General features: G+C 72.9%; 51 protein-coding genes. 22 read left to right on the top strand and 29 right to left on the bottom strand.

All coding sequences use genetic code 11. From position 1 onward, the window contains the following. Window positions 1-215: 215 nt before the first annotated feature. From ACZ4M3_RS15445 to ACZ4M3_RS15430, 4 genes are read left to right on the top strand one after another with little or no spacing between them, the layout of a single operon-like run. Window positions 216-683 (top strand): hypothetical protein, encoded by a 468-nt coding sequence (locus tag ACZ4M3_RS15445; protein ID WP_467732723.1) that lies wholly within the window; start codon window positions 216-218, stop codon window positions 681-683. Window positions 684-713: 30 nt separating this feature from the next. Beyond that, window positions 714-2,030 carry a hypothetical protein gene (locus ACZ4M3_RS15440; RefSeq protein WP_467732721.1) on the top strand — a complete coding sequence of 439 codons (1,317 nt, stop codon included), beginning with the start codon at window positions 714-716 and terminating at the stop codon, window positions 2,028-2,030. Between the two features lie 33 nt (window positions 2,031-2,063). After that, the gene (locus tag ACZ4M3_RS15435) at window positions 2,064-2,564 is read left to right on the top strand and encodes a hypothetical protein (RefSeq protein WP_467732719.1); all 501 of its coding nucleotides are present in this window, start codon (window positions 2,064-2,066) and stop codon (window positions 2,562-2,564) included. Window positions 2,565-2,566: 2 nt separating this feature from the next. Further along, complete coding sequence (locus ACZ4M3_RS15430; RefSeq protein WP_467732718.1) at window positions 2,567-3,079, top strand: hypothetical protein; 513 nt, start codon at window positions 2,567-2,569, stop codon at window positions 3,077-3,079. A 448-nt stretch (window positions 3,080-3,527) separates the two neighbouring features. Here the strand turns inward: ACZ4M3_RS15430 and ACZ4M3_RS15425 are convergent, their stop codons facing one another. The 3 genes from ACZ4M3_RS15425 to ACZ4M3_RS15415 all read right to left on the bottom strand — a co-directional run bounded on the left by ACZ4M3_RS15425 (window position 3,528) and on the right by ACZ4M3_RS15415 (window position 10,653). Continuing rightward, on the bottom strand, window positions 3,528-4,988 hold the full coding sequence (locus ACZ4M3_RS15425) for a glutamate synthase subunit beta (protein WP_467732716.1): 1,461 nt from the start codon (window positions 4,986-4,988) through the stop codon (window positions 3,528-3,530). Further along, window positions 4,981-9,522: a glutamate synthase large subunit gene (gene gltB, locus ACZ4M3_RS15420; protein WP_467733119.1), complete on the bottom strand. Its 4,542-nt coding sequence runs from the start codon at window positions 9,520-9,522 to the stop codon at window positions 4,981-4,983. Before gltB ends, ACZ4M3_RS15425 begins: the two co-directional genes overlap by 8 nt. Window positions 9,523-9,921: 399 nt before the next feature. Then, complete coding sequence (locus ACZ4M3_RS15415; protein ID WP_467732714.1) at window positions 9,922-10,653, bottom strand: VIT1/CCC1 transporter family protein; 732 nt, start codon at window positions 10,651-10,653, stop codon at window positions 9,922-9,924. A gap of 320 nt (window positions 10,654-10,973) precedes the next feature. Here ACZ4M3_RS15415 and ACZ4M3_RS15410 point away from each other — a divergent pair, with 320 nt between their 5' ends. From ACZ4M3_RS15410 to ACZ4M3_RS15380, 7 genes are all read left to right on the top strand, one after another. After that, window positions 10,974-11,960 carry an ADP-ribosylglycohydrolase family protein gene (locus ACZ4M3_RS15410; protein WP_467732712.1) on the top strand — a complete coding sequence of 329 codons (987 nt, stop codon included), beginning with the start codon at window positions 10,974-10,976 and terminating at the stop codon, window positions 11,958-11,960. A 506-nt stretch (window positions 11,961-12,466) separates the two neighbouring features. Continuing rightward, window positions 12,467-13,855 (top strand): ADP-ribosylglycohydrolase family protein, encoded by a 1,389-nt coding sequence (locus tag ACZ4M3_RS15405; protein WP_467732710.1) that lies wholly within the window; start codon window positions 12,467-12,469, stop codon window positions 13,853-13,855. Further along, window positions 13,852-15,009, top strand: a complete 1,158-nt coding sequence (locus ACZ4M3_RS15400; RefSeq protein WP_467732708.1) for an ADP-ribosylglycohydrolase family protein — start codon at window positions 13,852-13,854, stop codon at window positions 15,007-15,009. The genes ACZ4M3_RS15405 and ACZ4M3_RS15400 overlap by 4 nt, the downstream gene beginning before the upstream one ends. A 646-nt stretch (window positions 15,010-15,655) precedes the next feature. Further along, complete coding sequence (locus tag ACZ4M3_RS15395) at window positions 15,656-17,248, top strand: ADP-ribosylglycohydrolase family protein (RefSeq protein WP_467733117.1); 1,593 nt, start codon at window positions 15,656-15,658, stop codon at window positions 17,246-17,248. After that, window positions 17,245-18,144, top strand: a complete 900-nt coding sequence (rbsK, locus tag ACZ4M3_RS15390) for a ribokinase (RefSeq protein ID WP_467732706.1) — start codon at window positions 17,245-17,247, stop codon at window positions 18,142-18,144. Before ACZ4M3_RS15395 ends, rbsK begins: the two co-directional genes overlap by 4 nt. After that, window positions 18,141-19,349, top strand: coding sequence for a CaiB/BaiF CoA transferase family protein (locus ACZ4M3_RS15385; RefSeq protein ID WP_467732704.1), 1,209 nt, complete (start codon window positions 18,141-18,143; stop codon window positions 19,347-19,349). Before rbsK ends, ACZ4M3_RS15385 begins: the two co-directional genes overlap by 4 nt. Beyond that, on the top strand, window positions 19,346-20,167 hold the full coding sequence (locus tag ACZ4M3_RS15380) for an HpcH/HpaI aldolase/citrate lyase family protein (RefSeq protein WP_467732702.1): 822 nt from the start codon (window positions 19,346-19,348) through the stop codon (window positions 20,165-20,167). Before ACZ4M3_RS15385 ends, ACZ4M3_RS15380 begins: the two co-directional genes overlap by 4 nt. A gap of 73 nt (window positions 20,168-20,240) precedes the next feature. Here the strand turns inward: ACZ4M3_RS15380 and lgt are convergent, their stop codons facing one another. The 11 genes from lgt to hisI form a co-directional block, all read right to left on the bottom strand. Beyond that, a complete protein-coding gene (lgt, locus tag ACZ4M3_RS15375; protein WP_467732700.1) occupies window positions 20,241-21,278 on the bottom strand; it encodes a prolipoprotein diacylglyceryl transferase in 1,038 nt (345 codons plus the stop codon). 72 nt (window positions 21,279-21,350) lie between these two features. Continuing rightward, window positions 21,351-22,340, bottom strand: a complete 990-nt coding sequence (locus ACZ4M3_RS15370; RefSeq protein WP_467732698.1) for a DsbA family protein — start codon at window positions 22,338-22,340, stop codon at window positions 21,351-21,353. 95 nt (window positions 22,341-22,435) lie between these two features. Next, a complete protein-coding gene (gene trpA / locus ACZ4M3_RS15365) occupies window positions 22,436-23,254 on the bottom strand; it encodes a tryptophan synthase subunit alpha (protein WP_467732696.1) in 819 nt (272 codons plus the stop codon). Beyond that, a complete protein-coding gene (gene trpB, locus ACZ4M3_RS15360) occupies window positions 23,251-24,525 on the bottom strand; it encodes a tryptophan synthase subunit beta (RefSeq protein ID WP_467732694.1) in 1,275 nt (424 codons plus the stop codon). The genes trpA and trpB overlap by 4 nt, the downstream gene beginning before the upstream one ends. A gap of 197 nt (window positions 24,526-24,722) precedes the next feature. After that, window positions 24,723-24,932 (bottom strand): tryptophan biosynthesis modulator TrpM, encoded by a 210-nt coding sequence (gene trpM, locus ACZ4M3_RS15355; protein ID WP_136215268.1) that lies wholly within the window; start codon window positions 24,930-24,932, stop codon window positions 24,723-24,725. 8 nt (window positions 24,933-24,940) lie between these two features. Continuing rightward, window positions 24,941-25,750, bottom strand: a complete 810-nt coding sequence (trpC, locus tag ACZ4M3_RS15350) for an indole-3-glycerol phosphate synthase TrpC (protein ID WP_467732692.1) — start codon at window positions 25,748-25,750, stop codon at window positions 24,941-24,943. Window positions 25,751-25,940: 190 nt separating this feature from the next. Further along, entirely contained in the window at window positions 25,941-26,420 is a 480-nt protein-coding gene (locus tag ACZ4M3_RS15345; RefSeq protein WP_467732690.1) for a DUF2752 domain-containing protein, read from the bottom strand. A gap of 97 nt (window positions 26,421-26,517) precedes the next feature. Next, window positions 26,518-26,769 (bottom strand): HGxxPAAW family protein, encoded by a 252-nt coding sequence (locus tag ACZ4M3_RS15340; RefSeq protein ID WP_467732688.1) that lies wholly within the window; start codon window positions 26,767-26,769, stop codon window positions 26,518-26,520. A 93-nt stretch (window positions 26,770-26,862) separates the two neighbouring features. Continuing rightward, entirely contained in the window at window positions 26,863-27,522 is a 660-nt protein-coding gene (locus ACZ4M3_RS15335) for a TIGR02234 family membrane protein (RefSeq protein ID WP_467732686.1), read from the bottom strand. A 14-nt stretch (window positions 27,523-27,536) separates the two neighbouring features. Further along, window positions 27,537-29,027: an anthranilate synthase component I gene (locus ACZ4M3_RS15330; RefSeq protein WP_467732684.1), complete on the bottom strand. Its 1,491-nt coding sequence runs from the start codon at window positions 29,025-29,027 to the stop codon at window positions 27,537-27,539. A 19-nt stretch (window positions 29,028-29,046) separates the two neighbouring features. Then, a complete protein-coding gene (gene hisI, locus ACZ4M3_RS15325; protein ID WP_136215262.1) occupies window positions 29,047-29,403 on the bottom strand; it encodes a phosphoribosyl-AMP cyclohydrolase in 357 nt (118 codons plus the stop codon). A gap of 92 nt (window positions 29,404-29,495) precedes the next feature. On the opposite strand from hisI, the gene ACZ4M3_RS15320 reads away from it, so the two are divergent. Then, entirely contained in the window at window positions 29,496-30,128 is a 633-nt protein-coding gene (locus ACZ4M3_RS15320; protein ID WP_467732682.1) for a TIGR03085 family metal-binding protein, read from the top strand. A 46-nt stretch (window positions 30,129-30,174) separates the two neighbouring features. On the opposite strand, the gene hisF is transcribed toward ACZ4M3_RS15320, so the two are convergent. From hisF to hisD, 8 genes are read right to left on the bottom strand one after another with little or no spacing between them, the layout of a single operon-like run. Then, a complete protein-coding gene (gene hisF, locus ACZ4M3_RS15315; RefSeq protein ID WP_467732680.1) occupies window positions 30,175-30,930 on the bottom strand; it encodes an imidazole glycerol phosphate synthase subunit HisF in 756 nt (251 codons plus the stop codon). Next, on the bottom strand, window positions 30,927-31,334 hold the full coding sequence (locus tag ACZ4M3_RS15310) for a RidA family protein (RefSeq protein ID WP_467732678.1): 408 nt from the start codon (window positions 31,332-31,334) through the stop codon (window positions 30,927-30,929). The genes hisF and ACZ4M3_RS15310 overlap by 4 nt, the downstream gene beginning before the upstream one ends. Then, window positions 31,331-32,062, bottom strand: a complete 732-nt coding sequence (priA, locus tag ACZ4M3_RS15305; protein ID WP_467732676.1) for a bifunctional 1-(5-phosphoribosyl)-5-((5-phosphoribosylamino)methylideneamino)imidazole-4-carboxamide isomerase/phosphoribosylanthranilate isomerase PriA — start codon at window positions 32,060-32,062, stop codon at window positions 31,331-31,333. Before priA ends, ACZ4M3_RS15310 begins: the two co-directional genes overlap by 4 nt. Then, window positions 32,062-32,712, bottom strand: coding sequence for an imidazole glycerol phosphate synthase subunit HisH (hisH, locus tag ACZ4M3_RS15300; protein ID WP_467732674.1), 651 nt, complete (start codon window positions 32,710-32,712; stop codon window positions 32,062-32,064). Before hisH ends, priA begins: the two co-directional genes overlap by 1 nt. Further along, on the bottom strand, window positions 32,709-32,876 hold the full coding sequence (locus ACZ4M3_RS15295) for a hypothetical protein (RefSeq protein ID WP_467732672.1): 168 nt from the start codon (window positions 32,874-32,876) through the stop codon (window positions 32,709-32,711). Before ACZ4M3_RS15295 ends, hisH begins: the two co-directional genes overlap by 4 nt. Window positions 32,877-32,878: 2 nt before the next feature. Continuing rightward, entirely contained in the window at window positions 32,879-33,472 is a 594-nt protein-coding gene (gene hisB, locus ACZ4M3_RS15290; RefSeq protein ID WP_030855496.1) for an imidazoleglycerol-phosphate dehydratase HisB, read from the bottom strand. Continuing rightward, window positions 33,469-34,599, bottom strand: coding sequence for a histidinol-phosphate transaminase (locus ACZ4M3_RS15285; RefSeq protein ID WP_467732670.1), 1,131 nt, complete (start codon window positions 34,597-34,599; stop codon window positions 33,469-33,471). The genes hisB and ACZ4M3_RS15285 overlap by 4 nt, the downstream gene beginning before the upstream one ends. Then, window positions 34,596-35,918 carry a histidinol dehydrogenase gene (hisD, locus tag ACZ4M3_RS15280; RefSeq protein ID WP_467732668.1) on the bottom strand — a complete coding sequence of 441 codons (1,323 nt, stop codon included), beginning with the start codon at window positions 35,916-35,918 and terminating at the stop codon, window positions 34,596-34,598. The genes ACZ4M3_RS15285 and hisD overlap by 4 nt, the downstream gene beginning before the upstream one ends. A gap of 140 nt (window positions 35,919-36,058) precedes the next feature. Here hisD and ACZ4M3_RS15275 point away from each other — a divergent pair, with 140 nt between their 5' ends. From ACZ4M3_RS15275 to ybaK, 3 genes are read left to right on the top strand one after another with little or no spacing between them, the layout of a single operon-like run. Continuing rightward, complete coding sequence (locus tag ACZ4M3_RS15275; RefSeq protein WP_467732666.1) at window positions 36,059-37,657, top strand: oxidoreductase; 1,599 nt, start codon at window positions 36,059-36,061, stop codon at window positions 37,655-37,657. Window positions 37,658-37,691: 34 nt separating this feature from the next. Beyond that, complete coding sequence (locus ACZ4M3_RS15270) at window positions 37,692-38,432, top strand: LON peptidase substrate-binding domain-containing protein (RefSeq protein WP_467732664.1); 741 nt, start codon at window positions 37,692-37,694, stop codon at window positions 38,430-38,432. Continuing rightward, window positions 38,432-38,929, top strand: coding sequence for a Cys-tRNA(Pro) deacylase (gene ybaK / locus ACZ4M3_RS15265; protein ID WP_467732662.1), 498 nt, complete (start codon window positions 38,432-38,434; stop codon window positions 38,927-38,929). The genes ACZ4M3_RS15270 and ybaK overlap by 1 nt, the downstream gene beginning before the upstream one ends. Window positions 38,930-39,109: 180 nt before the next feature. On the opposite strand, the gene ACZ4M3_RS15260 is transcribed toward ybaK, so the two are convergent. The 4 genes from ACZ4M3_RS15260 to ACZ4M3_RS15245 form a co-directional block, all read right to left on the bottom strand. Continuing rightward, window positions 39,110-39,736 (bottom strand): DUF2567 domain-containing protein, encoded by a 627-nt coding sequence (locus ACZ4M3_RS15260; RefSeq protein WP_467732660.1) that lies wholly within the window; start codon window positions 39,734-39,736, stop codon window positions 39,110-39,112. 34 nt (window positions 39,737-39,770) lie between these two features. Further along, window positions 39,771-40,586: an ABC transporter permease gene (locus tag ACZ4M3_RS15255; protein WP_467733115.1), complete on the bottom strand. Its 816-nt coding sequence runs from the start codon at window positions 40,584-40,586 to the stop codon at window positions 39,771-39,773. Next, entirely contained in the window at window positions 40,580-41,581 is a 1,002-nt protein-coding gene (locus ACZ4M3_RS15250) for an ABC transporter ATP-binding protein (RefSeq protein ID WP_467733113.1), read from the bottom strand. Before ACZ4M3_RS15250 ends, ACZ4M3_RS15255 begins: the two co-directional genes overlap by 7 nt. Before the next feature lie 73 nt (window positions 41,582-41,654). After that, entirely contained in the window at window positions 41,655-42,953 is a 1,299-nt protein-coding gene (locus ACZ4M3_RS15245) for an NYN domain-containing protein (RefSeq protein WP_467732658.1), read from the bottom strand. 219 nt (window positions 42,954-43,172) lie between these two features. On the opposite strand from ACZ4M3_RS15245, the gene ACZ4M3_RS15240 reads away from it, so the two are divergent. Beyond that, window positions 43,173-43,337, top strand: coding sequence for a hypothetical protein (locus tag ACZ4M3_RS15240; protein WP_467732656.1), 165 nt, complete (start codon window positions 43,173-43,175; stop codon window positions 43,335-43,337). A gap of 73 nt (window positions 43,338-43,410) precedes the next feature. On the opposite strand, the gene dnaE is transcribed toward ACZ4M3_RS15240, so the two are convergent. Then, window positions 43,411-46,953 carry a DNA polymerase III subunit alpha gene (gene dnaE, locus ACZ4M3_RS15235; protein ID WP_467732654.1) on the bottom strand — a complete coding sequence of 1,181 codons (3,543 nt, stop codon included), beginning with the start codon at window positions 46,951-46,953 and terminating at the stop codon, window positions 43,411-43,413. Window positions 46,954-47,112: 159 nt separating this feature from the next. On the opposite strand from dnaE, the gene ACZ4M3_RS15230 reads away from it, so the two are divergent. The 5 genes from ACZ4M3_RS15230 to ACZ4M3_RS15210 all read left to right on the top strand — a co-directional run bounded on the left by ACZ4M3_RS15230 (window position 47,113) and on the right by ACZ4M3_RS15210 (window position 52,978). Further along, window positions 47,113-48,438, top strand: coding sequence for a DUF2252 domain-containing protein (locus tag ACZ4M3_RS15230; RefSeq protein WP_467732652.1), 1,326 nt, complete (start codon window positions 47,113-47,115; stop codon window positions 48,436-48,438). Window positions 48,439-48,497: 59 nt separating this feature from the next. Then, window positions 48,498-49,190, top strand: a complete 693-nt coding sequence (locus tag ACZ4M3_RS15225) for a hypothetical protein (protein ID WP_467732650.1) — start codon at window positions 48,498-48,500, stop codon at window positions 49,188-49,190. A gap of 53 nt (window positions 49,191-49,243) precedes the next feature. Beyond that, the gene (locus tag ACZ4M3_RS15220) at window positions 49,244-50,038 is read left to right on the top strand and encodes a DsbA family protein (protein WP_467732648.1); all 795 of its coding nucleotides are present in this window, start codon (window positions 49,244-49,246) and stop codon (window positions 50,036-50,038) included. A gap of 113 nt (window positions 50,039-50,151) precedes the next feature. Then, on the top strand, window positions 50,152-51,810 hold the full coding sequence (locus tag ACZ4M3_RS15215) for an alkaline phosphatase D family protein (protein ID WP_467732646.1): 1,659 nt from the start codon (window positions 50,152-50,154) through the stop codon (window positions 51,808-51,810). Window positions 51,811-52,033: 223 nt separating this feature from the next. Next, window positions 52,034-52,978, top strand: a complete 945-nt coding sequence (locus ACZ4M3_RS15210; RefSeq protein WP_467733111.1) for a zinc metalloprotease — start codon at window positions 52,034-52,036, stop codon at window positions 52,976-52,978. Window positions 52,979-53,095: 117 nt separating this feature from the next. On the opposite strand, the gene ACZ4M3_RS15205 is transcribed toward ACZ4M3_RS15210, so the two are convergent. Beyond that, window positions 53,096-53,665, bottom strand: coding sequence for a dienelactone hydrolase family protein (locus ACZ4M3_RS15205; RefSeq protein WP_467732644.1), 570 nt, complete (start codon window positions 53,663-53,665; stop codon window positions 53,096-53,098). 55 nt (window positions 53,666-53,720) lie between these two features. Between ACZ4M3_RS15205 and ACZ4M3_RS15200 the strand changes: the two genes are divergently transcribed. Further along, window positions 53,721-54,761 (top strand): mechanosensitive ion channel family protein, encoded by a 1,041-nt coding sequence (locus ACZ4M3_RS15200; protein WP_467733109.1) that lies wholly within the window; start codon window positions 53,721-53,723, stop codon window positions 54,759-54,761. A gap of 14 nt (window positions 54,762-54,775) precedes the next feature. Here the strand turns inward: ACZ4M3_RS15200 and ACZ4M3_RS15195 are convergent, their stop codons facing one another. Next, complete coding sequence (locus ACZ4M3_RS15195) at window positions 54,776-56,359, bottom strand: Na+/H+ antiporter (RefSeq protein WP_467732642.1); 1,584 nt, start codon at window positions 56,357-56,359, stop codon at window positions 54,776-54,778. Window positions 56,360-56,666: the final 307 nt, after the last annotated feature.

Here is a 56,666-nt window from a genome sequence, read left to right as displayed (position 1 = left end):
CGCGGCTCCCCCGTACCGGCGGCCCGGTCTGCGCGACCGTACGGCGGCGGCCCCGCCGGCCCGGGCGACCGGTCACCCGTACGAGCGACCGGTACCGGCCCCGTCACCGGGGGTGCACGAGGCCTTGCGCACCGGGGAGTTGGGGAGGAGGGCGGCTTGGCCCGGCCGCGGGAGCCGTGCATATGATCGGGTTCTTGCCGACGGGGAGGCCGAAAATGGCAGGCGATCTCGATCAGGAGTGGGGTTCGGGCGCAGCCGGCGCGGACCAGCAGGTGGGCATGCGGCTGAACCACGTACCGCCGGAGCCATCGGGTCCGGGTCCGTCGTCCCCGCCCGTGTACGGGCCGTTCGCCCCGGGCAAGGGGCCCGGCGACTTCGCTTCGACGCCGGCGCAGAAGAAGGCGGCCGCGGGCACGATCGAGACCGAGCTGCAGCCGAACACGAAGAAGGCCGCGGAGCACGCGGATGACGCCACCAACGCCGCCCACAAGGGCTTCGACGGGTGGGACACGGCCGCCGGCCTGAAGAAGGTGGCGGACACCTGGGACCAGCAGGTGAAGAACCTGATGGCCCGGCTGGACGCGGAGAAGACCGCGCTGCGCGGGGCCTCGGGCCTGGTCACGGGCAATGACACAGGTGTCCGCAACCAGTTCGCGACGCGGTCGAAGCTGAATGGTTTGTAGGGGGCTGCGGTGCCGAACTACCACGAGGTCATGACCACGAACCTGGGTCTGCTGACGACGGCCGCGGGCAAGTGGGAGGCGATGGCGGACGAGCTGAACAAGGTCGAGACCCGCTACGGAGACTCCGTACAGAAGATCACCACGGGCGACACCTGGTCCGGGGTCAGTGCCGGTACCGCCCGGTCGGGCTTCGACGGGACCCGGTACGAGTACTCGGCCGCGCAGATCCAGGCCAAGGCGATCGGCAGCCTGCTGCGGGACGCCCACGAGAAGTTCACCGACCTGAAGACCAAGCTCGAAAGCGCGCGCGACGACGCGATAGCCGCCGGCATGACCGTCTCCGAGCAGGGCCACGTCGCGTTCGACTGGGGCAAGCTCACTCCTTCCGAGCGCAGCGCCTACCACCACGACCCCGACGGCGAGGCCGCCATCCGCACGGCCGTCACCAAGTGGCAGCAGCACATCGACGACCGGGTGAAGGCCGTCACCGAGCTCGACCAGAACGTCAAGCTGGCCCTCGAGGCCGAAGTCGTGGACAGCAACAAGGACGCGCTGGGCAAGGGCGCCGACATGTCGCTGTCGGGGTTCAACGCGGGCGCGGAGGGCGATCTGACGAAGGCCGTGAAGGCCGCACGGGCCGAGCAGGCCGCCGAGCGCGACGTCAAGGCGCACGACGACGGTCTCAAGGTGACCGGACCCGACGTGGGTTTCAAGATCACCGGCGTGAAGAACGGCAAGGAGGGCTCGGTCAAGGCGTACGCCGACCTCTTCCACCTGAGCCAGGCGGGCGAGGGGAGCAAGGGCGGGATCAAGTACTCCGACGTCTACGACGTCTACGGAGGCGCCCGGTCCACCGCGAACTACGGGTTCACCGACAAGGGGTTCAGCGGCAAGGCCGAGGCATCGGCGGGGATCCGCGAACTGGTGGGTGTGAAGGGCGAGTACGGGCCCCTCGGCGCGTACGAACGGACCGAGGTCTTCGCCGGCGGTGAGGCCTCGGTCAGTGCCGGGGCGGGCAAGGACGGCTTCAACGCCGGAGCGAAGGCGTTCGCCGGCGGGAAGGCCGGCGTCGCCGGGGGCGGCGAGGTCGCCGGTCTGGGCGCCGGCGGGACCGCCGAAGGCTGGTACGGCGCGGGCGCGGAGGCCAAGGTGACCTTCGGCAAGGGCGACGACGGCAAGTGGCACATCGGCACCAAGGCGGGTCTGGCACTCGGGCTCGGCGGCTCGGTGGGCGCCGAGTTCACGGTCGACCCCGGCAAGGTCACCCATGCGTTCGGCGACGCGGCCGACGCGATCGGTGACACCGCCGGGTCGGTCAAGCACACGGTCGGCGGCTGGTTCGACTGATGTACGTTTCCCGTCTCCACGGAAAGAAGGCCGATGATGCCCACGACCCTGCCCGTGCCGATCGAGTTCAGCCTGCCGGAGGGCTGGCGGGCGGCGCCACCGGACGAGGTCGGCGCTCCGGACGTGGCGTTCATCGCGCTGCATCCGCGGCCGGATGACGGTTTCACCGCCAACATCACCATCGACGGCGGCTTCCTGCGGGAGGAGACCACGCTGGAGGAGCTGGCCGACGCGTCGGTGGAGCAGGTGCGCGGGGTCGCCGAGTCCGTCGGGGTGGCCGTCCGCCACGAGATCGGCTCCGCGGCTGCGCCGGGCCTGACGCAGCGGCTGACCGTGACGGCCGTCGTCGCCGGCGCGCGCCGCGACCTGGTGCAGTCCCAGGTTTATATGGCCCTCACGGACGCCGCGGACCCGGACCGGCGCGCGCTGGTCCGCTCGATCCTGACCGCCACCGCCGCCCAGCACGACAGCGTCCTGCCGGACTTCCAGCAGTTCCTGCGCACGGTACGCCCCGACACCGGTACGGGGGCCTGACCATGGGCCTCTTCGACAGGTTCACCGGCACCCGACGCCCGGACGGCGGCGCCGAGCCGCTGTCCGCCGCGCAGGTGCGGGAGGCGTTGCTCGCGGTCAACGGCCCGGACAAGCCGTACGTCGTGCGCAACGCGCGGCCGGCGGAGAAGGCCGACCTGGTGGCGGAGTGGCGGGTCCTGGAGCCGGCCTGGCGCACCTTCTTCCTGGAGTCAAGGCTCGACCGGACCCTCAAGACGAGGATGCGCCTGGTCCCCGGCAAGCACGAGGTGCGGGCCGTCGACGAGGAGCTGGCAGTCACCTGGGTCGGGGACACGCCGAAGCTGGCCGTGTCGGCCGAGTACAGGCGGGGGCAGGTGACGACGGTGTCGAAGCAGTGGACGATCGAGCGGGGGCCGGACGGCCGCCGGCGGGCGGTGGCGGACTTCGCCTTCGACACCCGGGAACTGAAGGTCCCCTTGCAGAAGGCGGTCCTGGCGGCGGGATGGACCTGGCGCGGAGCCCTGTTCCGGCTCTGACCCCCCGGGCACGCCACAGCGCCCGCCATCCCTGGTCGGGGACATGACGGGCGCTGTGTCGAGTGCCGCACACCGTTGTACGGACCGCATGAGGGGTCCTCCCCCACCAGGGAGGGGCTCCCGCACCCGACGGCCGGAGGCCGGCGCAGCCGGACGAAGCCCGGAAGGCCGTCCACGGCCGAACCGCGCGAGCACGGCATCCCAAAGGAGCCATGACGGGCGCCGTGCCGAGTGCCGCACACCGTCGTACGCACCGCACGAGGCGTCCTCCCCCACCAGGGAGGGGCTCCCGCACCCGACGGCCGGAGGCCGGCGCAGCCGGACGAAGCCCGGAAGGCCGCCCACGGCCGAACCGCGCGAGCACGGCATCCCAAAGGAGCCATGACGGGCACCGTGCCGAGTGCCGCACACCGTCGTACGCACCGCACGAGGCGTCCCCGCCAGGGGGCTACACCGTCAGGGAACGGTCCGTCGGCTTGACCGGGTACGGGAGGGTGCTGGCGCCGGTCAGGAAGCGGTCCACGCCGCGGGCGGCCGAGCGGCCTTCCGCGATGGCCCACACGATCAGCGACTGGCCGCGCCCCGCGTCGCCGGCGACGAAGACGCCGTCCACGTTGGTCGCGTACGAGGCGTCCCGCGCCACGTTGCCCCGGGCGTCCAGCTCCAGGCCGAACTGGTCCACCAGGCCGTTGGCCTGGTCGGTGCCGGTGAAGCCCATCGCGAGGGTGACCAGCTGCGCGGGCAGGACCCGCTCGGTGCCCTCCTTCTGGACCAGCTTGCCGTCCACGAACTCCACCTCGATCAGGTGCAGTTCCTGGACGTTGCCGTCCTCGTCGCCCTCGAAGTGGGTCGTGGAGACGGAGTAGATCCGCTCCCCGCCCTCCTCGTGCGCCGAGGTGACCTTGTACAGCATCGGGAACGTCGGCCAGGGCATCCCCGCGGGGCGGTCCTCGGACGGCCTCGGCATGATCTCCAGCTGGGTGACCGACAGGGCACCCTGGCGGTGGGCGGTGCCCACGCAGTCCGCGCCGGTGTCGCCGCCGCCGATGACGACGACGTGCTTGCCCTCGGCGGTGATGGGGGGCGCCACGAAGTCGCCCTCCTGCACCTTGTTGGCGAGCGGCAGGTACTCCATGGCGAAGTGGATGCCCTTGAGCTCGCGCCCCGGCACCGGCAGGTCGCGGGAGACGGTGGCGCCCGCCGCGATGACCACCGCGTCGTAGCGCCTGCGCAGCTTCGCCGCGTCGATGTCGCGGCCGACCTCCACGCCCGTGCGGAACTTGGTCCCCTCCGCGCGCATCTGCTCGATGCGGCGGTTGATGTGCACCTTCTCCATCTTGAACTCGGGGATGCCGTAGCGCAGCAGGCCGCCGATGCGGTCCGCGCGCTCGTACACCGCCACGGTGTGCCCGGCCCGCGTCAGCTGCTGGGCGGCGGCCAGGCCGGCCGGGCCCGAGCCGATGACGGCGACGGTCTTGCCGGAGAGCCGCTCCGGGGGCTGCGGGGTGACGTCGCCGTTGTCCCACGCCTTGTCGATGATCGAGACTTCGACGTTCTTGATGGTGACGGCCGGCTGGTTGATGCCGAGCACGCACGCCGACTCGCAGGGCGCGGGGCAGAGCCGGCCCGTGAACTCGGGGAAGTTGTTCGTGGCGTGCAGCCGCTCGGAGGCGGCCGTCCAGTCCTCGCGGTAGGCGAAGTCGTTCCACTCCGGGATCAGGTTCCCGAGCGGGCAGCCGTTGTGGCAGAACGGGATGCCGCAGTCCATGCAGCGGCCGGCCTGCTTGCTGATGATCGGCAGCAGGGAGCCGGGGACGTAGACCTCGTTCCAGTCCTTGACGCGTTCGGCGACGGGACGGGTACAGGCGGTCTCGCGCGGGGTGGTGAGGAAGCCCTTCGGGTCAGCCATGGGTCGCCGCCTCCATCATCTTCTCAGTGGTCTCGGACTCGGAGAGTCCGGCCCGCTCAGCGGCGTCCTTGGCGGCGAGCACTGCCTTGTACGTGGTCGGGATGATCTTGCTGAAGCGGTCCGCGGACACGGACCAGTCAGCCAGGAGCTTCGCGGCCACGGTCGAGCCGGTCTCCTCCTCGTGGCGGCGCACCACATCGTGCAGCCACTGCTTGTCGGCGTCCGAGGGGGCCTCCACGGCCTCGGTGTTGCCGGCGTTGACGTTGCGCGGGTCGAGGTCGATGACGTACGCGACACCGCCCGACATGCCGGCCGCGAAGTTGCGGCCCGTCCCGCCGAGGACGACGGCGGTGCCGCCGGTCATGTACTCGCAGCCGTGGTCGCCCACGCCCTCCGAGACCACCAGGGCGCCGGAGTTGCGGACGCAGAAGCGTTCGCCGGTGCGGCCGCGCAGGAACATCTCGCCGCCGGTGGCCCCGTAGCCGATGGTGTTGCCGGCGATGGTCGAGTACTCGGCGAGGTGGTCGGCGCCGCGGTCGGGGCGGACCACGACCCGGCCGCCCGACAGGCCCTTGCCGACGTAGTCGTTGGCGTCGCCCTCCAGGCGCAGGGTGATGCCCTTCGGAAGGAAGGCACCGAAGGACTGGCCCGCGGAACCGGTGAAGGTCAGGTCGATGGTGTTGTCGGGCAGGCCCGCGCCACCGAACCGCTTGGTGACCTCGTGGCCGAGCATGGTGCCGACGGTCCGGTTGATGTTCCGGATCGCGACCTGGGCCCGGACCGGCTGGGCCTCCTCGGCACTGGCCGCGCCCAGCGCCTCGGCGGCGAGCTCGATCAGCTCGTTGTCGAGGGCCTTCTCCAGCCCGTGGTCCTGCTCGATCAGGGCGTGGCGGACCGCGCCTTCGGGCAGCTCGGGCACGTGGAAGAGCGGCTCCAGGTCGAGGCCCTGCGCCTTCCAGTGCGTGACGGCCTTGCTGGTGTCGAGCAGCTCGGCGTGGCCGACGGCCTCCTGGATCGAGCGGAAGCCCAGCTCGGCGAGCAGCTCGCGCACCTCCTCCGCGATGAACTCGAAGAAGTTGACGACGAATTCGGGCTTGCCGGAGAACCGGTCGCGCAGGACGGGGTTCTGCGTGGCGATGCCGACCGGGCAGGTGTCCAGGTGGCAGACGCGCATCATGATGCAGCCGGAGACGACGAGCGGAGCGGTCGCGAAACCGAACTCCTCGGCGCCGAGCAGCGCGGCGATGATCACGTCGCGGCCGGTCTTGAGCTGGCCGTCCGTCTGGACCACGATGCGGTCGCGCAGCCCGTTGAGCAGCAGGGTCTGCTGGGTCTCGGCGAGGCCGAGCTCCCAGGGGCCGCCCGCGTGCTTGAGCGAGGTGAGCGGGGAGGCGCCCGTACCGCCGTCGTGGCCGGAGATGAGGACGACGTCCGCGTGCGCCTTGGAGACACCGGCGGCGACGGTGCCGACACCCACCTCGGAGACCAGCTTCACGTGGATGCGTGCGGCCGGGTTGGCGTTCTTGAGGTCGTGGATCAGCTGGGCCAGGTCTTCGATGGAGTAGATGTCGTGGTGCGGCGGCGGGGAGATCAGGCCGACGCCGGGGGTGGAGTGCCGGGTCTTGGCGACCCACGGGTACACCTTGTGGCCGGGCAGCTGGCCGCCCTCGCCGGGCTTGGCGCCCTGCGCCATCTTGATCTGGATGTCGTCGGCGTTGACCAGGTACTCGCTGGTGACGCCGAAGCGGCCGGAGGCGACCTGCTTGATGGAGGAGCGGCGCGCCGGGTCGTACAGGCGGTCCGGGTCCTCGCCGCCCTCACCGGTGTTGGACTTGGCGCCCAGCTGGTTCATGGCGACGGCGAGCGTCTCGTGCGCCTCCTTGGAGATGGAGCCGTACGACATCGCGCCCGTGGAGAAGCGCTTGACGATGTCGGCGACGGACTCGACCTCGTCCACCGGGATCGACGGGCGGTCGCTGTTGAAGCCGAACAGGCCGCGCAGCGTCATCAGCCGCTCGGACTGCTCGTTCACCCGCTCGGTGTACTGCTTGAAGATGTCGTAGCGGCGGTTGCGGGTGGCGTGCTGGAGGCGGAAGACCGTCTCGGGGTCGAACAGGTGCGGCTCGCCCTCCCTGCGCCACTGGTACTCGCCGCCGATGTCCAGCGCGCGGTGCGTGGCCGCGATGCCGGTGGCCGGGTACGCCTTGGCGTGGCGCGCGGCCACCTCCTTGGCGATGACGTCCAGGCCGGCGCCGCCGATCTTGGTGGCGGTGCCGCTGAAGTACGTGCCGACGAACTCCTCGTTCAGGCCGACGGCCTCGAAGACCTGGGCCCCGCGGTAGGAGGCGACGGTGGAGATGCCCATCTTCGACATGACCTTCAGGACGCCCTTGCCGAGCGCGTAGATCAGGTTCTTGATGGCCTGCTCCGGCTCCAGGCCGGACAGGAAGGTACCGGCGCGCAGCAGGTCCTCGACGGATTCCATGGCGAGGTACGGGTTGACGGCGGCCGCGCCGTAGCCGATCAGGAGCGCGACGTGGTGGACCTCGCGGACGTCACCGGCCTCGACCAGCAGGCCCACCTGGGTGCGCTGCTTGGTGGCGATGAGGTGGTGGTGCACGGCGGAGGTCAGCAGCAGCGAGGGGATCGGTGCGTGCTCGGCGTCCGAGTGGCGGTCCGAGAGGACGATCAGGCGGGCGCCGTTCTCGATGGCGGCGTCGGCCTCCGCGCGGATCTCCTCGATCCGCGCGGCCAGCGCCTCGCCGCCGCCGGAGACCCGGTAGAGGCCCGAGAGGGTGGCGGCCTTCATGCCCGGCATGTCGCCGTCGGCGTTGACGTGGATGAGCTTGGCCAGCTCGTCGTTGTCGATCACCGGGAAGGGCAGGGTGACGCTGCGGCAGGACGCGGCGGTCGGCTCCAGCAGGTTGCCCTGCGGGCCCAGCGAGGACAGCAGCGAGGTGACGAGCTCCTCGCGGATGGCGTCCAGCGGCGGGTTGGTGACCTGCGCGAACAGCTGCGTGAAGTAGTCGAAGAGCAACCGGGGGCGCTCGGACAGGGCCGCGATCGGCGAGTCCGTGCCCATGGAGCCGAGCGGCTCGCCGCCGGTACGGGCCATCGGCGCGAGGATGACGCGCAGCTCTTCCTCGGTGTAGCCGAAGGTCTGCTGGCGGCGGGTGACCGAGGCGTGGGTGTGCACGATGTGCTCGCGCTCGGGCAGGTCCGTCAGCTCGATCTCGCCGGTCTCCAGCCACTCCGCGTACGGGGCGGCGGCGGCCAGCTCGGCCTTGATCTCGTCGTCCTCGACGATGCGGTGCTGGGCGGTGTCGACGAGGAACATCTTGCCGGGCTGGAGGCGGCCCTTGCGGACGACCTTCGCCGGGTCGATGTCGAGGACGCCGACCTCGGAGGACAGCACGACCAGGCCCTCGTCGGTGACCCAGTAGCGGCCGGGGCGCAGACCGTTGCGGTCGAGGACCGCGCCGACCTGGGTGCCGTCGGTGAAGGTGACGCAGGCGGGGCCGTCCCAGGGCTCCATCATCGTGGAGTGGTACTGGTAGAAGGCGCGCAGGGCCGGGTCCATGGAGGTGTGGTTCTCCCACGCCTCCGGGATCATCATCAGCACGCTGTGCGGCAGCGACCGGCCGCCGAGGTGGAGCAGCTCCAGGACCTCGTCGAAGGAGGCCGAGTCGGAGGCGTCGGGCGTACAGATGGGGAAGATGCGCTCCAGCGCGCCCTCACCGAAGACGTCCGAGGCCAGCTGGGACTCGCGGGCCACCATCCAGTTCCGGTTGCCCTTGACCGTGTTGATCTCGCCGTTGTGCGCGACGAAGCGGTACGGGTGGGCGAGCGGCCAGGACGGGAAGGTGTTGGTCGAGAACCGGGAGTGGACCAGGGCGAGCGCCGACGCGAAGCGGCGGTCGGACAGGTCCGGGAAGAAGGGCTCCAGCTGGCCGGTGGTCAGCATGCCCTTGTAGACGATGGTGCGGGCGGAGAGCGAGGGGAAGTAGACCCCGGCCTCGCGCTCGGCGCGCTTGCGCAGTACGAAGGCCTTGCGGTCGAGCGCGAGGCCGGTGCTGGTGCCGTCGGACACGAAGACCTGGCGGAAGGCGGGCATGGTGGCGCGGGCGCCGTTGCCGAGCAGGTCCGGGGTGACCGGTACCTCGCGCCAGCCCAGGACCGTCAGGCCCTCCTCGGCCGCGATCGCCTCGATCTGCTCCACGGCGACGGCCTGTGCGGGGCCGTCGGCGGGGAGGAAGGCGATGCCGACGGCGTAGGCGCCGGCCTCGGGGAGGTCAAAACCGGCCACCTCGCGCAGGAACGCGTCGGGGACCTGGGAGAGGATTCCGGCGCCGTCGCCCGAGTCCGGCTCGGATCCGGTGGCGCCGCGGTGTTCGAGGTTCCGCAATACGGTCAGCGCCTGCTCGACCAGCGCGTGGCCGGCCTCGCCGCTGAGGTCGGCCACGAAGCCGACGCCGCAGGCGTCGTGCTCGTTGCGCGGGTCGTACATGCCCTGGGGGGCGGGGCGACCGTCCATGGGCGACCAGGCAGTGGTGCTGGGGCCGGTCGCGGAGTGCGTGGATGCGGAACGCATCGGCTCTCCCGTCGTCGTCGTGGCAAAGGTGCGTGCCGAGGGACGACGTTGGCCCTCTGCGAAATTTCGTGCAGGTTACATGATGACTGCGATCCCGCGAAGCGGATATCACGTTCCAGCATGCGGACACTGCGCGAGGTGTGACGCAGTAAGAAAAGAAAGGTCCCGGAGCCGGGATGCGGGCTTCGTTGCCCTGGGGGGCGCGGGCTTCATTGCCCTGAAGCTCCCCGCGGCCGCGGCCGGGAGGAGCTCTGGTGTGATGCCCCGCGGTGATGTGCTCGAAACCGCGGGGTAACCATTAATTTATGCGTCGCTCTGCATAGTGTCTCATTCCTGCGGCGGTCAGCCTACGACGCCGCCGATCCACGTTCCCAGGATGTACGTCACACCGGCGGCCGCGCCACCCAGGACCAGCTGGCGGACACCGCTGAACCACCAGGACCGGGCAGTGACCCGGGCGACGACCGCTCCGCAGGCGAAGAGACCCGCCAGGGCCAGCAGCACGGCCGGCCACAGGGCGGTCGCGCCGAGCAGGTAGGGCAGTACGGGCAGCAGCGCGCCCAGGGCGAAGGAGCCGAAGGAGGAGACGGCGGCGACCAGCGGCGACGGCAGGTCGTCCGGGTCGATGCCCAGCTCCTCGCGGGCGTGTATCTCCAGCGCCTGCTCCGGGTCGCGGGACAGCTGCATCGCCACCTCGCGGGCGAGGGCGGGCTCGACGCCGCGCGACACGTACAGCTCGGCCAGCTCCTCCATCTCGTCCACCGGGTGCTTGCGCAACTGCTGGCGCTCCACGTCGAGTTCCGCGAGGACGAGCTCGCGCTGCGAGGCGACCGAGGTGTACTCTCCGGCGGCCATCGAGAACGCGCCGGCGGCCAGTCCGGCCAGCCCGGTGATGACGATGGTCTGCGGGGCCACCGCACCGCCCGCCACACCGGTCATGAGGGCGAGGTTGGAGACGAGCCCGTCCATGGCCCCGAACACGGCCGGCCGCAGCCATCCGCCGTTGACGTCACGGTGGGTGTGGTTGTCGCGGTGGGCGGTGTGCAGTGATGCTTCGGTGTCGATGATGGACATGCGCCGGATCTCCCCTGTCGAGCTGTGCCGGGCGGGCTTCGCCGAGCTTCTTCGGGCTTCGTCGAGCCTCTTTGAGCCTCTTCGTGCGAGCGGGTACGCGAAGGCGGCCCGCAGGCGCCGCTCCCCCTGAACACCTCGAAACTACGCACGATTTCCTTCGGCCGCCAGCAAGGAAGGCCGTACTTACCTGGGGTTTCGCGGGTCGGCGACCGGGTGACGGCGGCGTTCGCGGGGTGTTTCGCGACATGCGACAAACGTCATCCCGTGGCACAAATCCCCCATGGGCTCATGATGAGTCCCATCAAGTGGAGAGGCGCGCGATGGAGCTGATTGCATGCGATCCGCAGATCCTCCTCGAACGGGCCAGGGGCGCGCTTCTGGGACTGGCGGTGGGTGACGCGCTGGGCGCCCCGGCGGAGAACATGAAGCCGTCGCAGATCAGGGCGAAGTGGGGCCGGATCGAGGGCTTCGTCTCCGACGATCCGGCGGGCACAGACGACACGGAGTACGCGATCTTCTCCGGGCTGCTGCTGGCGCGCCACGGGTCGGCGCTCGCGGTCGCCCACGTGGAACGGGCCTGGCACCACTGGATCGCCGACCTGGACGAAGGGCCGTTCCGCGGCGCGGGCTTCTCGGAGCGCGGCACCCTGGAGAACCTCCGCCGGGGCCTGGCGGCGCCCATCTCGGCGCAGCACCGGCACGCCTGGTCGGACGGGCTGGCCATGCGGGCGGCCCCGTTCGGGGTCTTCGCGGCGGGGCGGCCGGCGGAGGCCGCGCGGCTGGTGGCGATCGACGGGTCGGTCAGCCATGACGGGGAGGGCATCTACGGCGGCCAGGCGGTGGCGGCGGGGGTCGCGGCGGCGATGGCGGGCGGTTCACCGGCGTCGGTGGTCTCGGCGGCCCTGTCGGTGATCCCCTCGGACTCCTGGACGGCGCGCTCGCTGCGCCGGGCCGTGACGGCGGCCCCGCGCGGCGAGCGGGCGGTGCGCTCGGCGGTGGTGATCGGCGGCTACCCGTGGACGGACCTGGCCCCGGAGGCGGTGGGCCTGGCGTTCGGGGCGTTCGCGGCGGCGCGCGGGGACTTCGCCGAGTCCGTGCTCACGGCGGTGAACATGGGCCGCGACGCGGACACCACGGCGGCGGTGGCCGGGGCGCTGTCCGGTGCGCTGTCGGGGGTGCGGGCGATCCCGGAGCAGTGGTCGTCGGCGATCGGCCCGGTCCGGGGCAGCTGCCTGCCCTCGATGCGGGGCTACCACGTCCTGGACATCGCGGACCTCCTCACCCCGGAAACCGAGCCGCCCCGATGACCCCACCCCCTCCCTACGACCCGCCTCCCCACCCGGCACCCCCCGCCCCCGCCCGCCGCCCCCCGACAGCCCCGGACGACCGCCGCCCCGCACCGGGAGCGGCGGACCCCACCGGGACCCCGCCGGACGACCGGCCCGAAGGCGGCGGCCCGGCACAAGCGGAACCCGGCCCCGCCCCGGGCAACCGCCGCCCCGCACCGGGAGCGGCGGAACCGGACCCCACCCGGACCCCGCCGTCCGGGCTCCCGGAAACCGACGGCCCGGAACAAGCGGAGCCCCACCGCGCCCCGGGCAACCACCGCCCCGCAACGGGGGCGGCGGACCCCACCCGCACCCCGTCCGGGACCCCCGGACCAGGCACCGCCCCGGCAGAGCCCGGCGGCGGATGGGTACGCCAGGGCGGAACCGCCCCCGGCCCGGCCCCCGGCCACCGGGACAACCCGCACACCCCGCCGGCGGCGGCCGGGCCGGACACCACTCTCACCCCCGGCCCGAGCGCCGACACGGTGGCGTCCGGCAGCGGCTGGGTGCGCCAGGGCGGAGCCACCGCCGGCCCGGTGGCCGAACCGCACCCCGAAGACCCCGAGGACCCCGGTGGGCCCGAGCGCGCGCAGGCCCGTACCGTCAGCCGGACGGTCCTGCGGGCCGGGCCCGATTCCGGCCCGCGAGCCGCCGACGCCGGGCCCGCCGCCGCGCGGGCGGTCACCGTGCCCGTACCCCCGGACGGGCCCCGGCGGATCGAGGGGTTGCTGCTCGGGCTCGCCGCAGGCGACGCGGCCGGGTGGCCCGCCGCCCGGCACCGGGCCAGCCGGATGCCCGAATGGACCCGCCGCCTCACCCGCGAGCTCGACACCTTCGCCGAGCAGAACGCCACCACCACCCTCCCCGTCCCCATCGCCCTCAACCAGCCCCCCGAACCCCTGCGCCTCGGCCCCTCCGACGACGCCGAATGGGCGGCCTTCGCCGCGGAGTCCGTGCTGACCGCCGCCGGCGTCCTGCTCAGCGACCTCTCCCGGTCCCGCCGGATGCGCGCCGCCATCGACCTCGCCTGGAACGCCCTGGCCAGCGAAGTCGCCGCCGCGGCCGAACGCGCCCCCGAGGTGGAGTCCGCCGTCCTCCCCCTGCGCGCCCGCATCTCCGTCCGCGCCGGCCTCGGCAACCTCGCCGCCGGCCTGCGCCCGCCCGCCACCGGCCACGACAACCCGCACTACTTCGACGACGCCGCCTGCATCCGCGCCTGCGTCCTCGCCGTCGTCCACCCCGGCGATCCCCGGGCGGCCGCGGACCTCGCCGAGTTCGACGCCCGCTACACCCAGGACGGCGACGGGGTGCACGGTGCCCGCGCCATGGCCGCCGCCATCGCCACCGCCCTCGCCGGGGCGGACACCGACGCCGCCGTCGACGCCGCCCTGGAGCAACTGCCCGAAGCCACCGAGATCGGCCGCAACGCCCGCCACGCCGTCGAGCTCGCCCGCACCGACGAAGGCACCGGCACCGGCGCCTTCGCCCTCGTCCCGCTCCTGGAGCACCAGATCGTCGACCACGTCTACAGCTACGGCATCGCCGCCGCCGAAACCGTCCCCGTAGCGCTCGCGCTGGTCACGGCCGCGCGGGGCAACGTCGCCGAGGCCGTGCCCGCCGCGGCCTGCCTCTCGCGCGTCGCGGACTCCGCCCCCGCCCTCGCCGGAGCCCTCACCGGCGCCCTCGGCGGCGGCGACTGCCTCCCCGCCGCCTGGCGCGAAGCCTGCCGCACCCTCTCCGGCTGTGCCCTCCCCCACCTCGCCGGCACCGACCTGGTCGAGCTCGCCGCGCTCCTCGCCCGTACGGAACTCACCTCGCCCAAAGCCCGCGCCGCCCACGCGGCCCAGCCACCCCAAGGGATGATTCGGACATGACGCTGACCCCCCTCAGCCTCGACGACCGGACGGCCGGCTGTCTCGTCGGCGCGGCCGTCGGCGACGCCCTCGGCGGCCCGGTCGAGGGCTGGTCCCCGGACCGGATCGTCGAGCGGCACGGCGGCCGCGTGCGCGGCATCGTCGGCCCCTGGTACGAGGACTGGCGCACCGCCCGGCCCATCGCGCCGTACCACAAGGGGGACGGGCACGTCACCGACGACACCCTGATGACCCATGCCCTGGTACGGGTCTACGAGGCCGTACGCGACCACCTCGACGCGTACGCGGTCGCCGAGCACCTGGTCCCGGACCTGATGACGAACCCGCGCTGGATCCCGGAGCTCGAAGCCGAGGCCCTGCCGCTCCAGCGGATCTTCCTCGCGGAGAAGTGGATCGTGACCCGGCTGCACTACGCGCACGCCGATCCGCGCGAGGCGGGCACCGGAAACATCGTCAACTGCGGGGCGGCGATGTACATGGCACCGGTCGGGCTGGTCAACGCGGGCCATCCCGAGGCCGCGTACGCGGAGGCGCTGGACGTCGCCGGGGCGCACCAGTCCTCGTACGGGCGGGAGGCGGCGGGCGTGTTCGCGGCGGCGGTGGCCGCGGCGTGCGTGCCGGGGGCGACCGCGGGCTCGGTGGTGGACACGGCCGCGTCCCTGGCGAAGGACGGCACCCGGGCGGCCATCGAGGCGGTCCGGGACGTCGCCCGCGGCCACCGGGGCTTCGAGTCGGCGCTGGTCCCGCTACGGGAGGCGGTCGCCCCGTACGACTCGGTGGGGCCGGACTACCGCCGGCCCTCGCTGGGCGCCCGGCGGCCCTCGCGGCTGCACTCGATCGAGGAGCTCCCGATCGCGCTCGGCATGCTGCTGGTCGCGGACGGGGCGTACGAGGGTGCGGTGCTCGGAGCCGTCAACTACGGGCGGGACTGCGACTCGACGGCCACGATGGCGGGGGCGCTGTCCGGAGCCCTGAACGGCCTCGCGGCGGTACCGGAGGCCTGGGCGAAGCAGGTCGCGGAGGCGAGCCGGCTCGACCTGCACGCCCCGGCGGCGGCGCTGGCGGCGGTGGCCCGCGAGGTCTTCGCCCGCGACCGCGACCGCCGCCGCGCCCACGAATCGGCGTTCAGCTCGCTCGCGGACCCCTCATGCTGACCGGCCCCGGACCGGTACCGCCCGGCCCGCGCCGGGACCCCATGACCGGCGCGCTCCGGCCGACGCCCGCCCGGCCTCCCGCCGGAACCCGACGGCGTCCCCACCCGGCAACACCTACGGCAACCCGGCCGGACCCGGTACGGCTGACTGGCCACCGCCCCCGGGGCGGCCGTCGCGGACCCGCGGCGACGGGCCCCCGGCCCCCGACCGGGGCCCAACGCCGCTCCCCCGAGACGCAGTCCGCGGCGACCGGGCCCGCACGGTTCGCGTGCGCCCAGCCCCAAGGGGGGACCGAGCAGAGCCGCCACCCGACGGCATCCACAGCGACCCGGCCCGGGCCGCCGCTACGGGTGACGGGTCCCCACCCTCCGGGCAGCCATCGCGGACGCTCGACGACCGGCCCCGACGGGACCGGGCAGCGCCCCCACACGGCAACGCCCCCGGCAACCGGGCCCGGCCCGGCACGCCCGGCCGACCGACACCCCCGACTCAGCCGCCCCGGACCGCCCGTGCACCGGGCCGGGCGCCCCGCCCGAGCGGTGGCGTCCGCTCCGGCCGGCCCGGGACCGGTACGGCTGACCGGACGCCCCGCGCGCGAGGCGGCGTGCACGGTGAGCGCGGGGCCACGGTGACCGGGCCCGGGCGGGTGACGTGGGTGCAGCCCGAGGACCTGGTCGGCCACGAGCTGCGGCAGGCCGCGCAGGACGGGCGGGACGCGGAGCCGCTGCTGCGGGTCTGGCTCGCGGCGGGCGGGCACCCGGCGCCGGAGCGGGCCGGCGCCTCCCCGGCACCGGCCGGCCCCGAGCTGCGCGCGCTGGCGTGCCGCCTCCTGACCCAACTCGCGGCGCTCCCCCGCCCCTCGGCCCCCGACGAGCCGGAGTCCTGGCAGGCCATCACCGCCACCTGGCGCGCCCCGGCCGAGACCGACCCCGGCCCCCGGCCGGGCCCCCTCCCGGAGCCGGACCGGGCTCAGCCCGAGGCACACCCCCGCCCGCAGCCGGAACAACACCCGGGCCCGCGGCCCGGGAACCACGCCGCCCCCCGGCCCGGCCCCCGGCCGAAGACCACCCCGGCGCCGCCGCCGGCCACGCACCCCCGCCCCTCCTCGGCGCCGGACCGCGGGCCAAGGCCCGTAGAACGGCACCGGGCTCAGCGCGAGGCACCCCGCCCGCAGCCGCAGCCGCAGCCGCAGGCGTTCGTCCGGCGGTTGGAGGCCGCGTGGATCGGGCGGGCCGTGGGGTGTGTGCTCGGGAAGCCCGTCGAGAAGCTGCCCCTGGAAGGGATCCGCGCGCTCGCCCGTGCCACCGGCAACTGGCCCCTGGACGACTGGTTCACCGCCCGCGGCGTCCCCGCCGAGCTGCTCGCCGCCCACCCCTGGAACCGCCGTTCCGCGGCCACCTCCCTCGCCGAGAACATCGACGGCGCCCCCGAGGACGACGACCTCAACTACCCCCTCCTCGGCCTGCTCCTCCTCCAGCGCCACGGCAAGGGCTTCACCACCGCCGACGTCGGCCGCCTCTGGCTCGACGAGCTCCCGGCCGGCCGGACGTTCACCGCCGAGCGCATCGCGTACCGCAACCTCCTGTACGGCCTGGAACCCCCGGCCACCGCCACCCACCACAACCCCTTCCGGGAATGGATCGGCGCCCTCATCCGCGCCGACGTCCACGGCTGGACCAACCCCGGCGACCCGGCCGCCGCCGCGGCCCAGGCCTACCGCGACGCCGTCCTCACCCACACCGCCAACGGCGTCTACGCGGCCCTCTTCACCGCCGCCGCCCTCGCCGAGGCCGCCACCGGCCTGGCCGACGTGCACACCGCGCTGCGCGCCGGACTGGCCGTCGTACCGCCCCGCTCCCGGCTCGCCGCCGCCGTCCGGCACGCCGTCGACACCGCCGGGCGGTACGCCGACTTCGACCGCGTCGTGGACGAACTCCACGCCCGCCACGGCCACTACCACTGGGTCCACGCCGTCCCCAACACCGCCCTCGTCGCCGCCGCCCTCACCCACGCCGACGGCGATTTCAGCCACTCCGTGTGCCGCGCCGTGTCCGGCGGCTGGGACACCGACTCCAACGGCGCCACCGCCGGCTCCCTGGCCGCCCTCGTCGCGGGCGCGGTCCCGCACCGCTGGGCCGCGCCCCTGAAGAACCGCCTCGTCAGCACCGTCGCCGGGTTCGACGGCGTCGGCTTCGACACCCTCGCCCACCTCACCGCTCAGGAGGCAGCCCGCTCATGACGGCCATCGCCGTGCTCGGCAGTACGAACATGGACCTCGTCGCCTACGTCCCCAAGGCCCCCCGGCTCGGCGAGACCGTCACCGGGACCTCCTTCCGTACCGTCCCGGGCGGCAAGGGTGCCAACCAGGCGGTCGCCGCGGCCCGTTGCGGCGGGGAGGTGGTGATGATCGGGGCGGTCGGCGCCGACGCGTTCGGCGTACGGCTGCGGGACGCGCTCGCGGCGGCCGGCGTCGAGACGGCCGCCCTGCGCACCGTCGAGGGCGCCAGCGGCACCGCACACATCACCGTCGACGGGGAGGGCGCGAACAGCATCATCGTCATCCCGGGCGCCAACGGCCTGGTGACCGGCCTGGAGGCGGGCGACGACTCCCGGATCGGCGCCGCCGACTGTCTGCTCCTCCAGCTCGAACTCCCCCTGGAGGCCGTGCTCGCGGGCGCGCGGGCCGCCCGGGCCCACGGCGTACGGACCGTCCTGACCCCGGCCCCGGCCCAGCCGTTGCCGCCCGAACTCCTCGGCCTCACCGACCTGCTGGTGCCGAACGAACACGAGGCCGCCGCCCTGACCGGACTGACCGACCCGCAGGCGGCGGCCGAGGCCCTGCTCCGGGACGTGCCCGAGGTGGTGGTCACCCGCGGGGCGGCCGGGCTCCACTACGCGGCCCGCGACCGCGAGCCGCTGACCGTGCCCGCGCCCCGCGTCCGGGCGGTGGACACCACCGCCGCCGGGGACACCTTCGTCGGAGCCCTCGCCGTGGCGCTCGGCGAGGACCGCCCGATGCCCGAGGCCCTGCACTGGGCGGCCGCGGCCGCCGCGCTGTCCGTACAGCGCTCCGGCGCCCAGGACTCGATGCCGACCCGCGCCGAGACCGACGCATTCGCGGCGGCGCTGTCATGACCGGCGGCGCCGCACCCGCGACCGCTCCGCTCGCCGGGCTGCGCGTCCTCGACCTGGCGACCCTCTTCGCCGGCCCCCTCGCCGCCACCCTGCTGGGCGACTTCGGCGCCGAGGTCGTCAAGGTCGAGCACCCGGTGCGCCCGGATCCCTCCCGGGGCCACGGCCCCGCCAAGGACGGCATCGGGCTGTGGTGGAAGCTGCTGGGGCGGAACAAGCGGACGATGACCCTCGACCTGTCCGCCCCGGGCGGCCGCGACACCCTGCTGCGGCTGGCCGCCACCGCCGACGTGGTCATCGAGAACTTCCGCCCCGGCACCCTGGAGCGCTGGGGGCTCGGCTGGCCGGAGCTGTCCGCCGCCAACCCGCGCCTGGTCCTGGCCCGCGTGACGGCGTTCGGCCAGCACGGCCCGTACGCCCGCCGCCCCGGCTTCGGCACCCTCGCCGAGGCCATGAGCGGCTTCGCCGCGATCACCGGGGAGCCGGACGGCCCGCCGGCGCTGCCGCCGTTCGGGCTCGCGGATTCGATCGCCGCGCTGACCACCGCGTACGCCGTGATGACGGCCCTCGCGGGCCGCGACCGTACGGGGCAGGGGCAGGTCGTGGACCTGGCCATCATCGAGCCGATCCTCACCGTGCTCGGCCCGCACCCGCTCTGGTACGACCAGCTGGGCTACGTCCAGCCGCGCACCGGGAACCGCTCCACCAACAACGCCCCGCGCAACACCTACCGCAGCGCGGACGGCCGCTGGCTGGCGGTGTCCACCTCGGCCCAGTCCGTCGCGGAACGCGTCCTGCGGCTGGTCGGCCGGCCCGAACTGATCGCCGAGCCCTGGTTCGCGACCGGCTCCGGCCGGGCCGCCCACGCGCCGGTGCTGGACGAGGCGGTCGGCGGCTGGATCGCCCGGCACAAGGCCGACGACGTGATCGCCGCCTTCGAGGAGGCCGAGGCGGCGGTCGCCCCGGTCTACGACGTACGGGACGTGATGGCCGATCCGCAGTACGCGGCGCTCGGCACGCTCACCGAGGTCGAGGACCCGGAGCTGGGACCGCTGCGCATGCAGAACGTCCTGTTCCGGCTGTCCGGGACGCCGGGCGCGATCCGCTGGGCGGGCCGTCCGCACGGCGCGGACACCGACGCCGTCCTCACCGAACTCGGCCTCACCGAGGCCGAGATCACCGCTCTCCGCAAGGAAGGGGCCCTATGATCCTTAGCTGGCTGTACGCACCCGGTGACCGGCCCGAAGTGGTCTGGAAGGCCCTGCACTCGGGGGCCGACGCCGTCATCGTGGACCTGGAGGACGCGGTCTCGCTCTCCCGCAAGGAGTACGCCCGCGCCGCGACCGCCGAACTGCTCACCGAGCGGCCGCCGGTGCCCGTCCATGTCCGGGTCAATGCCCTGGACTCCCCCTGGGGCGGCGCCGACCTCACCGCGGTCACCGGGCTGCCGGGCCTCGCGGGCCTGCGCCTGCCCAAGATCAGCGCGCCCGAGCAGATCGCGGCGGTCGCCGCCCGCACCGGCGGGGTGGCCCTGTACGCCCTGCTGGAGTCCGCACTGGGGGTGGAACGGGCCTACGAGATCGCCCGCGCCCACCCCGCCCTGCGCGGGCTGTCCCTCGGTGAGGCGGACCTCCGGGCCGACCTCGGCATCAGCTCCGAGGCGGGCCTGGACTGGCCGCGCTCCCGGGTGGTGATCGCGGCCCGGGCCGCCGGGCTGGCCCCGCCCGCGCAGTCGGTGTTCCCCGACATCCGGGACCTGGAGGCGCTGGCCGTCTCCTGCGCCCGGGGCCGTTCGCTGGGTTTCCTGGGCCGGGCGGCGATCCACCCCCGCCAGCTCCCGGTGATCGAGCGGGCCTACCTGCCCGGCCCGGAAGAGGTCTGCGCCGCCGAGCAGATCATGGCGGCGGCCCGGCTCACCCCGGGCGCGGTGGCCCTGCCCGACGGCCGTTTCGTGGACCAGGCGGTGCTGGCCGGCGCGGAACGCGTGGTCGCGCTCGCCCGCCGCGGCTCCCGGATCCCCTCCTGACCGGCGCCCCGAATACGCGAAGGGGGCGCCGCGCGGTCGCGCGGCGCCCCCTTCGCGTTCCGGCCGGACCGGGTCAGAGCTTCTTGGCCTCGGGCGCGGATGTGGCGTCCCGCGGTTCCTGCGGGTCGCCCGGCGCCGCCGGCTCCCCCGGTTCCTGAGCGGTGGACCCGGCCGTCGTCCCGGACCCGGCCTCGGCGTCGGAGTCCCCGGCAGCGCCGGCGCCGCCCTCGGCAGCGGGGCCGGCGGACGCGGGCTCCGCGTCCCCGGCGTCCGCCGCCGGATCCCCGGCCGCCGGACCCCGGTCCGGCTCCACGACCTCTTCGCGGCCCGGCCGCAGCTTCTGCGACAGGACCAGGTAGACCACGGCGAGCACGAAGACGACGATCGCCGTCCAGACGTTCAGCCGCACGCCGAAGATGTGGTGCGCCTCATCGACCCGCATGTACTCGATCCAGCCGCGCCCGGCGCAGTACGCGGCCACGTACAGGGCGAACGCCCGCCCGTGTCCGAGCTTGAAGCGGCGGTCGGCCCAGATCACCAGCAGCGCGACACCGACGCACCACAGGGACTCGTAGAGGAAGGTGGGGTGGTAGGTCCCCGCGACCCGGTTCGGGCCTTCGCTGATCTTGAGGGCCCAGGGCAGGTCGGTGGGCCGCCCGTACAGCTCCTGGTTGAACCAGTTGCCCCAGCGACCGCAGGCCTGGGCCAGCGCGATGCCCGGGGCCAGGGCGTCCGCCCAGGCCGGCAGCGGGATCCCGCGCAGCCGGCAGCCGATCCAGGCACCCACCGCGCCGAGCGCGATCGCACCCCAGATGCCGAGGCCGCCCTCCCAGATCTTGAAGGCGTCGACCCAGTTCCGGCCCTCGCCGAAGTAGAGCTGGTAGTCGGTGATCACGTGGTAGAGGCGGCCGCCGATCAGGCCGAACGGCACCGCCCACACGGCGATGTCCGCGACCGTGCCCGGCTTTCCGCCGCGTGCGATCCAGCGCTTGTTGCCGAGCCAGACGGCGACGAAGACGCCGATGATGATGCAGAACGCGTAGCCGCGAAGCGGGATCGGTCCGAGATGGATCACGCCGGTCGACGGGCTGGGGATATAGGCAAGTGTCATGGCAGGACCGACGCTACCCTGCCGGGCGGTACCCACCGCAACCCGCCCGGCAACCTGCCGTGAAATCGATACTCAGTCCTCCGCGGCGCCCGCCTTGGCGGATCCTCCGCCCTTGCTCCCGGACGAAGCCGTGCCCGCACCGGAAGAGGACGCGGACTTCGCCGTGCCCGCACCGGAGGAGGACAACGACGACGCGGAGGCCGAGGGGGACGCCGAGGGCGAGGGCGATCCCTTCCCGCCGGGGGGCGTCGCCGCACCGCCGTTGCCCTTGGCGGCGGCCTCCACCGCTTCCTTGATCTTCTGCGGGGTCAGCGGGTTGGCCTGGTCGGCGAAGATGTCCTTGCCGTTCAGCAGCACGCTCGGGGTGCCGCGGAACTTCGCGGCCTGGAACGCCTCGTGCGACTTCGCGACCCAGCTGTTGTGCGTGCCGCCGTTCACACAGGAGCGGAACGCCGGGGTGTCCAGCCCCTCCACCTTGCCCGCCAGTTCCAGCAGCCTGGCGTTCTTGCCGTAGGCGTCGTCGGTTTCCTGCGGCTGGTTCTCGAAGAGCACGTCGTGGTACGCGGGGAACTTGCCGGCGTCCTGCGCGCAGGCGGCCGCGTTCGCCGCGTTCAGGGATCCGGTGCCGCGCATGTTCCCGTCGATCAAGGTGACCAGGTGGTAGTCGACCTTGAGCAGTCCTCTGGCCTCCAGGTCGTGGACCGTGGTCCGGTAGTTGTCCTCGAAGGCCTTGCAGGCCGGGCAGCGGAAGTCCTCCCACACGGTGAGGGTGGACTTGGCCTCGGGCTTGCCCGTCTGGATGGCGAGCGCGTCCTTGCCGGTGGCCCCCGAAGGGGCGGCCACCGGACCGGCCTTGGCGGACTTGCCGCCCTTGCCGGTGTTCGCCGCGATCAGGCCGACGACCGCGGCCAGGCCGAGTACGCCGACGACCGCCGCGGACACGATGAGGGTCCGGCGGCGCTTGTCCTTCTTCTTCTGCCGCTCGCGCTCCGCGAGGAGTCGCTCCCGGGCCGATCGTTTCGTCGCATCGCGGTTCGCACCGTCGTCGTTCTTCTCGCTCACGTTCGGCCAAACGAAGCAGGGAGGCACTCGCGTGCCTCCCCGCTCCCACTTCCACCCGATCGGGCTACAGAACCCCCGATCGGGCCCGCCGGGCGTCAGGACCTGCGTACGCCCTCCGCGAGCTCGCCCGCCAGCGCCCGTACGCCGTCCAGCCCGGATTCCAGGTCGGGGGCGTCCAGCAGCAGCTTCACGAAGGCCGAGCCGACGATCACACCGTCCGCGAAGCCGGCGACCTGCTTCGCCTGCGCGGCGTTGGAGACGCCGAGGCCCACGCACACCGGCAGGTCGGTGGTGGCCCGGGTGCGGCGCACCAGGTCCTGGGCCTGGTCGCCGACCGACTCGCGGGTGCCCGTGACGCCCATCAGGGAGGCGGCGTAGACGAAGCCGGAGCCGGCCGCGGTGATGGTGGCCAGGCGCGCGTCCTGGCTGCTCGGGGCGACGACGAAGACGGTCGCCAGGCCGTGCTCGCGCGCGTGCTCGCGCCACAGCGCGGACTCCTGGACCGGCAGGTCGGGCAGGATGCAGCCCGCGCCGCCCGCGGCCGCCAGTTCGGCGGTGAACCGCTCGACGCCGTAGCGGTCGATGGGGTTCCAGTACGTCATGACCAGGATCGGCACGCCGGTGGCCTGGTACGCCTCGCGCACGGTGCGCATCACGTCGGCGATCTTCACACCGCCGCGCAGGGCGATGTCGTCGGCGGTCTGGATGACGGGGCCGTCCAGGACCGGGTCGCTGTGCGGCAGGCCGATCTCGACCACGTCCGCACCGCCGGCGACGACGGCCTTGACGGCCTCGATGCCGCCGTCCACGGTCGGGAAGCCGGCCGGGAGGTAGGCGACGAGGGCGGCCCGGTCCTCGGACTTCGCCTTGGCGAGGGTCGCGCTCAGCAGCTCGATGTTTCCGTTGGCGCTCACTTGTCGTCCCCCTCGGCGAACTCGTTCTCGGCGACTTCCCCGTCCGTGTCGTACAGCCCGAAGTAGCGGGCGGCGGTGTCCATGTCCTTGTCGCCGCGGCCGGACAGGTTGACCACGATCAGCCCGTCGGGACCGAGTTCCCGGCCCAGGTCCAGCGCGCCCGCGAGGGCGTGCGCGGACTCGATCGCCGGGATGATCCCCTCGGTGCGGGACAGCAGGCGCAGGGCCTGCATCGCGGCGTCGTCGGTGACCGCGCGGTATTCGCCGCGGCCGCTGTCCTTGAGGTAGGAGTGCTCCGGGCCGATGCCCGGGTAGTCCAGGCCGGCCGAGATGGAGTAGGGCTCGGTGATCTGGCCCTCCTCGTCCTGCAGGACGTACGAGCGCGAGCCGTGCAGGATGCCGGGCTCGCCGGCGGTCAGGGTGGCCGCGTGCTCGCCGGTCTCCACGCCGTGCCCGGCGGGCTCGAAGCCCACCAGGCGCACGTCCGTGTCGGGGATGAAGGCGTGGAAGAGGCCGATGGCGTTGGAGCCGCCGCCGACGCAGGCCGCGACGGCGTCGGGCAGGCGTCCGGCGCGCTCCAGGATCTGGCGGCGGGCCTCGACGCCGATGACGCGGTGGAAGTCGCGGACCATGGCCGGGAAGGGGTGCGGTCCGGCGACGGTACCGAACAGGTAGTGGGTCTGGTCCACGTTGGCCACCCAGTCGCGGAACGCCTCGTTGATGGCGTCCTTGAGGGTGCGGGAGCCGGACTTCACGGCGATGACCTCGGCGCCCAGCATGCGCATGCGGGCCACGTTGAGGGCCTGCCGCTGGGTGTCGACCTCGCCCATGTAGATGGTGCAGTCGAGGCCGAAGAGGGCGCAGGCGGTGGCCGTGGCCACGCCGTGCTGGCCGGCGCCGGTTTCGGCGATGACGCGGGTCTTGCCCATGCGCTTGGTGAGCAGCGCCTGGCCCAGCACGTTGTTGATCTTGTGCGAGCCGGTGTGGTTGAGGTCCTCGCGCTTGAGGAAGATCCGTGCGCCGCCGGCGTGCTCGGCGAAGCGCGGGACCTCGGTGAGGGCGCTGGGGCGGCCCGTGTAGTTGACCATGAGCTCGTTGAGCTCGGCCGCGAAGGACGGGTCGCCCTTGGCCTTCTCGTACTCGACGGCGACCTCGTCCACGGCGGCGACGAGCGCCTCCGGGATGAACTTGCCGCCGAAGTCGCCGAAGTAGCCCTCGGCGTTGGGGACCAGACCCTGCGGGTCCGGGATGAAGAACGAGTGGGTGGACATGTCCACGTACTCCTACGGGGTGCGACGGGGTGGCTTCACCGTATTGCGCCGCCGGTCCGCGGCCCGCGCACCCCGCGGGCGGGGTGCTGGGGATACGTACGCGAGCGGCCCGGGCCGGAGCCGGCGGCTCCTGGGCGACGGGCCGTACGAGGGTGCCCGGCCGGTACCTCAGCGGTACCGGGGCGGGGCAGCCGTCGTCACGGCGCGGGCGAGGGGCGCCATCGCATGCCGTTGACCTGTCCGGGCTCGGAGCCGATCACGTACCGCACCCGCCGGCCGTGCACGCGCCGGGCCGGGGCACGGCAGCCGCGGGGGCGGCAGCCGCGCGCCAGCGGCGCGTGCGCCGTCGGCACGCCGGCCGGGCCGTGGCCCGGGCGGGTGCGGACGGAGGAGCGGGAGACGGGCACGGGTGGGGTCAGCTCCGCCCGTGCCGCAGGGCGGGGTGGGCGCCGGCGGCCACCAGGTCGGCCACGGCCGCCTTCGGGTCGCGTCCGGTGACCAGGGACTCCCCGACGAGGACGGCGTCGGCGCCCTCGTTGGCGTACGCGATCAGGTCGTGCGGTCCGCGGACCCCGGACTCGGCGACCTTGACGATGTGGTCGGGGATGGTCTCGACGACGCGCTCGAAGGTGGAGCGGTCGACCTTGAGGTCCTTGAGGTTGCGCGCGTTGACCCCGATGATCTTGGCGCCGGCGGCGACGGCGCGCTCGACCTCCTCCTCGTCGTGGACCTCCACCAGCGGGGTCAGCCCGATGGACTGGGCCCGCTCGATGAGGGAGACGAGGGCTTCCTGCTCCAGGGCCGCGACGATCAGCAGGGCGAGGTCGGCGCCGTAGGCGCGGGCCTCCCACAGCTGGTACGCCGTGACGATGAAGTCCTTGCGCAGGATCGGGATGTCCACGCGGGCGCGGACGGCCTCCAGGTCGGCCAGCGAGCCGCCGAAACGACGCTGCTCGGTGAGGACGGAGATGACCGCCGCACCGCCCGCCTCGTAGTCGGCGGCGAGCCCGGCCGGATCGGCGATCGCGGCGAGCGCGCCCTTGGAGGGGCTGGAGCGCTTCACCTCGCAGATCACCTTGACGCTGTCGCCGCGCAGGGCGGCGACACCGTCCTTGGCCTGGGGCGCCTTGGCGGCACGCTCCTTGAGCTCGTCGAGGCTCACGCGGGCCTGCCGTTCGGCAAGGTCTTCGCGGACCCCTTCGATGATCTCGTCGAGCACACTCACGCGAGCGGCCCCCTTCCGGGTCGATGACGGTCGGCCGCCTTGCAGACACGTTCCACTGCAAGGTCAGCACTCAAATGGTATCCGCAGGTCGCCGCGGCCTCCGCACGGAGCGTGCGGGTGTCCCATGGACTGGACAGTCGGAATATGCGGTTCCCCCGGAATACCGGCTTCCCCTCGCGCCCCGCCCGTTTCAGGGGGCCAGGGCGGACCCGAAGGGGAGGTTTCGGACCACGGCGAAGGCCAGCACCACCGCTCCGACGCCCCACCAGTAGACCGGTCTGAGGGCGATCCTCGGCGGCGGGCCGCCGCGGGCGGCGAGGACCAGCCAGCGGCCCAGGAAGGCGGCGAAGAGGAAGTAGCCGAGGACGGCGACGGCATTGTCGCCGAGCGCGGTCAGCAGATCGCCGTGGGCGAAGGCGTGGGCGCTGCGCAGGCCGCCGCAGCCGGGGCACAGGATGCCGGTCAGCCGCAGCAGCGGACAGACCGGGTAGTGGCCCGGCTGGTTCGGGTCGACGGCGCCCACGTACGCGAACGCGGCGACCGTCCCGGCCAGCGTGAGCACGGGGGCGGCCAGGCTCCGGGCCCGGGAGACCGGGGGCGGCGCGCCGGGCCGTACGTGCGCGGGGGCGGGGGTGCGAGGGGCGTCCACGCGGTGATTGTCTCCGCTCATGACAAAAGGCGCAGCCCGACGGGCCGCGCCTCTCGAAACCGCGCCTTTGGGAACCGGTGGCGCGTCCGGTCGGGTGGCGCGGCGGCCGACGGCCGGCTCAGACCTTCGCGGCGACCTTGTTGGCGGCGATGACCTGTGCGAGGTCGTCGTGGGCGGGCTTGGGGGCGCCCATGCCCGCCGCCTTCATCGCCATGCCGACGACACCGCCGAGCGCGACGACGACCAGGCCGGCCCAGAAGCCGAGCGGGTTCGCCAGCACCATGAAGGCGCCGGAGATGCAGAAACCGATGAAGGCGATGATGACACCGGTCCAGGCGGCCGGGGTGTGTCCGTGGTGCGTGCCCGCCATGAGTTGCTCCTCGTTGCTCTGTCGCGCAGTGCTGTATCGCGGTCTGTGTCGAACGCTCGATGACCATTGTCCCGCACCGGGCGGGGCGTGCTGTCAGTGGGTCGGGTCCTCGCCCCGGTCCAGAGCCTTCCACAGATCCTCGGGCCGGTCCGGGTCCACCACCGCGGACTTGCGCGGCCGCGGGCTGCCGTCCCGTTCGTAGCGGCCGCCCATCGCGGGCCAGGCGCTGCCGAAGCGCAGCGCGAGCAGCCCGGCGAGCAGGATCAGCACCGCTCCGCCGGCGGTGACGTACGGCCACGGGGTGTGGGTCAGCCCGGCCACCCGGGCGGCGGTGTCGGCCGTCGTGGTGGCGGCCTTCTCGTCCAGCGCCCGGCGGTCGCCGGCGGCGGCCACCGAGGCCAGCGCCGCGCCCAGGCCGCTCAGCGCCAGCAGGGCGGAGACCAGCAGCCGGCTCTTGCCGCGTACGGCGAACACCGCGACCAGGGCGGCGAGCGCGACGATGGCCAGGGCGGCGGGCAGCCCGGTGACGTCCTGCCCGTCCGCGCTCAGCGGGAGCGACCCGCCGGCGACGGCGGCGCTGCCCCGGGCCCAGACCCGGCCGGAGGCGAGCAGGACGACGGTGGCGCCGAGCGCGCCGAGCAGCAGGGCGACGGCCACGCTGCGGCGGCCGCCGCGGCTGCCGGGGGTCTCGGGCGGCTCGGACGCGGACCGGGCATCGGTTCGGGGCGGGGGTACGGCACTCACGTACCCCACTATCCCCTACCGGGTCAGACGCCGTGGAGGCGGTTCGCCGCTCCCACCGCGCGGAGCACCGCGGCGGCCTTGTTGCGGCACTCGTTGTCCTCCAGCTCGGGTACCGAATCCGCGACGACACCGGCCCCGGCCTGCACGTACGCGGTGCCGTCGCGCAGCAGGGCGGTCCGGATGGCGATGGCCGTGTCGGAGTCGCCGGCGAAGTCGAGGTAGCCGACGCAGCCGCCGTACAGGCCGCGGCGGGAGGGCTCCAGCTCCTCGATGATCTGCATGGCGCGGGGCTTGGGCGCACCGGAGAGGGTGCCGGCCGGGAAGCAGGCCGTGAGTACGTCGAAGGCGGTCTTGCCCTCGGCGACCCGGCCGGTGACGGTCGAGACGATGTGCATCACGTGGGAGTAGCGCTCGATGCTCATGAAGTCGACGACCTCGACGGAGCCCGGCTCGCACACCCGGCCCAGGTCGTTGCGGCCGAGGTCGACGAGCATCAGGTGCTCGGCGCGCTCCTTGGGGTCGGCCAGCAGCTCCTCGGCGAGCTCGTTGTCCTCCTGCGGGGTGGCGCCGCGGTGCCGGGTGCCGGCGATGGGGTGGACCATGGCCCGGCCGTCCTCGACCTTGACCAGGGCCTCGGGGCTGGACCCGACGACGTCGAAGCCGTTCTCGAAGCGGAAGAGGTACATGTACGGGGACGGGTTGGTGGCCCGCAGCACCCGGTAGACGTCCAGCGCGGAGGCCTTGCAGGGGGTCTCGAACCGCTGCGAGGGCACGACCTGGAAGGCTTCCCCGGCCCGGATCCGCTCCTTGACGTCCTCGACGGCGGCCTGGTACTTCTCGCCGCCCCACAGCGCGGAGAACTCGGGCAGCTCCGAGGCGGGCAGCGGCGTCGGCACGTAGGGCGCGGGCCGGGCGAGGTCGGCCTCCATGGCGTCCAGGCGCGCGACGGCGTCCGCGTACGCCTCGTCCACGCCGGTGTCGAGGTCGTTGTGGTTGATGGCGTTGGCGATGAGCTGGACCGTGCCGTCCCAGTGGTCCATGACCGCCAGGTCGGAGGTGAGCAGCATGGTCAGCTCGGGCAGCCGGAGGTCGTCGGACGTGTGGTCGCCGATGCGCTCCAGGCGGCGCACGATGTCGTAGCCGAGGTAGCCGACCATCCCGCCGGTGAAGGGCGGCGTCCCGGCCGCGTTGTCGCGCGGAGTGTGCAGGGCCTCGACGGTGGCGCGCAGGGCGTCGAGCGGGTCTCCGGCGGTGGGGACGCCGACGGGGGCGGCGCCGATCCAGTGGGCCTGTCCGTCGCGGACGGTCAGCGTGGCGTCGGAGCGCACGCCGATGAAGGAGTAGCGGGACCAGGACCGGCCGTTTTCCGCCGACTCCAGCAGGAAGGTGCCGGGGCGTTCGGCGGCGAGCTTCCGGTAGAGGCCGACCGGGGTGTCTCCGTCGGCGAGCAGCTTGCGGCTGACGGGGATGACGCGGCGGTCGGCCGCGAGCTTGCGGAACGTCTCAAGATCCATGGCGTGGGACCCTACCTAGCTATTCGGCGGCCAGCGGGAGGACATCGGCGTCGAAGCAGGTCCGGGCACCCGTGTGGCAGGCGGCTCCGACCTGGTCGACCTTGACGAGCACGGTGTCGGCGTCACAGTCGAGGGCGACGGACTTCACGTGCTGGAAGTGGCCGGAAGTATCGCCCTTGACCCAGTACTCCTGGCGGCTGCGGGACCAGTAGGTGCAGCGTCCGGTGGTCAGGGTCCGGTGCAGGGCCTCGTCGTCCATCCAGCCGAGCATGAGCACCTCACCGGTGTCGTACTGCTGGGCGATGGCCGGTACCAGGCCGTCCGCGGAGCGCTTGAGGCGGGCGGCGATGGCGGGGTCGAGGGAGGTCGTACTCATGGGGCCATTGTGCCGGGCGCGGGTGACGATCATCGATGCCTGTCCGCCTGATGAGCAGGCACGGGGCGGGTTCCGGCCGTAGGCTGGCCACCATGTCTACCCATGCGAAGCGTGAACGTCTGCTGCTGGCCGATCTGTTGGAGGCGGCGGGTCCGGAGGCGCCGACGCTGTGCGACGGCTGGCGCGCGCGGGAGCTGGCGGCGCACGTGGTCGTCCGGGAGCGCCGCCCCGACGCGGCCGGCGGGCTGCTGCTGAACGTGCTCAAGGGCCGGCTGGACAAGGCGATGGCCGAGTACACGGCCAAGCCGTACGAGGAACTGATCCGGCTGATCCGTACCGGGCCGCCGCGGATGTCCGTGTACGCGGTCAAACAGATCGACGAGGCGGCCAACGCGGTGGAGTTCTACGTCCACGCCGAGGACGTACGGCGGGCGCAGCCGGACTGGTCCCCGCGCCGGCTGGACCCGGTCTTCTCGGACGTGCTCTGGTCCCGCCTGGAGAAGCTGGCCCGGCTGACGGGCCGCCGTTCGCCGGTGGGCCTGGTGCTGCGCCGCCCGGACGGCCGCACGGCGGTCGCCCACAAGGGCACCCCGGTGGTGACGGTGACGGGCGAACCGGGTGAGCTGACGCTGTTCTGCTTCGGCCGCCAGGAGGCCGCCGCCGTGGAACTGGACGGCGCGCCGGAGGCGGTGGCGAAGCTGACGGTGGCGGAGCTGGGCATCTGACGCCCCACCCGTGCTCCGGCCCGGCGGGCCGGAGCACGGGACGCCGTCAGCGGACCGGGTGGCCCGCCTCGCGGAGGGTGTCCTTGACCTCGCCGATCCGCAGGTCGCCGAAGTGGAACACCGAGGCGGCCAGCACCGCGTCGGCGCCCGCGGCGATGGCCGGCGGGAAGTGCTCCAGCTTGCCCGCGCCGCCCGAGGCGATCACCGGGACGCGGACGTGCTTGCGCACGGCGGTGATCATCTCGGTGTCGTATCCGTCCTTCGTGCCGTCGGCGTCCATCGAGTTCAGCAGGATCTCCCCGGCGCCCAGCTCGGCCGCCCGGTGCGCCCACTCGACGGCGTCGATGCCGGCGCTCTTGCGGCCGCCGTGCGTGGTGACCTCGAACGCGCCGGACGCAGTGCGCCGGGCGTCGACCGAGAGCACCAGGACCTGCCGGCCGAACCGCTCCGCGATCTCCCGGATGAGGTCGGGCCGCTCGATGGCGGCCGTGTTCACGCCCACCTTGTCCGCGCCCGCCCGCAGCAGCCGGTCCACGTCGTCGGCGGTGCGTACGCCGCCGCCCACGGTCAGCGGGATGAAGACCTGTTCGGCGGTCCTGCGCACCACGTCGTAGGTGGTCTCGCGGTTGCCGGAGGACGCGGTGATGTCGAGGAAGGTCAGCTCGTCAGCGCCCTCGGCGTCGTAGAGCTTGGCCATCTCCACCGGGTCACCGGCGTCCCGCAGGTTCTGGAAGTTGACCCCCTTGACGACCCGGCCGTTGTCCACGTCCAGGCAGGGGATCACCCGTACGGCGAGCGTCATGCCGCCCCTCCTTCACCGGCACCGGGGCTCCGGTACGCCTCTACCTCCACCTCGACGACCATGGACGGGTCGACGAAGCCGGAGACGATGATCATCGATGCGGCGGGGCGCACCGCGTCGAACAGTTCCTTGTGGGCGCGGCCGACGTCGTCCACGTCCCGGGCGTGCGTCAGGTACATCCGGGTGCGGACCACGTGCTCGGCGCCGAGACCGGCCTGCTCCAGCGCCTTGACGGCGACGCCGAAGGCCGTCATGGCCTGCTCGTAGGGGCCGCCGCCGTCGGCCGCGGTGCAGCCGGAGACCAGGACCAGGCCGTTGGGGAGCTGCACGGCCCGGCTGTAGCCGATGACGTCCTCGTAGGGGCCGCCGGAGGAGATGCGGCGCACGTCGTCGGGGGCGCTCATGCGGACACCACCCGAAGGGCCTCTTCCAGGGTGAAGGCCTTCGCGTACAGGGCCTTGCCGACGATGGCGCCCTCGACGCCCAGCGGCACCAGCTCGGACAGCGCCCGCAGGTCGTCCAGCGAGGAGATGCCGCCGGAGGCGACGACGGGCCGGTCGGTGGCGGCGCAGACGTTCCGCAGCAGCTCCAGGTTGGGGCCGGTCAGCGTGCCGTCCTTGCCGATGTCGGTGACGACGTACCGGGCGCAGCCCTCGGAGTCCAGGCGGGCGAGGGTCTCGTACAGGTCCCCGCCCTCGCTGGTCCAGCCGCGGCCCTTGAGGGTGGTGCCGCGCACGTCGAGCCCGACCGCGATCCTGTCGCCGTGCTCGGCGATCGCCTTGGCGGCCCACTCGGGGGTCTCCAGGGCGGCGGTGCCGAGGTTGACGCGGGTGCAGCCGGTCGCGAGGGCGGCGGCGAGCGAGGCGTCGTCGCGGATGCCGCCGGACAGCTCGACCTTGATGTCCATGGCGCCGGTGATCTCGGCGACCAGGGCGCGGTTGTCGCCGGTGCCGAAGGCGGCGTCCAGGTCGACCAGGTGCAGCCATTCGGCGCCGGCGCGCTGCCAGGCGAGGGCCGCCTCCAGCGGGGAGCCGTACGAGGTCTCGCTGCCGGACACGCCGTGCACGAGGCGCACGGCCTGGCCGTCGCGGACGTCGACCGCGGGGAGCAGCTCAAGCGTGGGTGCGGGCATCACAGGGTCTCGATCCAGTTGGTGAGGAGCTGGGCGCCGGCGTCGCCGGACTTCTCGGGGTGGAACTGGGTGGCCCACAGGGCCCCGTTCTCCACCGCCGCGACGAACCTCTCGCCGTGGGTGGCCCAGGTGACCTTGGGGGCGCGGATCAGCGGGTTGGTGACCTCCAGGCTCCAGCCGTGCGCCGCGTAGGAGTGCACGAAGTAGAACCGGGCGTCGTCGTCCAGGCCCTTGAAGGCCTGGCTGTCGGCGGGGGCGTCGACGGTGTTCCAGCCCATGTGGGGCACGATCGGGGCCTTGAGCGGGCCGACCGTGCCGGGCCACTCGTCGAGGCCCTCGGTCTCCACGCCGTGCTCGATGCCGCGCTCGAAGAGGATCTGCATGCCGACGCAGATGCCCATGACGGGCCGGCCGCCGGACAGCCGGCGCCCGATGATCCAGTCGCCGCGGACGTCCTTGAGGCCCTGCATGCAGGCGGAGAAGGCGCCGACGCCGGGCACGAGGAGCCCGTCGGCGTCCATGGCCTTGTCGTAGTCGCGGGTGATCTCGACGTCCGCGCCGACGCGCGCGAGCGCCCGCTCGGCGGACCGGACGTTGCCGAAGCCGTAGTCGAAGACCACGACGGTCTTGGTGGGGCGGGTTGCGCTCATGCCCAGATTCCTTGGATCCGCAGGACTCCGGCGGCGAGGCACATCGCGGAGCCGATGGCGAGCAGGACGACGACCGACAGGGGCATCTTCTGCTTCTGGAAGGAGTAGACACCCCCGGCCAGGAACAGGCCGAAGACGATCAGGATGGTGTTGAGGCCGTTCACGGCTAGAGCGCGCCCTTCGTGGAGGGCAGGATGCCGGCCGCGCGCGGGTCGAACTCGGCGGCGTAGCGCAGGGCCCGGGCGAGGGCCTTGAACTGGCACTCCACGATGTGGTGGGCGTTGCGCCCGTACGGGACGTGGACGTGCAGGGCGATCTGGGCCTGCGCGACGAAGGACTCCAGGATGTGCCGGGTCATCGTCGTGTCGTACGAGCCGATCATCGGCGCCATGTTCTCGGGCTCGGTGTGCACGAGGTAGGGGCGGCCCGACAGGTCGACGGTCACCTGGGCGAGGGACTCGTCCAGCGGCACGGTGCAGTTGCCGAACCGGTAGATGCCGACCTTGTCGCCGAGGGCCTGCTTGAACGCGGCGCCGAGGGCGAGGGCGGTGTCCTCGATGGTGTGGTGGCTGTCGATGTGCAGGTCACCGTCGGTCTTGACGGTGAGGTCGAAGAGGCCGTGGCGGCCGAGCTGGTCGAGCATGTGGTCGTAGAAGCCCACGCCCGTGGAGACGTCGACCTTGCCGGTGCCGTCGAGGTTTATCTCGACGACGACCGAGGTCTCCTTCGTGGTCCGTTCGACCCGTCCGATGCGGCTCATGCCTGCTGCTCCTTCTTCAGTGCGCGAACCGCTTCCAGGAACGCGTCGTTCTCGGCGGGGGTGCCCGCGGTGACCCGCAGCCATCCCGGTACGCCGTTGTCCCTGACCAGGACACCCCGGTCGAGGATCTGCTGCCAGGCGGTGTGCGAGTCCGCGAACCGGCCGAACTGGATGAAGTTCGCGTCGGACTCGGTGACCTCGTAGCCGACCGCCCGCAGTTCGCCGACCAGCCGGTCCCGTTCGGCCTTGAGCTGCTCGACGTAGCCGAGCAGCGTGTCGGTGTGCTCCAGGGCGGCCAACGCGGTCGCCTGGGTGACGGCGGACAGGTGGTACGGCAGCCGCACCAGCTGCACGGCGTCGACCACGGCGGGGTGCGCGGCCAGGTAGCCCAGGCGCAGGCCGGCCGCGCCGAAGGCCTTGGACATGGTCCGCGAGACGACCAGGCACGGCCGGCCCTCGATGAGCGGGAGGAGGGAGTCCCGGTGGGAGAACTCGACGTACGCCTCGTCGACGACCACGAGGGAGGCCGAATCCCGATCGGCACGCGCCGCCGCCTGGGCGGCCTCGTAGAGGGCGAGGACCGTCTCCGCCTCGACCGCGGTGCCCGTGGGGTTGTTGGGGGAGGTGATGAACACGACGTCGGGCGCGTGCTCGGCGATCGCCCGCTCCGCGGCCGCCACGTCGATCGTGAAGTCCTCCCGGCGCGGACCGGAGGTCCAGCCGGTGCCGGTGCCCCGGGCGATCAGGGCGTGCATCGAGTACGAGGGCTCGAAGCCCATCGCGGTGCGGCCGGGCCCGCCGAAGGTCTGCAGCAGCTGCTGGAGGACCTCGTTGGAGCCGTTGGCGGCCCATACGTTCTCCCGCGCCACCGGGTGCTTGCCGGTACGGGTCAGGTACGCGGCCAGCTCGGTCCGCAGCTCCACCGCGTCCCGGTCGGGGTAGCGGTTGAGGGTCCGGGCGGCGTCGGCGACGCGCTCGGCGATGCGCCGCACGAGCGGTTCGGGCAGCTCGTACGGGTTCTCGTTGGTGTTCAGCTGGACGGGCACGTCGAGCTGCGGGGCGCCGTACGGGGACTTGCCGCGCAGCTCGTCCCGGATGGGGAGGTCGTCGATGCCGATGCCGCTCACTGTCCCGGCACCTTCCACCCGAACCGGGCCTTCAGGGCGGCCCCGTGCGCCGGCAGGTCCTCGGCCTCGGCCAGGGTGACCACGTGGTGGGCGACCTCGGCGAGCGCGTCGCGCGTGTAGTCCACGATGTGGATGCCGCGCAGGAAGGACTGCACGGACAGCCCGGAGGAGTGGCAGGCGCAGCCGCCGGTGGGCAGCACGTGGTTGGACCCGGCGCAGTAGTCGCCGAGCGAGACCGGGGCCCAGGGGCCGACGAAGACCGCGCCGGCGTTGCGCACCCGGGCGGCCCAGGCCGCGGCGTCGGCGGTCTGGATCTCCAGGTGCTCGGCGCCGTACGCGTCGACCACCCGCAGGCCGTCCTCCAGGCTGTCGACCAGCACGATGGCGGACTGCTTGCCCGCGAGGGCCGGCTTGATCCGGTCCTCGACGTGCTTGGTGGCCGCGACCTGCGGGGCCAGCTCCTTCTCGACGGCCGCGGCGAGGTCTTCGGAGTCCGTGACCAGGACGGCGGCGGCCAGCGGGTCGTGCTCGGCCTGGCTGATCAGGTCGGCGGCGACGTGCACCGGGTCGGCGGTGGAGTCCGCGAGGACCGCGATCTCGGTCGGGCCGGCCTCGGTGTCGATGCCGATCCGGCCGGTGAAGTAGCGCTTGGCGGCCGCGACCCAGATGTTGCCGGGCCCGGTCACCATGTTCGCGGGCGCGCACTCCTCGGTGCCGTAGGCGAACATCGCGACGGCCTGGGCGCCGCCGGCCGCGTACACCTCGTCCACGCCGAGCAGGGCGCACGCGGCGAGGATCGTCGGGTGCGGCAGGCCGCCGAACTCGGCCTGCGGCGGGGAGGCGAGCGCGATCGACCCGACCCCGGCCTCCTGGGCCGGTACGACGTTCATCACCACGGACGACGGGTACACGGACCGGCCGCCCGGCGCGTACAGGCCCACGCGCTCGACGGGAACCCACTTCTCGGTCACGGTGCCGCCGGGGACCACCTGGGTGGTGTGCTCGCTGCGGCGCTGGGCCCGGTGCACGATCCGGGCCCGGCGGATCGACTCCTCCAGGGCGGCGCGGACGGCCGGGTCCAGCTGCTCCAGGGCGGCGCTGACCGCCGCCGCCGGAACCCGGACCTGCGACAGCTCGACCCCGTCGAACTTGCGCGCGTAATCGATCAGCGCCGCCGTGCCGCGATGATGCACGTCCTCGCAGATGGGCCGCACCTTCTCCAGGGCGGCTTCCACGTCGAACTCGGCACGGGGCAGCAGGTCGCGCAGGGCGGCACCCTCGGGGAGGGTGTCACCGCGCAGGTCGATACGAGAGATCACGTCCCAATTCTCTCAGACCGGCTCACGGCACCGTCCGCCTGTATCACTGGCTGATACACGCCCCGGATGTCACAGGCGGCCCTTAGCGTTCCCCTACACGTATGTGACTGCCGCGTACGTGACCGCGGAGGGGGGCCGCCATGACCGAGGTACGCGCGGAGACCGGGCCGGTGGATCTGACCGCCGCCGAGCAGCGTATGTGGGAGGCCTATCGCACGGGCCGCACCTGTGATCTCAGTGCGCGTGTCGCGGAGCGCGACGACCCGCACGCCGGGCGGCCCTGGGGACCGGAGCGCAGCGTCCGCGCCGAGGTGGTGGCGTTGCTGCTGCTGCACGGTCCGCCCCCGGTGCCGGGCCGGGTGGTGGCGCTGAAACTGCGCGGAGTACGGATCCTGGGGCGGCTGGAACTGTCCGGGGGCCGGGTCGAGCCGTACGTCGAGTTCCAGTCGTGCCGGTTCGACAGCGAGATCCAGCTGTCCGAGACCCGGGCCTGCACCCTGCGCCTGGTGAACTGCGCGATCCCCCGGGTGGAGGCGGCCCGGCTGCACACCGAGGGGGACCTGCACCTGCTGGGTTCCCGGGTGGCCCGCGGGATCCGGCTGACGGACGCGCAGATCGGCACCGACCTGCTGATCAGCCGCGCCGTGGTGCGGCCCGACAACAAGGGCCGGGCGATCACCGCAGACGGCATGTCCGTCGCCCAGGACTTCCAGGGCGACATGCTGGAGACGTACGGGGAGATCAGCCTGCGCGGCGCGAAGGTCGGCGTGTCGATGAACCTGCGCGGGGCCCGGCTGCGCAATCCGGGCGGCCGCCGGGCGCTGAACGCACCGCAGCTGACGGTCGAGCGGACCCTGTACCTGACCTCGATCGCGCTGTACTCCTCCCCGGGCGATTCGGGATCCGGCACGCCCCCGTACGGCGTGGGCCAGACCCCGGCGCCGGGCCAGGCCTCGCAGGCGTTCGAGTGCCAGGGCGGGATGCGGCTGGACGACGGCCGCTTCGGTGACGCGGTCGACTTCTACGGGGCCCGGTTCCAGCTGTCGCCGGACCAGGAGCTCTCGCTGCGGCGGATCAGCACGCCGGAACTCCGCTTCGTCGGCGGCCAGCCCGAGCAGGGCCGGGTCGTGCTGTCGGGGGCGAAGGTGGTCAAGCTGGTCGACCTGTCCACCAGCTGGCCGGGCCCGGGCCGACTGGTGATGGAGGGGTTCTCGTACGAGATCCTCGCGCCCCGCGGGCACTTCCCGCTGCCGCGCCGGCTGGCCTGGGTGGAGTCGGCCACGGTGGAGTACTCGCCGGAGCCGTACGAGCGGCTGGCGGCGGTGCTCCGGGCCAGCGGGGAGGACTCCGACGCGCGGGAAGTGCTGCTGGCCAAGCAGCGGCGGCGGCGCGAGACCCTGCCGCCCGCGGCGAAGGCCTGGGGCTACCTCCAGGACTGGACGGTGGTGTACGGGTACCGGCCGGGGCGGGCGGCGCTGTGGATGGCGGTCCTGTGGGCAGCGGGCACCCTGCTGTTCTCGCAGCACCCGCCGCCGCCGATCAAGGAGGACGAGCACCCCCAGTGGAGCGCCGCCCTGTACGCCCTCGACCTGCTGCTGCCGGTGATCGATCTGGGGCAGGAGGGCCAGTGGAAGCCGGGCGGAGCCTGGCAGTGGGGGGCGTCGGCTCTGGTGGTGCTGGGGTGGATCCTGGCCACGACGGTGGCGGCGGGCGCGTCCCGGCTGCTGAGGCGGGGGTGACGGCCGCGGGCCCCCGGCCACTACCCTGTGCCTCGTGACCACCGTTCGCCTGCCCCTCTTCCCGCTGAACTCGGTGCTGTTCCCCGGCCTCGTGCTGCCGCTGAACATCTTCGAGGAGCGTTATCGCGCCATGATGCGCGAGCTGCTGAAGACGGACGAGGACGAACCGCGCCGGTTCGCGGTCGTCGCGATCCGGGACGGCTGGGAGGTCGCCCCGACCGCGCCCGGCCTGCCGGACCAGACGACCCTGCCGGAGCGCGGTCCGGCCGCGGGCTTCGGCGCGGACCCGATCCAGGCCTTCCACCGGGTGGGCTGCATCGCGGACGCGGCGACGATCCGGGAGCGGGAGGACGGCAGCTTCGAGGTGCTGGCCACCGGAACCGCCCGGGTGCGCCTGCTGTCGGTCGACGCCTCGGGGCCCTACCTGGTCGCGGAGCTGGAGGAGCTGGCGGAGGACGCCGGCGAGGGCGCCGGGGAGCTGGCCGAGGGCGTGCTGCGGGCCTTCCGCAACTACCAGAAGCGGCTGGCGGGAGCGCGCGAGCGGTCCCTGGCCGCGCCGCCCGACCTGCCCGACGAGCCGTCGGTGGTCTCGTACCTGGTCGCCGCGGCGGCCGTACTGGACATCCCGGCGAAGCAGCGCCTGCTCCAGGCGCCGGACACGGCGACCCGGCTGGCGGAAGAACTGAAACTGCTGCGCGCGGAGACGGCCGTGATCCGGCACCTGCCGTCGCTGCCGGCGGTGGACCTGACGCGCGCGCCGACGAGCCCGAACTGATGGCGAGGAAGAAGGCGGGGGCGGCCGGGGCGCCGACCCCGGCGATCGCCGCGCTGACGGCGGCCGGCGCCGAGTTCAGCACGCACGCCTACGAGCACGACCCGGCGCATCCGTCGTACGGGGAGGAGGCGGCGCAGAAGATGGGCGTCGCCCCGGAGCAGGTGTTCAAGACCCTGGTCGCGGACGTGGACGGGGTTCTGACGGTGGCGGTGGTCCCGGTCTCGGGCTCGCTCGACCTCAAGGCGCTGGCGGGGGCGGTGGGTGCGAAGCGGGCGGCGATGGCGGACCCGGCGCTGGCGGAGCGGACGACGGGGTACGTGGTGGGCGGCATCTCGCCGCTGGGGCAGCGGCGGGCGCTGCGGACGGTGGTGGACGCGTCGGCGGCGGAGCACCGCACGATCTGCGTGTCCGCCGGGCGGCGGGGGCTGGAGGTCGAGCTGGCTCCGGCCACGTTGACCGCGTTGACGTCGGCCGTGGTGGCCCCGATCGCCCGGTAGCCTGCGCCGGCCGTGCGTGCGGGTGCCGGGCTGCGGGGGTGGGGTGCGGGGGTGGGGTGCGGCCCCGGCTGCGCCGGGCTTCGCGGGGTTCCGCCCCGTACCCTCCCCCGGAATCCGTCCGGGGGTACCCCCGCGCCTCGAACGTCGGCGGGGCTGGATCGGCCCGCCGGGGCCCGACGCTCAGGGGTGGGACGGGTTCGGGGCGTGGACGGGGGCCGACGGCTGGCCGTCCGCGCCTGGCCAGGTCGGTTCCGGGCGGGTGAAGACGGCCGTCAGGGCCAGGTGGGCGGCTACCGCCACCAGGGGCCAGGCCAGCAGCGTTCCGTGCGCCAGCAGCTGGAGCGGGGCGTCGAACGGGACGCCCTTGCCCGCCTTCGCGGCCGCCGCCGGGAGGTTCGCGGACGGGCCGAGCCGCAGGCCCAGCCGCCAGCCCACCAACGACGCGAACACGGACCCCGCGCCGAGCCCGATCACCAGCGGGACCCCGCCCCGGCGCCGCCACAGGAAGACCGCGACCGCGCTCACCAGCCCGAAGCCGGCCGCGAGCAGCAGGAACGTCCCGTCGGCGCCGATCCGCGCCTCGCTCTCGGAGTTCCGCAGGAACACGGCCTCCCCGGTGGAGACGTACTGGACCTTCGGCGCGAGCCACGCCCACAGCACCCCGAGCAGCACTCCGGCCACCGCCACCACCAGGGCGACGGCGGCCCCGTCCCGGACATCGCCCGGCGTGGTCTTCCCGGGCGGCGGCGCGCCCTGGCCGAAGGGCAGCGGGGCGGGGGACGGCGGCGGGGTCACGGCTTCGGTCACCCGCACATCGTGCCAGGTCCCCGGGCCGCCGGTGTCAGCGGACCGCTGCCCGCCGGTAGGCCCAGGTGGCGACGGCCAGGGACAGCACGCCCACCGCCGCGCACACGCCGAGGTCGAACAGGACGGCCGCCCAGTCCGGGTCGGGGGCGAACGTCCGGGCGAAGGCCTCCACCCCGTAGGTGGACGGCAGCAGGTCCCGCGTCCACACGATCACGTCCGGCATCCGCTCCGGCGGCAGCACTCCCAGCAGCAGCGCCGCCGACATGCCGAGCTGCCCGGCCAGCGTGGCCAGCTCCTGCCGCGGGGCCAGCAGACCGAGCGCCGCGCCCAGCCCCGCCAGCGCCGCCCCGGCCAGCGGCACCACCGCGCCCAGGATCCACAGGCCGCCCATCGGCAGCCCGAACAGCAGGCATCCGAACCCGGCCGTCACCAGCGTTCCCGGCACCGTGAAGGAGGCGTAGGCGGCGGCCGCGCCCAGCACCACGGAGGCCGGCGGCACCGGCAGCGTGGCGTAGTGGTCGAGCCCCCCGCCGGCCCGCAGCTGGCCGAAGTACTGGGCCAGCAGGTTCAGCGCGACGAAGGCGACGACCAGTACGGACGATCCGGCGACGACGGCCCGGGCCTCGGAGCCGCCGTCCACCACCCCCCGCATCAGGATCATGATCCCGACCGACTGGAAGGTGGCCACGAACAGCAGCGGGATCCGCGCCACCCGCGCCCGGGAGAGCTGCGCCCGGTACACGGCGGCGAGCGCCGGGAAGAACCGGGCCCGCGGGGCCAGCGGTCCGGGTTCAGGTGCCTGCGGTGCCGGGGTCGCCGGTGCCCCCGCGGTGACGGCGGTGGTCACGATTTCACCAGCCCCTTCGAGGCGCGGCCCCCCAGGGCCAGGTAGACGTCCTCCAGGCTGGGCGTGGCCAGGGTGAAGTCGTCGAGCGCGGCGAAGGCCGGCCCGCCGGTCACCGCGGCCACGGCGGCGCGCGCCCGGTCGGGCGTCAGCCGCAGTACCCAGCGCCGCCCGGAGACGACGGCGGCCGGGGCCAGCTCCGCGACCTCCGGCACCTCCAGCGGCGCGGCGGTGCGCCACACCAGCTCCAGCCGGACCTCGCCGGACACCTTCGCCTTGAGTCCGGCGGGGGTGTCGCAGGCGATCACCTTGCCGTGGTCGATGACGGCGACCCGGTCCAGTACGGTCTCGGCCTCTATGACGTTGTGCGTGACGAGCAGCACGGTGGCGCCGTGGCGGGCGCGGCGCCGGTCGACGGCGTTCCACACGGCCCGCCGGGCCACCGGGTCCATGCCGGTGGTGGGCTCGTCGAGGACCAGTACGGGCCGCTCGCCGACCAGCGCGGCCGCGAAGCAGGCCAGCCGCCGCTGACCGCCGGAGAGCTTCTTCAGGGGCCGGCCCGCGAGGGGGGTCAGCCCGAGTTCCTCCAGTACGGAGTCCCGGGCGGCGCGGGCCGCGCGGGCGCCGAGTCCGCGCAGCCGGCCGGTGGTCTCGGCGGCCAGCGCCACGGTGAGCTCGTCCAGGGCGGTGGATTCCTGCCCCAGGTAGGCCAGCAGCCGGGAGGCCCGCTCGGGGTGGCGTACGAGGTCGTGGCCGAGCAGGGTGACGGTGCCCGCGTCGGGCCGCATCAGTCCGGTGAGCTGGCGTACGAGGGTGGACTTGCCGGCACCGTTGGGGCCGAGCAGGCCGAAGACCTCGCCGCGCCGGACGTCCAGGCGGATCCCGTCGTTGGCGCGGGTCTCGGGCAGCGCGGGGGCCCCGCGCCGGCCGCGCACCGCCGGGTAGGTCTTGACCAGGTCACGTACCGCGCAGACGACGTCGGCACCCGCCTCGGAGGTCACAGCCGCGGCCGGTGCCGTGTCCTGTTTCGCGCTTGCTGTGCCCGTGCTCACGAGGGAGCAGCCTACGCGGCTTTCATCCCTGGTCGGCCGCCGGGGTCGGCGCCGATCCCGGCACGGTGACGGCCGGGCCCGCCACGTGCTCGGCGGCGGCCCGGACGTCGATCTCCCGCCAGAACCCGGCGCGGATGGCGTAGCGGTCGTGCTCGTCGATCTGGTCGTCCTTGTGGGCGAGCAGGCCGAACCGGGCGGCGTAGCGCAGCAGCTCCCCGTCGATGCGGTGCGGGATCCGCGGGTACATGGTGGCGAGTTTCTGCAGGTGGCCGGTTTCCGGGAGCCGCTCCATCCAGCGCCGGGCGAACACCTGACCGACCTCGAACGGGTCGCCGCCGACGGTGGTGATGTCCTCCTCCCGGTCCGCCCAGCGCTGCTCGGCGCTGGTGAGCTGGGCGAGGGTGGGCAGGGAGGCGGTCTCGGCGGGTTCGCCGAGCGGTCCGGCCCGGTCGATCCAGCCCTTGTCGGAGGACCAGCGCAGGGCGCTGCCTGCGGGGCTGGCCGCCGCGCCGGCCGCGTTCTGCGGGGCGGCGGTGATGCCGGGGGCGCGCAGGGCGGCGAGGTCCTTGGGGGTGGGTACGGGTCTGGCCCCCTCGGCGGTGCTCTCGGCGGCGGGCGCCGGTACGGACACGGGGCGCTCGGCGGTGTCGGCGGCGTCCGCCGGGGCGCCGTTGCGGGCGGCTTCGGCGAGCGCCGCCTCGGGCAGCGGGGCGGAGAGGATGGCGGCGATCTCGGGGCGCGGGGCGGGCGCCGGGGAGCACAGTCCGCTGAAGTCCTTGGCGCGGACGGCGCGGGTGATCCAGGCCCGGTCCAGGACGCGGCGTTCGTCGGCTTCGGCGACGAGGTCCTCGGACTGGTTGTAGTCCCCGTCGGCGGCCTGGACGGCCCAGAGGTGGACGGCGACGCCGTGTTCCTTGGCGGACATCAGCCCGGGCAGCAGGTCGCCGTCGCCGGTCACGAGGACGACGTCCGAGCAGGCCCGGTTGCGGGCCAGTTCGGTGAGTTCGGCGTGCATGGCGGCGTCGACGCCCTTCTGCGCCCAGCGTCCGTCGCTGCGGGTCAGGGCGCCGAGGCGGACGGTGACGCGGGGCATGACGCGCAGCCGCCGGTGTTCGGGCTGGGGCACCCGGTCGGGGGCCCCGTCGAACCAGTAGATCCGCAGCAGCGGCTGCTGGGTGTCGGCCTCCGCGCGTTCGCGCAGGCCCTGGATGAGGGCGGCGTGGTCGACGGTGATGCGGGAGCGGGACGGCTCCCCCGCGAGAAGGCTGGCGGCGGCGCCCAGCAGATAGCCGGCGTCCACCAGGACGACGCAGCGGTCCACGTTCCACCCTCTTCCCTGGGGGTCCTCGATAGGTTTTCCCCGAGTCTGCCCGACCGCAAGGGTGTTGACGGCCGGAACTCGATCATCGGCGTGGCGTATCTCACTCCGGGCCCGCGGGGGCCCGTGACTACGGACGGCAATGATCCAAAATGCGCGGTTTCTGCTGCTGTGTGAGGGTGAAGGCGGCCCTGGCCCCTACACCCCCCACGGAGGCTTCCCATGGCCAAGAACAAGAACCGCCAGCAGCCCGCCAAGACCTCGGACCGCACGCAGGCCCAGGATCAGGCGAAGAGCTCGGTGCAGTCGTCCCCGGAGCCGTCGTCGGCCCCGAGCCCGATGCACATGGCGGGCAAGCGCAAGGAAAAGAAGTTCGGCCACAACTGACGGCCCCCGCACCTGCGGGAAGGGCGCGCCCGGAGTTCCGGGCGCGCCCTCGCGCGTGCGGGCCGGCCGGGGGCTACCCGGTCAGGCAGGACGGGCCGAGCAGCACCTTGAGGTCGCCGAAGAGGGCCGGGTCGGGGTGCACCCGGTGCTTGTCCAGGCGCAGGACGGTGGTCGTGCGCGGCCCCTGGAGCTTGATCCGTACCTCGGTGTTGCCCCGGTGGTGGCGCAGGATCTCGCCCAGACGGGTCACCATCGGCGGGGTGACCTTGACGGTCGGGATGGTCACGACGACGGGGGCGTTGGTTCCGGCGGAGGACAGGTCGGGGACCATCATCTCCATGGCGACCAGCCGGGGCACGTCCTCGCGCTTGTCGAGGCGGCCCTTGACGAAGACGACCGTGTCCTCGACCAGCTGGGTGGAGACGAGCTGGTAGGTCGCCGGGAAGAACATGCACTCGATCGAGCCGGCCAGGTCCTCGACGGTGGCGATGGCCCAGGCGTTGCCCTGCTTGGTCATCTTGCGCTGGAGGCCGGAGATGATGCCGCCGATGGTGACGACGGCGCCGTCCGAGTGCTCGCCGCCGGTGAGCTGGGAGATACCGGCGTCCGTCTTGTCGGACAGGACGTGCTCCAGGCCGAACAGCGGGTGGTCGGAGACGTAGAGGCCGAGCATCTCGCGCTCCTGGGCGAGCAGGTAGGACTTCTCCCACTCCACGTCGGAGAACTCGACGTCGAGCCCGAAGCCGGGTTCGTCGCCGGCGTTCTCGTCGCCCATTCCGCCGAACAGGTCGAACTGGCCCTCGGCCTCCTTGCGCTTGACCGCGACCACGTTGTCGATCATCGATTCGTGGTGGGCGACCAGGCCCTTGCGGGTGTGGCCCATCTCGTCGAAGGCGCCGGCCTTGATCAGCGACTCGACGGTGCGCTTGTTGCAGACGACGGCCTCGACCTTGTCCAGGAAGTCGGGGAAGGAGGAGAACTTCCCCTTGGCCTTCCTGGTCTTGATGATCGAGTCCACGACGTTCTGGCCGACGTTGCGGACGGCGGTGAGGCCGAAGAGGATCACGTCGTCGCCCTGGGCGGCGAAGTTCGGCTCCGACTCGTTGACGTTCGGCGGGAGCACCTTGATGCCCATGCGGCGGCACTCGTTCAGGTAGATCGCGGACTTGTCCTTGTCGTCCTTGACCGAGGTGAGGAGCCCCGCCATGTACTCGGCCGGGAAGTTCGCCTTGAGGTAGGCGGTCCAGTAGGAGACCAGGCCGTAGGCGGCGGAGTGCGCCTTGTTGAAGGCGTAGCCGGCGAAGGGGACCAGCACGTCCCACAGGGCCTGGATCGCCTGGTCGCTGTAGCCGTTCTTGCGGGCGCCGGCCTGGAAGATGGTGAAGTTCTTCGCCAGCTCCTCGGGCTTCTTCTTGCCCATCACGCGGCGCAGGATGTCGGCCTCGCCGAGCGAGTACCCGGCGATGATCTGGGCGGCCTTCTGGACCTGCTCCTGGTAGACGATCAGGCCGTAGGTGACCGCGAGCACCTCTTCGAGCGGCTCTTCCAGCTCGGGGTGGATCGGGGTGATCTCCTGCTGCTTGTTCTTGCGCAGGGCGTAGTTGGTGTGCGAGTTCATGCCCATCGGGCCCGGCCGGTACAGGGCGGACACGGCGGAGATGTCTTCGAAGTTGTCGGGCTTCATCAGGCGCAGCAGGGAGCGCATGGGCCCGCCGTCGAACTGGAAGACACCGAGGGTGTCACCGCGGCCGAGCAGCTCGAAGGTCTTGGGGTCGTCGAGCGGCAGGGCCAGGAGATCGATGTCGATCCCCTTGTTGGCCTTCACCATCTTGACGGCGTCGTCCATGATCGTGAGGTTGCGCAGGCCCAGGAAGTCCATCTTGAGCAGGCCGAGCGACTCGCAGCTCGGGTAGTCCCACTGGGTGATGGTGACGCCGTCGGTGTGCCGCACCCAGACGGGTACGTGGTCGGTGATCGTCTCGCTGGACATGATCACGCCGGCGGCGTGCACGCCCATCTGGCGGACCAGGCCCTCGACGCCCATGGCGGTGTCGATGACCTTCTTCACGTCGGGTTCGTTCTCGTACATCCCGCGGATCTCGCCGGCCTCGCCGTAGCGCGGGTGCTTCGGGTCGAGGATGCCGGAGAGCGGGATGCCCTTGCCCAGGACATCGGCGGGCATGGCCTTGGTGAGCCGGTCGCCCATCGCGTACGGGTAGCCCAGGACGCGCGCCGAGTCCTTGATCGCGTTCTTGGCCTTGATGGTGCCGTAGGTGCCGATCATGGCGACCTTGTCGGCGCCGTACTTCTCGGTCACGTACCGGATCACCTCGACGCGCCTGCGCTCGTCGAAGTCGATGTCGACGTCGGGCATGGAGACGCGCTCGGGGTTCAGGAAGCGCTCGAAGATCAGGCCGTGGGTGAGCGGGTCGAGGTCGGTGATGCCCATGGCGTACGCGACGATCGAGCCGGCCGCGGAGCCTCGGCCCGGGCCCACCGCGATGCCCTGGTTCTTGGCCCACATGATGAAGTCGGCGACGACGAGGAAGTAGCCCGGGAAGCCCATCGAGATGATCGTGTCCATCTCGTACTCGGCCTGCTTCATCCGGTCCTCAGGGATGCCTCCCGGGTAGCGGCGGTGCATGCCGCGCATGGTCTCCTCGCGGAACCAGGTGACCTCGGTGTAGCCCTCGGGGATGTCGAACTTCGGCATCAGGTTCCGGAACTGGAACATGCCTTCGGTGTCGATCTGCTCGGCGACCAGCCGGGTGTTGGCGCAGCCCTCCTGCCAGGCGTCCGAGGAGTCGATGGCGTACATCTCGTCCGTGGACTTCAGGTAGTAGCCGGTGCCGTCGAAGCGGAAGCGGTCCGGGTCGGAGAGGTTCTTGCCGGTCTGGATGCACAGCAGGGCGTCGTGGGCGGTGGCCTCGTGCGCGTACGTGTAGTGCGAGTCGTTCGTGACCAGCGGCGGGATGCCGAGCTTCTTGCCGATCTCCAGCAGCCCGTCGCGGACCCGGCGCTCGATCTCGATGCCGTGGTCCATCAGCTCCAGGAAGTACCGCTCCTTGCCGAAGATGTCCTGGTACTCGGAGGCGGCCTTGAGGGCCTCGTCGAACTGGCCGAGGCGCAGCCGGGTCTGGAGTTCGCCGGAGGGGCAGCCGGTGGAGGCGATCAGCCCCTCGGACCACTTGGCGATGGTCTCCTTGTCCATGCGCGGCCACTTCGTGAGCCAGCCCTCGGCGTACGCGTCGGAGGACAGCCGGAAGAGGTTGTGCAGACCGGTGGCGTTCGCCGCCCAGATCGTCTTGTGGGTGTAGCCGCCGGAGCCGGAGACGTCGTCGCGCTTCTGGTGCGGCTGGCCCCACTGGATGCGGCGCTTGTTGCGCCGGGACTCGGGGGCGACGTACGCCTCGATGCCGATGATCGGCGTGACGCCGGCCTTCTGCGCGGAGTGGAAGAAGTCGTAGGCGCCGTGCAGGTTGCCGTGGTCGGACATCGCGATGTGCGTCATGCCCATCTCGTTGCACGCGTTGAACATGTCCTTCAGCCGCGCGGCACCGTCCAGCAGCGAGTACTGGGTGTGGACGTGCAGGTGCGTGAACGGCGGCTTGGTCACGGTGGGGGTCCTCCGGCGACGGGAGTGGGGGGCGACTTCGAATCCTACGTCGGGCCGGTGACACATCCGGGGCACTCACCGGTACGGTCATGCGTTGCACCGGCCAGGAGCACCTGTCCGAAAACCGATTGGCACACGCGCCACCAGGAGGAACCCGCCATGGCGGTCCCCGAGACGACGAACGAGCAGCGCGCCGAGCAGATACTCGACGTGTTCGACACCGCTTTCGGTGAGCTGCTCGCCGCCGACCCCGCTGCCTTCCAGGTCAAATTCCGGAAGATGGCGGCCTCCGCCTTCGCCTTCTACCGCGGCACGGCCTGCCTGTTCTACGCCGACCTGGAGCGGGACCGGCACGGCGGTCCGTACCTGGACGAGCGGACGGGCCGGGTGTGGATCCACGGTGATCTGCACGCCGAGAACTTCGGCACGTACATGGACTCCAACGGCCGGCTGATCTTCAACATCAACGACTTCGACGAGGCGTACGTCGGCCCCTTCACCTGGGACCTCAAGCGGTTCGCGGCCTCCGTCGCCCTGCTCGGCTACACCAAGGCGCTCAGCGACGGGCAGATCAGCGACCTGGTGCGGACCTACGCGGCCGCCTACCGGGAGCGGATCCACCGGCTGGCGACCGGCGCCAAGCACGAGGAGGTCCCCTCCTTCACCCTGGACACCGCCGAGGGCCCGCTGCTGGGGGCGCTGCGCGCGGCCCGGTCGCGGACCCGGTTCGAGCTGCTGGCGTCGATGACCGAGATCAGGGACTACGAGCGCCGCTTCGCCTCCGGTCCCGGCACGCTGGAGCTGGACGCGGCCACCCGCTACAAGGTGCTGGCCGCCTTCGACGGGTACCTGGAGACGCTGCCGGAGGAGTCCCTGGTGCGGCCGGACTCCTACCGGGTCAAGGACGTGGTGGGGCGGCGCGGCGTGGGCATCGGCTCGGCCGGGCTGCCTTCGTACAACATCCTGCTGGAGGGGCACAGCGACGCCCTGGAGAACGACGTCGTGATCTACCTCAAGCAGGCGCAGACCCCGGCGGTGTCCCGGCACATCACCGAGCGGGCGGTGCGGGAGTACTTCCTGCACGAGGGGCACCGCACGGTGATCTCCCAGCGGGCCCTGCAGGCGCATGCCGACCCCTGGCTGGGCTGGACCGAGCTGGACGGGGCCGGCCAGCTGGTGGCGGAGGTCTCCCCGTACGCGGTCGACCTGGACTGGACCGACCTGGACGACCCGGAGGAGATCGCGGCCGTGGTCGCGGACCTCGGCCGGGCGACGGCGACCATGCACGCGTCCGCGGACGAGGCGGAGAGCGGCCACTCCCTGGTCCCCTTCTCCACCGAGCGGGCGATCGACGCGGCGATCGCCGCCGACGAGGAGGGCTTCGGCGAGCTGCTCGTGGACTTCGCCCACGCCTACGGGGCCCGGGCGCGCGCGGACCACCAGATCTTCGTGGACCTGTTCCGCAACGGCCGTCTCACCCCGTAGTCGGGGCCGGTGCGGCCCCCGGGCCCTGATTCACAGGGAGTCGTGGCAGACTCGCCGGGATGGACATATCCGGTGCAGGGCTTCGGGGGCTGCGGGCCGCGCTGTTCAGCGCGCTCGTCGTGCTGCTCTCGACGGGCTCGCACGTCCTGCTGTCCCGGGCGCCGCTGCCGCCCGCGCTGGTGGCCGGGGCCTTCGCCGCCGTGTTCGCACTCGCCTTCGCACTGGCCGGCCGGGAGCGGGGCTTCGGTCCGATCGCCGCGCTGCTGGTGCCGCTGGAGCTGGCCGCCGACACCGTCTTCACCGCCGGACAGCACTTCTGCTACGGCCCGGCGGGCGGTCCGGTGGCCGGTCCGCTGCACGCGCTGGGCCTGGACGGGCTCTGCGGCGGCGCCCCGGTGGGCGGCCCGCTGACCGGGGTGGCGGGACGCGCCGCCGACCCGGTGGCGCTCCTGGCCTCGCCCGGGCCGTGGACGCCCTGGCTGCTGCTGGGCGCGCACGTGTCGGCGGCCCTGCTGGCCGCGGCCTGGCTGCGGTACGGGGAGCGGGCGCTGGGCCGGCTGCTGCGGGCGGTCGGCGTCCTCGCCTTCCGGCCGCTGCTGCTGGCGGTGGCCGCGGTGGTGGCGGCCGCGGGCCCGGTCCGGGCGGCGGTACGGCCGGCGCCGGGGCGCGCCGGGGCCCGGACCCGGTTCCCGGCGCATTCCGTGGGACGGAGGGGACCTCCCGTACGGCGCTGGGCGCTCGCGAGCGCCTGAGCGGTACGGCAGACCCCCATCCTTCGCATCACGGCAGAACCACGGAGACGGACATGAGTGCACGCAACAGCCACGCGAACAAGGCGGCAGCCCGCGAGCGGCTGCGCATCGAACGGGAGAAGCACGCCAGGAAGGCCAAGGCGCGCCGCCAGCTGTTCGTGGCGGGCGCCGTCGTCGCGGCCCTCGCGGTCGCGGGCGGCGTCGGCTACCTGGTCGTGCAGAACACCAAGCCCTCCCACTGGGAGAAGGCCGCCACGGCGGAGCTGGTCAAGCCGAAGAACACCACGGGTGACGACGGCCTGACGGTCGTCATCGGCAAGGCGGACGCGAAGAAGACCCTGGAGCTCTACGAGGACCCGCGCTGCCCGGCGTGCGCGGCCTTCGAGCAGTCGGTCGGCGCGCAGGTGCGCAAGGACGTCGACGCGGGCAAGTACAAGCTCCACTACTACGGCGCCACCTTCATCGACAACGGCGCCAAGGGCGAGGGCTCGAAGAACGCGCTGAGCGCGCTGGGCGCGGCGCTGAACGTCAGCCCGGAGGCCTTCCTCGACTACAAGGCCGCGCTGTACTCCAAGGAACTGCACCCGGACGAGACGGTCGACAGCTTCGCCAAGGACGACTACCTGATCAAGGTCGCGGACACGGTTCCGGCGCTCAAGGGCAACGCCGAGTTCAAGAAGGCCGTCGAGGACGGCACCTACGACCGGTGGGCGATGGACATGGCCAAGGCCTTCAACAAGTCCGGGGTGACGGGTACCCCGACGCTCAAGATGGACGGCAAGAAGATCGACACCCCGTCGACGCCCGAGGCGTACACGGCGGCGCTCGACAAGGCCCTGGCGGGCTGATTTCCGCGGGCTGACCACCGGCTGACCAGGGGCGGGCGAACTCCCAGAGTTCGCCCGCCCGTTGCCTTACCGAGGGTATTCCGGAGCTATACCGGTCAGTAATATGATCGGCCGTGACCAGTCATCTCTCTTCTGCCGCCTCGGCAAACCCCCGCCGCCGTACGGTCGTTCTGGCCGCCGCCGCCACGGCCGCGCTCGCGCCGATCGCGACCCTGGGCGCCACCGCCGCCCACGCGGCGGAGTCCGCCCCCGCCTTCCTGCACGGCGTCGCCTCGGGCGACCCGCTGCCCGACGGGATCCTGCTGTGGACCCGTGTCACCCCGACCGCCGACGCCGTGCCCGGCTCCGGCGCCGGCCCGGACACCAAGGTCGGCTGGGAGGTCGCGGAGGACAAGTCCTTCTCCCGGGTCGTCGCGAGCGGGTCCGTCACCGCGACCGCCGCCGCCGACCACACCGTGAAGGCGGACGTGCGCGGCCTGCGGCCCAAGACCGTGTACTGGTACCGGTTCACCGCCGGTGCCACCGTCTCCCCCGCGGGCCGCACCCTGACCGCCCCGGCCGCCGACACGAGCACGGCGGGCGTGCGCTTCGGGGTGGTCTCCTGCGCCAACTGGGAGTCCGGCTACTTCTCCGCCTACCGCCACCTGGCCGCCCGGGCCGACGTGGACGCGGTCCTGCACCTCGGCGACTACATCTACGAGTACCAGACCGGGGGTTACCCGGAGGCCAACTACGTCGTGCGCCAGCACGAGCCGAAGCACGAGATCCTCTCGCTGGCCGACTACCGCACCCGGCACGGCAAGTACAAGACGGACGCCGATCTCCAGGCGCTGCACGCCGCGCACGCGGTCATCGCCATCTGGGACGACCACGAGTTCGCCAACGACTCCTGGTCGGGCGGGGCGCAGAACCACACCCCGGGCGCCGAAGGCGACTGGGCGGCCCGCGCGGCCGCCGCCAAGCAGGCCTACTTCGAGTGGATGCCCGTCCGCCCCTCCATCGCCGGCACCGTCTACCGGCGGCTGCGTTTCGGCACCCTCGCGGATCTGCACCTGCTGGACCTGCGGACCTTCCGCTCGCAGCAGGCCACCGTCGGCAGCGGCGCGGTGGACGACCCGGAGCGCACCATCACCGGGCGCGCCCAGCTGGACTGGCTCAAGTCGGGGCTCTCGGCCTCGCGCGCGACCTGGCAGCTGGTCGGCACCTCGGTGATGATCTCGCCGGTGGCCTTCGGTTCGCTGCCCGCCCACCTGCTACAGCCGCTCACCAAGCTGCTCGGGCTGCCCGAAGGCGGCATGGCGGTCAATGTGGATCAGTGGGACGGCTACACCGACGATCGCAGGGAACTCCTGGGCCACTTGAAGGACCAGGGCATCAAGAACACCGTGTTCCTGACCGGCGACATCCACATGGCGTGGGCCAACGACGTCCCGGTGAACAAGGCGACGTATCCGGCCTCGGGCTCGGCGGCGACCGAGTTCGTGGTCACCTCGGTGACTTCCGACAACATCGACGACCTGCTGCACGTGCCGGCCGACACCGCCTCGCTGGTCGCCGAAGCGGCCATCAAGGCGGCGAACTGGCACGTCAAGTGGCTGGACATGGACGCGCACGGGTACGGCGTCCTGGACGTGACGGCCGAGCGCTCGCAGATGGACTACTACATCGTTTCCGACAAGCGCCGCCCGGACGCCACGTCGGCGTGGGAGCGCTCGTACCGCACGCTGAGCGGGACGCAGAAGGTGGAACGGGCCGACCGTCCGGTTCGCTGACGTAGCGTCAAATTTGCGGTCCGAGAGGGCGCCTGGTTCATACCAGGCGCCCTTTCGGCCTGTCCGGCAACAAATCTTTAACCTACGAGATCTTGCCATTCTGATGACATGCACACGTAAGCTGCGCGTCAGCGTGAGGACGTCCCTCACCCCCCACCACGCTTCGCGAGGAGTCAACGTGCGCGCCAACGCCCGCATATCCCCCCTGCTCCGCCGCCGCCTCATGGGTACGGCCGTCCTGGCCGGCACCCTGGCCTTCGCCCCGCTGACGGCTCCCACGACCGTCGCCGCCGCCAAGTCCGCCGAGGCCTGTACCGGCCAGTCCGCCGAGGCGTCGGCCAACGCCCGCGTCGCCCGCCCCAAGGACCACCACGCGGCCGACCCCAACGAGATCTCGGACGCCCAGGTCAAGGCCATGGACGCCGACCTCAAGAAGAAGCTGTCCCAGGCGTCCCCCCAGCAGCTGGACGGCCTGCGCGCGGGCGCCACCGCCGCGACCACCATCCCGGTGTACGTGCACGTCATCACCTCCGGCACCGCCGGCAAGCTGACGGCCACCGACATCAACAACCAGCTCTCGGTGCTGAACGCGGCCTACAGCGGCAAGGGCACCGGCAACGTGGACTCCGGCTACCAGTTCAGCCTGGCCGGCACGGACTACACGGACAACGCCGCCTGGTACAACGTCTCCGACGGCACCCAGGCCGAGAAGGACATGAAGACCGCCCTGCGCAAGGGCGGCAAGAACGCGCTGAACCTCTACACCGCCAACCTCGGCGGCGGGCTGCTCGGCTGGGCCACCTTCCCCAGCTCCTACGCCTCGCAGCCGACGATGGACGGCGTGGTCATCCTCAACACCTCGCTGCCGGGCGGCTCCGCCACCAACTACAACGAGGGCGACACCGCGACCCACGAGGTCGGCCACTGGATGGGCCTCTACCACACCTTCCAGGGCGGCTGCTCGGGCAGCGGTGACTCCGTCTCCGACACCCCGGCCGAGCAGAGCGCCGCGTTCGAGTGCCCGACGGGCCGTGACAGCTGCGCCAACAAGACCGGTGTCGACCCGATCCACAACTTCATGGACTACACGTACGACTCCTGCATGTACCAGTTCACGGCCGGCCAGGTGGCGCGCATGAAGAGCATGTGGACCGCCTACCGCGCCTGATCAGCACCTACGGTGCCTGACCGGCGCCCGCCGCGGCGGCGGCGGACGGCGACCACGTGAACAGGGGCCCGGCCCGGCGGAAGCCGGACCGGGCCCCTGCCCGTGTGCCGCGCGCCCCTACAGGCCGTCGAGGAACGCCAGCGCGACCTTCCAGGTCTGCTCGGCGGCCTGCGCGTCGTAGTCGTCCAGTTCCGGATCGGTGAACAGGTGCCCGGCGCCCTGGTAGCTGTGCACCTCCACGTCCGCCCCGGCCCGCCGCATCCGCAGGTACCAGGCCGTCAGCCAGTCGTGCGGCTCGAACGGGTCCGGGTCCGCCACGTGCAGCTGCACCGGCAGCCCGTCGGCCGAGGCACTGTCCTCCAGGTCCGAGGTGCCGTGCAGGAGCAGCAGCCCGCGCGCCTTCTCGTCGTGCAGGGCCAGGTGCTGGGCCATGGAGGCGCCGAACGAGAAGCCGGCGTAGACCAGGCCCTGGTCGGAGTAGGGGGCGGCGGCCAGTACGGCCCGCTTGAGCAGCTCGTCGCGGCCGATCTCGTCCTGGTGGGCCATGCCCTCCTCGACCGTGCCGAACGTCCGCCCCGCGAAGAGGTCGGGCACCTGGACCGTGTGTCCCGCCGCGCGCAGCCGGTCGGCCGCCGCGTGCACCGCGGGCCGCAGCCCGTAGGTCGAATGGAAGAGCAGGATGTTCATTCCCCCATCGTGCCAGTTTCCGAAAGCGCGATCGGGTTAGGTTGCCCGCATGGAGATGGAGAGCGTCCTTCGCCCCGCCGCGGTCATCGGCGGCTCGCTGGCCGTCACCCTGCTCGCCGGCTGGGTGCTCGACCTGCTGCTGCGCCGCGCCGATGCCCGGCACCACGAGACGCCCCTGTGGGGCATGCTGCGCCGCTGCCGGGTGCCGTTCCAGATCGTGCTGTGCACCGCGCTGCTCAGAGGCTCCTACCGCTCCTCGCGGATCCTCCCGCAGCACGCGGACGGCGTCGGCCGGACCCTGACCCTGGTCCTCATCGCCTCCACCGCCTGGCTGCTGGTCCGGATCGCCGCCGCGACCGTCGATTCCGGCTACGCGCGCTACGCCTCCGGCTCCCGGGACGCCGCCCGGGTCCGGCGGGTGCGCACCCAGGTGGTGCTGATCCAGCGGGCGGTGACGGCGGTGGTCTCGGTCGTCGCGATCGCGGCCATGCTGCTGACCTTCCCCGCGATGCGTACGGTCGGCGCCTCGATGCTGGCCTCGGCCGGTGTGCTGGGCATCGTGGCCGGCATCGCCGCGCAGTCCTCGCTGGGCAACCTCTTCGCCGGCCTGCAGATCGCCTTCGGCGACACCGTCCGGATAGGGGACACGGTGGTGGTGGACAAGGAGTGGGGCACGGTCGAGGAGATCACCCTGACGTTCCTGGTGGTCCGCACCTGGGACGAACGCCGCATCACGATGCCGGTCTCGTACTTCACCGGCAAGCCGTACGAGAACTGGTCGCGCGGCGGCGCCCAGATGACGGGCACGGTCTTCCTGCACCTGGACCACTCGGCGCCGATCGACCTGATGCGCGAACAGCTCATGTACATCCTCAAGGAGACCCCGGAGTGGGACGGCCGGGCGAGCGGCCTGGTGGTGACGGACACCACACCCCACACCATCGAGGTCCGGGCGATGGTCACGGCGAAGGACGCCGACGACCTGTGGACCGTCCGCTGCGCGGTCCGCGAGCGCCTGCTCGGCTGGCTGGTGGACGAGCACCCCTACGCCCTCCCCCGCGTGGCGACCGCCGACGCGGTCCGCCGGCCCTACTAGGGGGTTGCGCGAGCTCAGGGATTGCGCAGGCTCCGCACGTCCAGGTGGCGCAGGACCCGGTCGACGATCTCCGGATCGGCGCCGGGTTCGCTGCGTGCGGACAGCACCTCGTGCCGGGCCGCCGACATCATCTCCCGCTGGATCCGCTGGACGTCCCGGATCCGCTCCACCCGCTTCGCGTACGCCTCGCGCCGTTCCTCGTCGACCATGTCGGGGCTGATCCTGGCCCCCACGTCGTACGCCCTGCGGTACAGCACCTCCAGCAGGTCGTCGGGAAGGTCCTCGTCCCGCTCGATCTCCTGCAGCCGCACCTTGGCGGCGCGGACGGCGAGCCGCCGCTCAGTCTCCCGCTCCGCGTCCTCATCGGCCTCGACGCCCAGCCGGCGCACGAGCCAGGGCAGGGTCAGCCCCTGGCAGAGCAGCGTCACCATGATCACGGCGAAGGCGATGAAGATGATCTGGTCCCGGGCCGGGAACGGCTGCCCGGCATCGGTCTTCAACGGGATGGCCAGCGCCAGCGCCACCGAGGCCACGCCCCGCATCCCGGCCCACCACATGACCGTGCTCTCCCGCCAGCTCACCGGGATCTCCTCGGCGTAGTCGCGCCGCTTGTGCAGCCGCTTCGCCAGCCAGCCCGCCGGCAGCAGCCACAGCAGCCGCACGCCGACGACCACCGCCACCACGGCCGCCGCCCAGCCCGCCATCTGCTCTTCGGCACCGCGCGCGGTGCCGAAGACGTGGTGCAGCTCCAGCCCGATCAGCCCGAAGGCGACCCCGGTGACCAGCGTGTCGACGATCTCCCAGAAGGTGTGGCCGGCCAGCCGCCCCAGCACGTCGTCGGCGTCGGTCGCGTACTCGGCGAGGAACAGGGCGGTCGTCAGCACGGCCAGCACGCCCGAGCCCCGGAGCTCCTCCGCCACCACGTACGCGACGAACGGCACCAGCAGCGTCAGCCCGATCTGCAGCGTGGCGTCGCCGAGCCGCCCCATGAGCCGGTTCGTGAGCCATCCCAGGGCCAGGCCCACGGCCAGGGCGACCACGGCGGACAGCACGAACTCGCCGAGCGCGTCCGGCCAGGAGAAGCTGCCGCTGACGGCGGCGCCGATGGCCACGTGGTAGAGCACGATCGCGGTGACGTCGTTGAACAGGCCCTCGCCCTCCAGGATCGACACCAGCCGGCGCGGCAGCCCCAGCTGTCCGGCGACGGCAGTGGCCGCGACCGGGTCGGGCGGGGCCACGAGCGCGCCGAGCGCGACGGCGGCGGAGACCGGCAGCCCGGGCACCACGGCGTTCGCCACGGCGGCGACGGCCGCCGTGGTCACGAAGACCAGGGCCACGGCCAGCAGCAGGATCGGCCGGACGTTGGCGGCGAACTGGCGCCAGGAGGTGCGCTGCGCGGAGGCGTACAGCAGCGGCGGCAGCACCAGCGGCAGGATGTACTCGGGCGGGATGTCGACGTTCGGCACGACCGGTACGAGCGCCAGCACCACCCCGCCGATGGTCATCAGCACGGGCGCGGGCAGCTTCAGCCGGTCCCCGAGCGGCACGGTGACCACGGCGCCGAGCAGCAGTACGAAAAGCAGAGCGAGCTGATCCACTCCCCCACCCTGCCATTACGCTGCCGCTCGCTCGCGGGGCCGGGGCTCCCGCCGCGCCCGTGTCGGACGGCCACAGCCCACCCCACGGCCCTCCCGCGCCCAATCGGCCCCACCGGCCAAATCAGCCTCGCCGGCCCATTCAGCCTCGCCGGCGTTTGAGGCGCGGGTCCGGGCAGAGCCCGGTGCCCGGCGGAGCCGGGTTCCGGGGGGGGGGGGGCCGGGCGCCAGCGCGCTGCCGCCGACGGGCGCCTCGGGAGCAGTAGGCCTACCTCCCAGCCTCACCACGAAGGCCGCAGCCAACCCCCAA

The sequence above is a fragment of the Streptomyces sp. NPDC026522 genome (genome assembly GCF_055567555.1).
This window is presented reverse-complemented; position numbering and strand designations above follow the sequence as displayed.

Bases quoted from the DNA above. Each gene is read 5' to 3' on its own strand.
- ACZ4M3_RS15385 (WP_467732704.1), top strand. From the start codon at position 18,141: ATGACCGGCGGCGCCGCACCCGCGACCGCTCCGCTCGCCGGGCTGCGC.
- ACZ4M3_RS15320 (WP_467732682.1), top strand. From the start codon at position 29,496: ATGTCTACCCATGCGAAGCGTGAACGTCTGCTGCTGGCCGATCTGTTG.
- hisF (WP_467732680.1), bottom strand. From the start codon at position 30,930: ATGACGCTCGCCGTACGGGTGATCCCCTGCCTGGACGTGGACAACGGC.
- ACZ4M3_RS15240 (WP_467732656.1), top strand. From the start codon at position 43,173: ATGGCCAAGAACAAGAACCGCCAGCAGCCCGCCAAGACCTCGGACCGC.
- hisI (WP_136215262.1), bottom strand. From the start codon at position 29,403: ATGAGTACGACCTCCCTCGACCCCGCCATCGCCGCCCGCCTCAAGCGC.
- ACZ4M3_RS15200 (WP_467733109.1), top strand. From the start codon at position 53,721: ATGGAGAGCGTCCTTCGCCCCGCCGCGGTCATCGGCGGCTCGCTGGCC.
- ACZ4M3_RS15310 (WP_467732678.1), bottom strand. From the start codon at position 31,334: ATGAGCGCCCCCGACGACGTGCGCCGCATCTCCTCCGGCGGCCCCTAC.
- ACZ4M3_RS15225 (WP_467732650.1), top strand. From the start codon at position 48,498: ATGGACATATCCGGTGCAGGGCTTCGGGGGCTGCGGGCCGCGCTGTTC.
- trpB (WP_467732694.1), bottom strand. From the start codon at position 24,525: ATGTCCACCCACTCGTTCTTCATCCCGGACCCGCAGGGTCTGGTCCCC.
- gltB (WP_467733119.1), bottom strand. From the start codon at position 9,522: ATGGACGGTCGCCCCGCCCCCCAGGGCATGTACGACCCGCGCAACGAG.
- ACZ4M3_RS15380 (WP_467732702.1), top strand. From the start codon at position 19,346: ATGATCCTTAGCTGGCTGTACGCACCCGGTGACCGGCCCGAAGTGGTC.
- ybaK (WP_467732662.1), top strand. From the start codon at position 38,432: ATGGCGAGGAAGAAGGCGGGGGCGGCCGGGGCGCCGACCCCGGCGATC.
- ACZ4M3_RS15230 (WP_467732652.1), top strand. From the start codon at position 47,113: ATGGCGGTCCCCGAGACGACGAACGAGCAGCGCGCCGAGCAGATACTC.
- ACZ4M3_RS15415 (WP_467732714.1), bottom strand. From the start codon at position 10,653: ATGTCCATCATCGACACCGAAGCATCACTGCACACCGCCCACCGCGAC.
- ACZ4M3_RS15220 (WP_467732648.1), top strand. From the start codon at position 49,244: ATGAGTGCACGCAACAGCCACGCGAACAAGGCGGCAGCCCGCGAGCGG.
- ACZ4M3_RS15275 (WP_467732666.1), top strand. From the start codon at position 36,059: ATGACCGAGGTACGCGCGGAGACCGGGCCGGTGGATCTGACCGCCGCC.
- ACZ4M3_RS15210 (WP_467733111.1), top strand. From the start codon at position 52,034: ATGGGTACGGCCGTCCTGGCCGGCACCCTGGCCTTCGCCCCGCTGACG.
- ACZ4M3_RS15345 (WP_467732690.1), bottom strand. From the start codon at position 26,420: ATGAGCGGAGACAATCACCGCGTGGACGCCCCTCGCACCCCCGCCCCC.
- ACZ4M3_RS15330 (WP_467732684.1), bottom strand. From the start codon at position 29,027: ATGGATCTTGAGACGTTCCGCAAGCTCGCGGCCGACCGCCGCGTCATC.
- ACZ4M3_RS15400 (WP_467732708.1), top strand. From the start codon at position 13,852: ATGACGCTGACCCCCCTCAGCCTCGACGACCGGACGGCCGGCTGTCTC.
- ACZ4M3_RS15445 (WP_467732723.1), top strand. From the start codon at position 216: ATGGCAGGCGATCTCGATCAGGAGTGGGGTTCGGGCGCAGCCGGCGCG.
- lgt (WP_467732700.1), bottom strand. From the start codon at position 21,278: ATGACACTTGCCTATATCCCCAGCCCGTCGACCGGCGTGATCCATCTC.
- ACZ4M3_RS15410 (WP_467732712.1), top strand. From the start codon at position 10,974: ATGGAGCTGATTGCATGCGATCCGCAGATCCTCCTCGAACGGGCCAGG.
- ACZ4M3_RS15435 (WP_467732719.1), top strand. From the start codon at position 2,064: ATGATGCCCACGACCCTGCCCGTGCCGATCGAGTTCAGCCTGCCGGAG.
- ACZ4M3_RS15440 (WP_467732721.1), top strand. From the start codon at position 714: ATGACCACGAACCTGGGTCTGCTGACGACGGCCGCGGGCAAGTGGGAG.
- hisB (WP_030855496.1), bottom strand. From the start codon at position 33,472: ATGAGCCGCATCGGACGGGTCGAACGGACCACGAAGGAGACCTCGGTC.
- hisH (WP_467732674.1), bottom strand. From the start codon at position 32,712: ATGAGCGCAACCCGCCCCACCAAGACCGTCGTGGTCTTCGACTACGGC.
- ACZ4M3_RS15340 (WP_467732688.1), bottom strand. From the start codon at position 26,769: ATGGCGGGCACGCACCACGGACACACCCCGGCCGCCTGGACCGGTGTC.
- ACZ4M3_RS15205 (WP_467732644.1), bottom strand. From the start codon at position 53,665: ATGAACATCCTGCTCTTCCATTCGACCTACGGGCTGCGGCCCGCGGTG.
- ACZ4M3_RS15430 (WP_467732718.1), top strand. From the start codon at position 2,567: ATGGGCCTCTTCGACAGGTTCACCGGCACCCGACGCCCGGACGGCGGC.
- rbsK (WP_467732706.1), top strand. From the start codon at position 17,245: ATGACGGCCATCGCCGTGCTCGGCAGTACGAACATGGACCTCGTCGCC.
- ACZ4M3_RS15425 (WP_467732716.1), bottom strand. From the start codon at position 4,988: ATGGCTGACCCGAAGGGCTTCCTCACCACCCCGCGCGAGACCGCCTGT.
- priA (WP_467732676.1), bottom strand. From the start codon at position 32,062: ATGCCCGCACCCACGCTTGAGCTGCTCCCCGCGGTCGACGTCCGCGAC.